The sequence below is a fragment of the Polymorphospora sp. A560 genome, from assembly GCF_045781765.1.
Lineage (GTDB): Bacteria > Actinomycetota > Actinomycetes > Mycobacteriales > Micromonosporaceae > Polymorphospora > Polymorphospora lycopeni.
Map to the genome: position 1 here is coordinate 2,867,259 of NZ_CP122282.1, position 57,671 is coordinate 2,924,929.

46 protein-coding genes (2 of these 46 cut by a window edge) are annotated in these 57,671 nt (G+C 72.9%); 32 read left to right on the forward strand and 14 right to left on the reverse strand.

The genetic code is table 11. The features are described 5' to 3' along the window. On the reverse strand, positions 1-4,910 hold the 5' portion of the coding sequence (locus tag QCD66_RS12950) for an amino acid adenylation domain-containing protein (RefSeq protein WP_375734893.1). 688 nt of this gene lie to the left of the window's left edge; only the first 4,910 of its 5,598 coding nucleotides appear in the window; the start codon lies at positions 4,908-4,910; its stop codon lies beyond the left edge, outside the window. Between the two features lie 360 nt (positions 4,911-5,270). Between QCD66_RS12950 and QCD66_RS12955 the strand changes: the two genes are divergently transcribed. After that, complete coding sequence (locus QCD66_RS12955; protein ID WP_375734892.1) at positions 5,271-6,671, forward strand: condensation domain-containing protein; 1,401 nt, start codon at positions 5,271-5,273, stop codon at positions 6,669-6,671. Between the two features lie 13 nt (positions 6,672-6,684). Here the strand turns inward: QCD66_RS12955 and QCD66_RS12960 are convergent, their stop codons facing one another. The 6 genes from QCD66_RS12960 to QCD66_RS12985 all read right to left on the reverse strand — a co-directional run bounded on the left by QCD66_RS12960 (position 6,685) and on the right by QCD66_RS12985 (position 12,630). Continuing rightward, on the reverse strand, positions 6,685-7,137 hold the full coding sequence (locus QCD66_RS12960; protein WP_364217651.1) for a DUF4279 domain-containing protein: 453 nt from the start codon (positions 7,135-7,137) through the stop codon (positions 6,685-6,687). Between the two features lie 14 nt (positions 7,138-7,151). Further along, positions 7,152-7,574: a DUF4279 domain-containing protein gene (locus tag QCD66_RS12965; RefSeq protein WP_375734891.1), complete on the reverse strand. Its 423-nt coding sequence runs from the start codon at positions 7,572-7,574 to the stop codon at positions 7,152-7,154. Positions 7,575-7,617: 43 nt separating this feature from the next. Further along, positions 7,618-8,265 carry a putative adhesin gene (locus QCD66_RS12970; RefSeq protein WP_375734890.1) on the reverse strand — a complete coding sequence of 216 codons (648 nt, stop codon included), beginning with the start codon at positions 8,263-8,265 and terminating at the stop codon, positions 7,618-7,620. A gap of 273 nt (positions 8,266-8,538) precedes the next feature. Beyond that, positions 8,539-8,961: a VOC family protein gene (locus QCD66_RS12975; RefSeq protein ID WP_364217657.1), complete on the reverse strand. Its 423-nt coding sequence runs from the start codon at positions 8,959-8,961 to the stop codon at positions 8,539-8,541. Positions 8,962-8,966: 5 nt separating this feature from the next. After that, positions 8,967-9,395, reverse strand: a complete 429-nt coding sequence (locus tag QCD66_RS12980) for a helix-turn-helix domain-containing protein (protein ID WP_407567140.1) — start codon at positions 9,393-9,395, stop codon at positions 8,967-8,969. 55 nt (positions 9,396-9,450) lie between these two features. Further along, positions 9,451-12,630, reverse strand: a complete 3,180-nt coding sequence (locus QCD66_RS12985) for a PQQ-dependent sugar dehydrogenase (protein ID WP_375734888.1) — start codon at positions 12,628-12,630, stop codon at positions 9,451-9,453. 271 nt (positions 12,631-12,901) lie between these two features. Between QCD66_RS12985 and QCD66_RS12990 the strand changes: the two genes are divergently transcribed. Continuing rightward, positions 12,902-14,161, forward strand: a complete 1,260-nt coding sequence (locus tag QCD66_RS12990) for an ROK family protein (protein ID WP_364217663.1) — start codon at positions 12,902-12,904, stop codon at positions 14,159-14,161. Here QCD66_RS12990 and QCD66_RS12995 read toward each other — a convergent pair. Next, a complete protein-coding gene (locus QCD66_RS12995) occupies positions 14,158-15,024 on the reverse strand; it encodes an NAD-dependent protein deacetylase (RefSeq protein WP_375734887.1) in 867 nt (288 codons plus the stop codon). The two genes, QCD66_RS12990 and QCD66_RS12995, sit on opposite strands and share 4 nt — an antisense overlap. Beyond that, positions 15,021-15,527 carry an Lrp/AsnC family transcriptional regulator gene (locus QCD66_RS13000; RefSeq protein WP_375734886.1) on the reverse strand — a complete coding sequence of 169 codons (507 nt, stop codon included), beginning with the start codon at positions 15,525-15,527 and terminating at the stop codon, positions 15,021-15,023. The genes QCD66_RS12995 and QCD66_RS13000 overlap by 4 nt, the downstream gene beginning before the upstream one ends. A gap of 101 nt (positions 15,528-15,628) precedes the next feature. Here QCD66_RS13000 and pdhA point away from each other — a divergent pair, with 101 nt between their 5' ends. From pdhA to QCD66_RS13030, 6 genes are all read left to right on the forward strand, one after another. Next, positions 15,629-16,795, forward strand: a complete 1,167-nt coding sequence (pdhA, locus tag QCD66_RS13005) for a pyruvate dehydrogenase (acetyl-transferring) E1 component subunit alpha (protein WP_375734885.1) — start codon at positions 15,629-15,631, stop codon at positions 16,793-16,795. Continuing rightward, positions 16,795-17,808 carry an alpha-ketoacid dehydrogenase subunit beta gene (locus tag QCD66_RS13010; protein ID WP_364217670.1) on the forward strand — a complete coding sequence of 338 codons (1,014 nt, stop codon included), beginning with the start codon at positions 16,795-16,797 and terminating at the stop codon, positions 17,806-17,808. Before pdhA ends, QCD66_RS13010 begins: the two co-directional genes overlap by 1 nt. Then, complete coding sequence (locus QCD66_RS13015) at positions 17,805-19,379, forward strand: dihydrolipoamide acetyltransferase family protein (protein ID WP_375734884.1); 1,575 nt, start codon at positions 17,805-17,807, stop codon at positions 19,377-19,379. The genes QCD66_RS13010 and QCD66_RS13015 overlap by 4 nt, the downstream gene beginning before the upstream one ends. 193 nt (positions 19,380-19,572) lie before the next feature. Continuing rightward, positions 19,573-20,100, forward strand: coding sequence for a DUF6244 family protein (locus QCD66_RS13020; protein WP_364217674.1), 528 nt, complete (start codon positions 19,573-19,575; stop codon positions 20,098-20,100). A gap of 125 nt (positions 20,101-20,225) precedes the next feature. Continuing rightward, positions 20,226-20,648: a hypothetical protein gene (locus QCD66_RS13025; protein ID WP_375734898.1), complete on the forward strand. Its 423-nt coding sequence runs from the start codon at positions 20,226-20,228 to the stop codon at positions 20,646-20,648. A gap of 13 nt (positions 20,649-20,661) precedes the next feature. Next, complete coding sequence (locus QCD66_RS13030) at positions 20,662-21,111, forward strand: SitI3 family protein (protein ID WP_375734883.1); 450 nt, start codon at positions 20,662-20,664, stop codon at positions 21,109-21,111. Between the two features lie 163 nt (positions 21,112-21,274). On the opposite strand, the gene QCD66_RS13035 is transcribed toward QCD66_RS13030, so the two are convergent. After that, positions 21,275-22,375, reverse strand: coding sequence for a winged helix DNA-binding domain-containing protein (locus tag QCD66_RS13035; RefSeq protein ID WP_375734882.1), 1,101 nt, complete (start codon positions 22,373-22,375; stop codon positions 21,275-21,277). A 214-nt stretch (positions 22,376-22,589) separates the two neighbouring features. Between QCD66_RS13035 and QCD66_RS13040 the strand changes: the two genes are divergently transcribed. The 5 genes from QCD66_RS13040 to QCD66_RS13060 all read left to right on the forward strand — a co-directional run bounded on the left by QCD66_RS13040 (position 22,590) and on the right by QCD66_RS13060 (position 28,374). After that, positions 22,590-24,899, forward strand: a complete 2,310-nt coding sequence (locus tag QCD66_RS13040; protein WP_375734881.1) for an ATP-dependent RecD-like DNA helicase — start codon at positions 22,590-22,592, stop codon at positions 24,897-24,899. A 52-nt stretch (positions 24,900-24,951) separates the two neighbouring features. After that, positions 24,952-25,386: a cold shock domain-containing protein gene (locus QCD66_RS13045; protein ID WP_357534754.1), complete on the forward strand. Its 435-nt coding sequence runs from the start codon at positions 24,952-24,954 to the stop codon at positions 25,384-25,386. 35 nt (positions 25,387-25,421) lie between these two features. Beyond that, positions 25,422-26,246 (forward strand): metallophosphoesterase, encoded by an 825-nt coding sequence (locus QCD66_RS13050; protein WP_364217807.1) that lies wholly within the window; start codon positions 25,422-25,424, stop codon positions 26,244-26,246. Position 26,247: 1 nt separating this feature from the next. Further along, positions 26,248-26,901 (forward strand): 4'-phosphopantetheinyl transferase superfamily protein, encoded by a 654-nt coding sequence (locus tag QCD66_RS13055; protein WP_364217683.1) that lies wholly within the window; start codon positions 26,248-26,250, stop codon positions 26,899-26,901. Between the two features lie 180 nt (positions 26,902-27,081). Then, positions 27,082-28,374 carry a hypothetical protein gene (locus QCD66_RS13060; RefSeq protein ID WP_375734880.1) on the forward strand — a complete coding sequence of 431 codons (1,293 nt, stop codon included), beginning with the start codon at positions 27,082-27,084 and terminating at the stop codon, positions 28,372-28,374. A 700-nt stretch (positions 28,375-29,074) separates the two neighbouring features. Here the strand turns inward: QCD66_RS13060 and QCD66_RS13065 are convergent. The 3 genes from QCD66_RS13065 to QCD66_RS13075 form a co-directional block, all read right to left on the reverse strand. After that, a complete protein-coding gene (locus QCD66_RS13065; RefSeq protein WP_375734879.1) occupies positions 29,075-29,893 on the reverse strand; it encodes a spermidine synthase in 819 nt (272 codons plus the stop codon). Positions 29,894-29,919: 26 nt separating this feature from the next. Continuing rightward, positions 29,920-32,154 (reverse strand): APC family permease, encoded by a 2,235-nt coding sequence (locus QCD66_RS13070; protein ID WP_375734878.1) that lies wholly within the window; start codon positions 32,152-32,154, stop codon positions 29,920-29,922. 123 nt (positions 32,155-32,277) lie between these two features. Continuing rightward, the gene (locus QCD66_RS13075) at positions 32,278-33,531 is read right to left on the reverse strand and encodes a hypothetical protein (protein WP_364217691.1); all 1,254 of its coding nucleotides are present in this window, start codon (positions 33,529-33,531) and stop codon (positions 32,278-32,280) included. Between the two features lie 189 nt (positions 33,532-33,720). On the opposite strand from QCD66_RS13075, the gene QCD66_RS13080 reads away from it, so the two are divergent. From QCD66_RS13080 to QCD66_RS13140, 13 genes are all read left to right on the forward strand, one after another. Beyond that, positions 33,721-34,980 (forward strand): PQQ-binding-like beta-propeller repeat protein, encoded by a 1,260-nt coding sequence (locus QCD66_RS13080; RefSeq protein WP_375734877.1) that lies wholly within the window; start codon positions 33,721-33,723, stop codon positions 34,978-34,980. 41 nt (positions 34,981-35,021) lie between these two features. After that, the gene (locus QCD66_RS13085) at positions 35,022-36,344 is read left to right on the forward strand and encodes a PQQ-binding-like beta-propeller repeat protein (protein ID WP_375734876.1); all 1,323 of its coding nucleotides are present in this window, start codon (positions 35,022-35,024) and stop codon (positions 36,342-36,344) included. Between the two features lie 67 nt (positions 36,345-36,411). Next, on the forward strand, positions 36,412-37,701 hold the full coding sequence (locus QCD66_RS13090) for a PQQ-binding-like beta-propeller repeat protein (RefSeq protein ID WP_375734875.1): 1,290 nt from the start codon (positions 36,412-36,414) through the stop codon (positions 37,699-37,701). 108 nt (positions 37,702-37,809) lie between these two features. After that, positions 37,810-38,460 carry a DUF1345 domain-containing protein gene (locus tag QCD66_RS13095; protein ID WP_375734874.1) on the forward strand — a complete coding sequence of 217 codons (651 nt, stop codon included), beginning with the start codon at positions 37,810-37,812 and terminating at the stop codon, positions 38,458-38,460. Positions 38,461-39,014: 554 nt separating this feature from the next. Next, entirely contained in the window at positions 39,015-40,136 is a 1,122-nt protein-coding gene (locus QCD66_RS13100; RefSeq protein WP_407567141.1) for a YibE/F family protein, read from the forward strand. 441 nt (positions 40,137-40,577) lie between these two features. After that, positions 40,578-41,699, forward strand: a complete 1,122-nt coding sequence (locus QCD66_RS13105; RefSeq protein WP_357534773.1) for an ROK family protein — start codon at positions 40,578-40,580, stop codon at positions 41,697-41,699. 37 nt (positions 41,700-41,736) lie between these two features. Continuing rightward, positions 41,737-42,786, forward strand: coding sequence for an extracellular solute-binding protein (locus QCD66_RS13110; protein ID WP_364217703.1), 1,050 nt, complete (start codon positions 41,737-41,739; stop codon positions 42,784-42,786). A 121-nt stretch (positions 42,787-42,907) separates the two neighbouring features. Further along, entirely contained in the window at positions 42,908-43,957 is a 1,050-nt protein-coding gene (locus QCD66_RS13115; RefSeq protein ID WP_364217705.1) for an ABC transporter ATP-binding protein, read from the forward strand. Then, positions 43,954-45,699: an ABC transporter permease gene (locus QCD66_RS13120; RefSeq protein WP_375736218.1), complete on the forward strand. Its 1,746-nt coding sequence runs from the start codon at positions 43,954-43,956 to the stop codon at positions 45,697-45,699. The genes QCD66_RS13115 and QCD66_RS13120 overlap by 4 nt, the downstream gene beginning before the upstream one ends. Further along, entirely contained in the window at positions 45,687-46,481 is a 795-nt protein-coding gene (locus QCD66_RS13125; protein ID WP_364217709.1) for a creatininase family protein, read from the forward strand. Before QCD66_RS13120 ends, QCD66_RS13125 begins: the two co-directional genes overlap by 13 nt. Further along, positions 46,478-47,440, forward strand: a complete 963-nt coding sequence (locus QCD66_RS13130) for an amidohydrolase family protein (RefSeq protein WP_375736217.1) — start codon at positions 46,478-46,480, stop codon at positions 47,438-47,440. Before QCD66_RS13125 ends, QCD66_RS13130 begins: the two co-directional genes overlap by 4 nt. 45 nt (positions 47,441-47,485) lie before the next feature. Next, a complete protein-coding gene (locus QCD66_RS13135) occupies positions 47,486-48,940 on the forward strand; it encodes a lyase family protein (RefSeq protein WP_364217713.1) in 1,455 nt (484 codons plus the stop codon). Beyond that, positions 48,937-49,881, forward strand: coding sequence for an ROK family protein (locus QCD66_RS13140; protein ID WP_375736216.1), 945 nt, complete (start codon positions 48,937-48,939; stop codon positions 49,879-49,881). Before QCD66_RS13135 ends, QCD66_RS13140 begins: the two co-directional genes overlap by 4 nt. Before the next feature lie 87 nt (positions 49,882-49,968). Here QCD66_RS13140 and QCD66_RS13145 read toward each other — a convergent pair whose 3' ends face one another. Next, complete coding sequence (locus tag QCD66_RS13145; RefSeq protein WP_357534786.1) at positions 49,969-50,328, reverse strand: hypothetical protein; 360 nt, start codon at positions 50,326-50,328, stop codon at positions 49,969-49,971. A gap of 222 nt (positions 50,329-50,550) precedes the next feature. Between QCD66_RS13145 and QCD66_RS13150 the strand changes: the two genes are divergently transcribed. The 6 genes from QCD66_RS13150 to QCD66_RS13175 all read left to right on the forward strand — a co-directional run. Continuing rightward, positions 50,551-50,967, forward strand: coding sequence for a sporulation protein (locus tag QCD66_RS13150; protein WP_357534788.1), 417 nt, complete (start codon positions 50,551-50,553; stop codon positions 50,965-50,967). Between the two features lie 174 nt (positions 50,968-51,141). After that, entirely contained in the window at positions 51,142-53,301 is a 2,160-nt protein-coding gene (locus QCD66_RS13155) for an MMPL family transporter (protein ID WP_407567142.1), read from the forward strand. Positions 53,302-53,376: 75 nt separating this feature from the next. Continuing rightward, on the forward strand, positions 53,377-54,258 hold the full coding sequence (locus tag QCD66_RS13160; protein WP_364217719.1) for a hypothetical protein: 882 nt from the start codon (positions 53,377-53,379) through the stop codon (positions 54,256-54,258). A 177-nt stretch (positions 54,259-54,435) separates the two neighbouring features. Continuing rightward, entirely contained in the window at positions 54,436-56,169 is a 1,734-nt protein-coding gene (locus QCD66_RS13165; protein ID WP_375736214.1) for a VanW family protein, read from the forward strand. Between the two features lie 376 nt (positions 56,170-56,545). Further along, positions 56,546-57,529, forward strand: coding sequence for a methionine ABC transporter ATP-binding protein (locus QCD66_RS13170; RefSeq protein ID WP_375736213.1), 984 nt, complete (start codon positions 56,546-56,548; stop codon positions 57,527-57,529). Further along, on the forward strand, positions 57,526-57,671 hold the 5' end (the start) of the coding sequence (locus QCD66_RS13175) for a methionine ABC transporter permease (protein WP_364217725.1). Its footprint extends 511 nt past the window's final position; 146 of the gene's 657 nt are visible here — the first part of the coding sequence; the start codon lies at positions 57,526-57,528; the stop codon falls past the right edge of the window. The genes QCD66_RS13170 and QCD66_RS13175 overlap by 4 nt, the downstream gene beginning before the upstream one ends.

A 57,671-nucleotide genomic window follows, 5' to 3' on the forward strand; every position in this document is an offset into this window, starting at 1 on the left:
TCGGCGAAACCGAGCACCAGCGGGGAGAGCAGGAACAGCACCGGGAACAGGAAGAAGTTGAGCGTGGCGAAGAACGCCAGCATGGCGCGGAACTCGCGGCGGCGCAGCGAGTAACGCACCCCGCCGGCGATCTCGGCGGTGAGGGTCTCCCGTCGGCGCAGGGCCATGGTGCGCGGGAAGCGGATGGCGAGCAGGATCACGATCGCGAGAGCGTACGTCACCACGTCGACCACGAGGATGCCCTTGAGGCCGATCGCCTCCAGCAGGGCGACCGCCACCAGCGGCACCATGAACTGGGTCAGCCCGGTGGCCATCTGCGCGATGCCGTTGGCGTGCCCGAGGAAGCGCTTGGGCACCAGTTGCGGCACGGCCGACACGAACGCCAGCCGCTGGAACGCCAGCGTCACCGACAGCCAGCCGACCAGGACGTAGAAGTGCCAGGTCTGGGCCCGGTCGGTCAGCAGCAGCACGGCGACGGCGAGCTTGGCGACGCCGGCCGCGCAGCAGGCGAGCAGGATGACCCGGCGCCGGCTGGTCCGGTCGATCAGGGCGCCGGCGAACGGGGCGACGACCATGCCGGGCACCAGCCCGAGTACGGAGAACAGCGCGAACCGGGCCAGCGAGCCGGTCTCGATGAAGATCCACAGTGGTACGGCGAAGCTGGTCAGCGCGGTGCCGGCCATCGTGACGATCTGGCCGGCCGCGACCAGCCCGAACCGCTTCATGCTCGGCGTCGGCTCCCGGCGCTCCTTGCGGCCGGCGGCCTTTCCGGCCGGCGTGGACTTCGCCGGGGCCGGGCTGCCGTCGCGGCGGGACACCTCCACCAGCCGCCACGCCGGTTCGGGACCGTCGTCGTCCGCGATCGTGGCGCTGCCCGGGGCGGCGTCGTCCGGGGCCGTCGCGGCCGCGGCCGGCCCACCGTCCGGCGCCGGCCCGTCGAGCCGCCCGTCGACCGTGGTGACGATCTCGGCCAGCTCCTCGGCCCGGTACTTCAGGAAGTAGTGCCCGCCCTCGTCGATCGACACCAGCGCGGTCCGGTCGCTGAGGAAGTGCCACTCCCGGTAGCGTTCCTCGGCCCACTCGGTGCCCCGGTCGCGGTCGCCGACGACCGACACGATCGGCGCCCGCAGCGGCGTGACCCCGCGGTGCATCAGCGCGCTGAAGTAGTCCTCGGACACCTCGGCGTCGTGCCGCATCGCCCGGATCAGGAACGCGGCCTGGTCGGCGTCGAGCGCCCCGATGTCGGCGCCCTGCGCCTGCAACCAGGTGCGGTAGATCCGGTCGCTGCGGATCCGCTCGGCGATCCGCAGCCGCATCAGCGGCCCGAGCACCCCGCCGACCGGCCGGCCGAAGGGGAAGACCCCGCCCAGGTAGATCGCGTCCAGGTCGCGACCGGCGGCCTCGAGCAGCCGGGCCACCTCGACGGCGAGGGCGCCGCCCGGGCCGCAGTGGCCGTACAGGACCAGCGGCCCGTCGACGGTGGCCAGCACCTCGTCGGCGACCGCCCGGGCCACCTCCTCGATCGGGGCCGGCTCGTCGTCCAGCCCGATGTCGTGCCCGGGCACCGCCACCGAGTAGAGCCGGTGGCCGGCCGGCAGCGCGTCGGCGAGCGGCTGGTAGACCACCGCGCTGCCGCCGCCGTACGGCACGCAGACCAGCGACCGGACCACCTGCCCGGCCGGTATGGCGGGGGTCAGCTCGTGCAGCAGCCCGCCGGCCCGGCCGGCGTCGCCGAGGACCAGGGCGGCCAGTTCACGTACGGTGCGGTGCTTGAACAGGTCCATGACGCTCAACGGCCGCAGTTCGGCGCCGGTGGCCGCCGGCAGTTCCCGGCGCAGCCGCGCGACGACCTGGGTGGCCAGCAGCGAGTGCCCGCCGAGTTCGAAGAAGTCGTCGGTGACGCCGACCTCGGGCAGCTTCAGGATCTCCGCCCAGGCCAGCGCGATCGTGGTCTCCACCGGCCCCTGCGGCGGCACCCGCTCGCCGGCCGGCCGGTCGTCGACCGGCTCGGGAAGCGCCCTGCGGTCGACCTTGCCGTGGTCCTGCAACGGCAACCGGTCCAGCCACACGTACCGGGCCGGGATCATGTATTCCGGCAGCCGGTCGGCGAGCCGGCGGCGCAACTCGGCCGGCTCGACGTCGGTGCCGTCGCCGGCCCGTTCCAGGTAGCCGACCAGCCGGTCGTCGCGCAGCACCACGACCGCCTGCCCGACCCCGGCCGTGTCCCGCAGCGCCGCCTCGACCTCGCCGAGCTCGACCCGGTAGCCGCGCAGTTTGACCTGGTGGTCGCCGCGGCCGAGGAACGCCAGCCGGCCGTCCGGCAGCCAGCGGCCGAGGTCGCCGGTGCGGTACATCCGGGACCCGGGCGGGCCGTACGGGTCGGCGACGAACCGCTGGGCGGTCAGGTCGGGCCGGCCCAGGTAGCCGCGGGCCAGCCGGTCGCCGCCAAGGTAGATCTCCCCGGGGACGCCGATCGGGGCGGGCCGGCCGGTGCTGTCCAGCACGTACACCCGGGCGTGCGGCAGTGGCCGGCCGATCGGCACCATGCCGGGGCCGGCGTCGTCGGCGCGTACCCGGTCGGTGGTGATCCCGACGGTGGCCTCGGTCGGTCCGTAGTGGTTGAGGACGGCCGTGGGGCCGGCGGCGAGCCCGGCTGCCCACGACAGGTCGGACGCCTCGCCGCCGAGGATCAGCGCGCGGCGCGGCAGCAGCGGGCCGGGGCCGGTGTCGGCGGCCAGCGCGGCCAGGTGCGACGGCGTCATCTTGATGTAGTCGATCGCGTTGCGGGCCAGCTCGTCGGCGAGTTCGGCGCCGGTGCACCGGCGCGGCACCAGGTGTACGACCCCACCGGTCGACAGCGCCAGGTAGAACACCGTGACGCTGAAGTCGAACGACATCGACTGCAGCAGCGCGTAGCGGGCGGCCGGCGCGATGTCGAAGCGGTGGCGTACGTCGGCGAGGTAGTTGACCACCTGCCGGTGGGCGACCGCGACGCCCTTCGGCGTGCCGGTCGAGCCGGAGGTGTAGATGACGTACGCGAGGTTGTCCGGGGCCGGACCACCGTCGGGCGGCCCGTCCGGGCCGGCGTCGACCTCGGCGCCGATCCGGTCGAGGCAGACCGGTTCGGGGATCGCGCCGGCGGGCCGGTCGGCCCGGGCCGCGGCGAGCGGCTCGAGCAGGTCGCTGCCGGTCAGCAGCAGGGACAGCCCGGCGTCGGCGAGCATGGTGGCCAGCCGGGCCGGCGGCTGCTCGGGGTCCAGCGGCACGTACGCGCCACCGGCCCGCAGCACGGCGAGCAGCGCCACCGCGAGGTCGACCGACTGTTCCAGGCAGACGCCGACCAGGGTGTCCGGGCCGACGCCGCGCCCGCGCAGGTGATGGGCGAGCTTGTCGGCGCGCCGGTCCAGTTCGCGGTAGGTGATCGAGTCCGCGCCGCAGACCACCGCCGGGGCGTCCGGGGTGGCGGCCGCGTGCGTGCGTACCAGGTCGGCGAGGGTGGCGCCGGCCGGGACGGCGGCGGGCGCCGGCAGCGGGTCGGGTGCGGTGGCGAAGCCGAGCAGCCGTTCGTGCTCGGCCGGGCCGAGCAGGTCCAGGTCGACCAGCGGCCGGTCGGGCGCGGCGACCGCGGCGCGCAGCAGGTTGACGTAGTGGTCGGCGAGCCGGCCGGCGGTGTCGGCGTCGAAGAGGTTGGTGTTGTAGAGGAACTCGCCGCGGATCCCGTCCGGGGTCTCGGTCAGGTAGCAGGAGACGTCGAAGCGGGCGCTGCGTACCCGGGTGTTGAACGGTTCGGCGGTCAGCCCGGCCGGCCACCGCTTGCTGCCGCGCTGGTAGTTCTGCAGGGCGAAGAGGACCTGGAAGACCGGGGTACGGCTGACGTCGCGGGTGACGTTCAGTTCCTGGACCAGCCGCTCGAACGGCACCTGCTGGCGGGTCAGCGCCTTGATCGCCGTACCGCGCGTGCGGGTGAGCAGGGTGGCGAAGCTGGGCTCGGCACCGTCGTCGGTGGACACGTCGGCGCGCAGCGCCAGCGTGTTGACGAACAGGCCGATCATGTTCTCCAGTTCGGGGACGACCCGGCCGGCGACCGGGGAGCCGATCGCGAAGTCGCGCTGTCCGGTGTAGCGGAAGAGCAGTGCCTGGAGTCCGGCCAGCAGGGTCATGTAGAGCGTCGCCCGCCGGCCGCGGGCCAGCCGCTTGAGTCCGTCGGTGAGTTCGGCGTCGAGTTGGAAGTGCTGCGACCTGCCGTCGTAGCGCTGCTCGGCCGGGCGCGGCCGGTCGGTCGGCAGGTCCAGCGGCGGTACGCCGGTGAGCGCCTCGCGCCAGTGGTCGAGTTCGCCGGTGGCGGCCGGCCCGTCGGCCCGGTCGCGCTGCCAGGCGGCGTAGTCGGTGTACCGGGTCACCGGTGCGGGCGGCACCGGCTCGCCGCCGAGGCTCGCGGCGTAGTGCGCGGCGACCTCGGCGAACAGCAGGTCCTGTGACCAGCCGTCGCTGACGATGTGGTGGGTGGCGACGTGCAGGAGGTGGTCGTCGGGGCCGAGCCGGACCAGCAGGGCGCGCACCAGCGGGGCGTGCGTCAGGTCGAACGGCTGCCGGGCGGCGTCGGCCACCAGTGCGCGGCCGTGCTCCTCGTCGTCGGCGGTGACGACCGGCAGGGGGACGCGTACCACGTCGGCGACCTCCACCCGGGGCCGCCCGTCGGCGGTCTGGGTGAACCGCATCCGCAGGCTGTCGTGCCGGGTGGCGACCGCGTCGAACGCCTGCCGCAGCAGGTCGGGGTCGAGCGGCCCGCGCAGCCGGATCGTCGAGGGGATCACGTACGCCGGGGTGCCGGGCGCGAACTGCTCCATGAACCACAGTCGTTCCTGGCCGAACGACGGTGGCGCGGCCTCCGGTGCCACTTCGGGGATCACCCGTTCAGGTGCGGCCTCGGGACGGGTTGGTAGGTCGACACCTGTCATGCCGTTTGCCCTCATTTCGCCGGACACACCGGTGGTGTGCCGCGTGCCGGCGGCGTAGTTGATCATCATGGACGGGTCTTCCCGGTGACCCGCTTCGCAGTGTGCCTGTACTGGCACCCTGGGTGGGATCGGCCGAACGGCGCACCACATTGAACCCGAACCATCGATTCCATCCATATAGGACCGAAATTAAGGCGTCCGTCTCCCGGGCGTTACCGGAACCGGTGTTGTCGGCCCCGACCCGGCTGTGTTTCGATGTGTGGCCCGGCGATGCGACGATGCCGACGGGACAGGCGACATGAGCAGGTGAAGGTGCCGACAGACCTGGTGACGGGCGAGATCGTCCACGCGCCGTTTCGGGGGACGAGATCGGCGACCGCGCCGCTCACCTGGGGCCAACGGTCGATGTGGCGCTCCCCGGCCGATCTCGCCGGTCAGGGCATCTTCCTCCACCTGCGGCGCACCGTCAGCGTCTCGCCCCGCGCCCGCGCCGACCTCTCGGCCGTCACCGCCGCCCTCGGCACGCTGGTCGGCCGGCACGAGTCGCTGCGCACCCGGATCCGGCCCGTCGACGGCGAACCCGCCCAGGTCGCCGCCGAACACGGCCGGCTCCCGCTGCTCGTCGCCGACGGCCGCGACGACCCCGACGGCGGCGCCGGCACCGCCCGCGCCCTGATGGACCGGCTCGGGGCGACCCCGTTCGACCTCGCCGAGGAATGGCCGCTGCGGGTCGCCCTGGTCGTCGTCGACGACCGGGTACGCCACGTCGTGATCGTCTTCAGCCACGGGACCGTCGACTTCCACGGCGCCGAGATCGTCCTGCGCGACCTGCGCCAACTCCTGCTGCGCGGCACGGTGTCCACCCCCGCCGGCCTCCAGTCGATCGACATCGCCCGCCGCGAGGCCGGCCGCGAACGGCACCGCTCCGACCGGTCCGTCGCCCACTGGAGCGGCGGCTTCCGGCGGCTGCCGGCCAGCATGTTCGACCCGGTCGGTCCGGCCCTCGAACCGCCGTACCGGCAGGCGCTGCTGACCTCCGAGGCGCTCGACCTGACCACCCGGATCATCGCCGCCCGGCACCGGGTCAGCACCTCGACCGTCCTGCTCGCCGCCACCGCCGCGGTCGTCGCCGCCCGGCAGGACGCCACCACCTGCGGCGTGCTCACCATGGCCGGCAACCGGTTCCAGCCCGGCTACGGCGAGGCCGTCGCCAAGCTCAATCAGATCGGCCTGTGCGTCGTCGACCTCGCCGGCCGCCCCGACTTCACGACCCTGCTCCACCACACCGCCGCGGCGGCGCTCGACGCCTACCGGTACGCCTACTACGACCCGCTGGCGCTCGACCGCGCCATGGCCGACCTCGGGCACGACCCCCGCACCGTGCTGGAGCCCTACTGCTACCTCAACGACATCCGGCTGCCCCGGCACCCCGGATTCGTCGGCCCGCCCCCCGACGAGGCGACCGTGCGTACGGCGACCGCCCGCACCACGATCACCTGGCTGGAGCCGCCGCCGGTGTTCCTGTGGCGGTGCCGGATGCAGGTGATCGACGTGCCCGGCGCGCTCGGGGTGGTGCTCACCGTCAACACCCGCTACCTGCCGCCGGGGCCGGCCGAGGGGTTCCTGCTCGACGTGGAGCGCCTCCTGGTCGAGGCGGCCTTCCGCGACGTCCCCTGGCCCTGGTCCGCCGGGTCACGTCCGGCCGCCGCCTGAACCCGACGACGGCTCATGTCCGCTTCAGATGCGGGAAGAGTTCGTCGAGGACCGCCTCGGAGTTGGGTACGGCCGAACGGAACGTGAACGACAGTGGCAGTCCCAGGCCGGCGATCGTGGCGAGTTCCGCCGGGGCCAACGTGAACTCGGCCCTGTTCGCCACGTCGGCGGCGATGTCGATCTGCACGGTGCAGCCTTCGGCACGCAGTTCGGCCAGGACCGTCGCCCGCCGGGACAGCCTGGCGAGCAACGCGTCGAGCTGACGGTGAGGATCGGTCGAGAACGAGTCGTCGTAACCACCGACCCAGCAGCCCACGCCCGGTCTGAAGGCGGACGGCGACCCCGGCGTACGTGCCACCGCGGGCTCCCAGTCGAGCCGGCTGGTGATCTCGTCAGGCACCAGATCGGCACGGGTGACGATCAGGGCGACGCTCACGTTCTCCCACCGCAATGGCCCACCGGTCATCGGTTCACCATCCCTCAGCGCTCGTTGGTGCTGGGTACGACGACGAGCGGGAGCCCGAGATCTGCGATCCGCCGCAACACCTCGGGTGCGACGAGGGCGGTGGACCGCGGTCCGGAGTAGCCCCGGACTATCAACTGCACCGAGTAGCCTTCGTCGACAAGATCACGGATGGCGGCCGATGCGGCGGTCAACCGGACCAGCAGGTCGCCCGCCGCCGTCGTGAATTGGGAGGCGCGGCCGCTCGTGTCCGAGTCGAAGAACCATCGCCCGTCGCTGCCCGACAGGGGAGCGTACGGGTCGAATCCCGGACCGGCGCTCGCCGTGGGCGTCAGGCGGAGCCTACGGGTCACGGCCTCGGGGTCGAGGTCGCTCTTGGTGATCTTCAGGGTGAGGGTCGGACCTCCCCAGAGAGCTTCGGCCTCCTCATAGGTTTCCATCAGACACCTCCGTTTGGATCGTGGCCGGTCTGGTCGCGGTCATCTACTGCACCTCTCGGCAAGCGGCCCAGTGGGTATGCCCCATTCCTTCGACGAGCAGATCGCTCAGCCTGGCCTGGGCGCGGACGGTCGTCGAGTTCTCGAACACGCTGAACCCTCCCGGGGGAGTCGCTTCGGGCTTGGTCAGGTAGTAGTCGGGGACTTGATCACCCTCCCGGAAGGTCTCGACCGGCAGGCCGGGATGCACTCCGGCCTCGATCGCAAGACCGCTGAGTCCGGGAAGTGCTTCCCTGTGTGCGCAGTAGAACGAGATGGACGTGCCGGTCGGTACGGTGAGGTGGCCGCTCCCCTCCCGGTAGAAGCCGTGGCCGACAAAGACCGGTTGACCGTCCTCGCGTCCGCCCTTGAAGACCCGGGTGGCGTAGAAATGTCCGTCCGACTCGGAGTATTCGCGGCCGCTGAGTTGGAGGTCGGTGGCGAGCAGGATGTCTCGGATGCCCGTCGCGTCAGGTGTGGACGAACCTCGATCATGTTCGGCGGCCAGGGCTGCAACCTCAGCCCGGGCTTCTCGTCGTGACGGTAGGGAGACATCGAAGGGGTCGACCGGTCTGGCCTCGGCATCCGATTTCTCCGGTACGGGCGTGGCGGCATCTTCAGGCGTTCGTCCGGCCGCATCGCGCTCGGCCCTCATCGGCGGATTCCGGACCGCGGGTGTCCGACCTTCTCCCTCGGTCGCATGATCGATCTCCCCATGATCGAATGCGCGAGTTGATATCGGGAAGCGTCATTATATTGATCCTCCTGTGCCACGGGCCGGATACGCCCGGACATGCTTGGGCGGCACAGAGGTCATTAGGCCGTGTTCGGGGAGGAATGTGCCCGGGTTCCGATCCGGCGGCATCAGGTGACGGCGTACGGCACCGGACGCCGGCGGCGGCTCGCCGCGGGCGCCCGGTCCCCGGCGTCAGGCCGCGGGCGCCGACGGCGGCTGGAGGATGCGGATCGCGTTGCCGAACGGGTCCCGCACCCCGAAGTCGGTCCCGTACGGCCGCCGCATCGGCTCGTCGGTGATCTCCACACCCCGGTCCCGCAGGGTCTCGAACGTCTTCTGGGCGTCGTCGGTGGTGAAGCCGAGCGTTCCGCCGGTCGCACCCTTCGTCACCAGTTCGCGGACCTGGTCGGCGGTCGCCGGGTCGAGGCCGGGCGGGCCGGGCCGCTCCAGCAGGATCTGCCGGTCGGGTTCGCCGGGTACGCAGACGGTGAGCCAGCGCATGAAGCCGAGGTCCTCGTCGGTGTGCACCGTCAGGCCGAGCTTGCCGACGTAGAAGTCGAGCGCCTCGTCCTGGTCGAGTACGTAGATCTGGGAGAGTCGGATGCTGTTCAACATGCTGTTCACGCTATTGGCCTGCTGCCGGCCGGTGCTTCTCCGAAACTGCTCGGTCGCATCCACCGCCGGGTGAAGCAGGTCGGCGCGGCGGTCACGGCGGCCCGCTCCCGGTAGGCGCTCGGCGACTCGCCGACGATCTCGCGGAAGGTCCGGCTGAACGTGCCGAGGCTGCTGAAGCCGACCGCCATGCAGATGTCGGTGACGCTGCGGTCGGTTTCCCGCAGCAGCGACATCGACCGCTCGACCCGGCGGCGCTGGAGGTAGCGGTGCGGGGTCTCGCCGAACGTGGCGCGGAAGGAGCGGATGAAGTGCGCCTCGGAGACCAGGGCGATACGGGCCAGCGCCGGGATGTCCAATGGTTCGGCGTACGACCGGTCCATCGCGTCGCGGGCGCGCAGCAACCGGCGGTTGGTCTCCTCGACGGCCCGGCTCATGCCCCGATCAGACCACAGGCGCGGGCCGGCCCGCCCGGGCCGGCCCGCGCCTCGCTCAGCGGATCTCGACGATCAGCACCTGGGCGTCGCGGACGAGTTGCGCCCGTGGCCCGGGGGCGTTGAGGGTGTTGGCCTGGTTGAGGAAGGTGTCCAGGGCGGCGACCGCCCCGGCCCGGTCACCGGCGGCCAGCGCGGTCGCCACCCGGTCGAGGCTGCCGGTGAGCTGTCCCGCCCTGGTGGCGGAGATGGTGCCGGCGGCCGCGTAGCCGTCGACCAGCGCCCGCAGGTCTTCGACGGACGTGGTGGTGGTGAACCGGACCGTCCTCGTGGTGGTGTTGCCGGCCCGGTCGGTGGCGGTGACGACCAGGGTGTGGTCGCCCGGCGCGAGGTCGGCCAGCCGGATCGCGCGGCCCCGCCGGACCTCGCGGTCGTCGAGGCGGGCCAGGTTGGTGTTGCCGGCGACGCCGGAGGTGACGTCGGTGACCGTCCAGTCCGGGGTCAGGGTGCCGGAGTTGCCGTACGACGCACCGTCGGTGATCCCGGTGACGTCGACCGTCGGGCCGGTCCTGTCGACCCGCAGCCACAGCGAACGCTGCCTGCTGGTGTTGCCGGCCCGGTCGACGGCCCGGTAGAGCACCTGGCCCTTGACGTCGCCGATGGTGGCGGTGCCGTCGGCGGCCGCGTCGACCCAGGTGGTACCGCCGTCGACGGAGTGCTGCCCGGTCCACAGTCCGGTGGTCAGTCCGGCGTACGTCAGCGTGACGTCGCCGGTGTACCAGCCGGCGGTCGGCTCCTGTGGGGACACCGTCGCGGTCACCGCCGGCGTGGTCTGGAACTGGATGCCCCGGACGAACAGTTCCGGCTGGGTCTGGCCGGTCCAGTCGGCGACGAAGTACAGGTCGTGCACGCCGCCGGGGTTGCGCACCGGGGTGCCGGACCACTTGTAGACCCGGCTGGACAGCGAGGTGGATCCGGTGCCGGGCACGTTGGAGAAGGTGGCCACCACCGGCCCGGTCGGCGAGCCGGCCCGGACGGTCAGGTTGACCCCGGGCAGGCGGGTGGCGAACTCGACGTTGAGGTGGGTGATCCCCGCGACGTTGATCCGGGGGAACATGAACCAGTTGCCGGTGCCGGGGACGAAGAGCTGCCCGGTGTAGAGGCCGACGCCCTCGCCCTTCTGGTACGTCGAGGCGGCGTACTGGCGCGGGTGCAGGACGATGTCGCCGGAGCCGGTCAGCGCGGGGGCGCCGGCCACCCCGCCGCCGTCGGTGTAGCTGGCCTCCAGCACGTGGAAGACGTACGCGCCGGGACCGTGCGAGGCGTCCCGGCCGGGCACCAGCACGCCGGTGCAGTCGGCGTTCGGGGTGGCCTCGGCCATCGGGTGCCCGTGGCTGTTGTGGCCGAGCTGGTACGCCACCTTGATCTTCGTGCAGTCGACGGCGCCCTCCTCGGCGTCGGTGGCCCTGACCCTGAACGGCAGGTTCTCGCCGAACTCGGCCCAGCCGCCGTCGGCGGGCGTCTCGATGGTGACGACCGGCCGGGTGTTGCCGGCGACCACGGACAGGTTGGCGATCGACTCCGCGCCGCCCGCGTCGCGTACGGTCACCCGGGGCTGGAACTCGCCGGCGGTGGTGTAGGTGTGCGTCGCCACCGGGCCGGCGGCGTCGGCGGTGCCGTCGCCGTCGAAGTCCCAGGCGTAGGTCAGCGCGTCGCCGTCGGGGTCCGTGGAGGCGGACGCGTCGAAGCGTACGGTCAGCGGCAGCGCGCCCGAGTCGGCGCTCAGCGACGTGTTCACCAGCGGCGCCCGGTTGCCCTCGACGTGGTCGATCCGGTAGATGCCGGCGTCGTCGTTGCTGGCGCCCCACCCGTTGCCGTACTCCAGCAGGTAGAGACTGCCGTCCGGGCCGAACTCCATGTCCATCGGCTTGCGGAAGTCGAGGTCGGGCAGCAGCTCGTGCATCTGGTACGGCGCACCCTGCGCGTCGAGGCCGGTCGTCTGGATCCAGTCGGTGGTCCAGTCGTAGAGGAACCGGCGGCCGTCGAACCACTCCGGGAACTTGGTGGTCGACGGGTTGTCGGCGTCGTAGTGGTACATCGGGCCGGCCATCGCGCCGCCGCCGAACAGTTCGGGGAAGTACTCCTGCTTGTCGTACGTGTAGTAGATCGTCGATCCCTTGATCGGCGGCAGGTTCACCAGGCCGGTGTTGTTCGGCGAGTCGTTGACCGGGGCGTCGCAGTCGAACCACGGGCCGGGCTCGTCCTCGACGTAGTTCCAGTCGTTGTACGGGACCTTGTTCATCGTGCAGTACGGCCAGCCGTAGTTGCCGGGGCCGTCCATCAGGAAGACCTGCACGTGTCCGGCGGGGCCGCGCTCGGGGTCGGGCAGCACGGCGTCGGGGCCGTAGTCGGCCATCCAGAGCCGGCCGGTCGCCGGGTCCCAGTCGCCGATGGTGAACGGGTTGCGGAAGCCCATCGCGTAGATCTCGGGGCGGGTCTTCTCGGTGCCGACCGGGAAGAGGTTGCCCTCCGGGATGTCGTAGCCGCCGTCGGCCTTCGGGACGATGCGCAGGATCTTGCCGTTGAGGTCGTTGGTGTTCGCGGACGTACGCTGGGCGTCGCCGTTCGCCTGGCCGGGCCGCTCGTCGGTGCCGGGGAAGCCGCGCGAGGCGCAGCAACTCGTGTTGTCGCCGGTGGCGATGAAGAGGTAGCCGTCCTCGGTGGCGAGCAGGTCACCGGCGCTGTGCCCGCCGCCCACCCCGCGTGGGTGCGGGATGTCGATGACCAGCTTCTCGGAGGCCGGATCGATCGTGTTGTCTGCGCCGAGGGTGAACCGCGACACCCGGGAGATCCAGGTGGTGTCCCACTCCGGGGGAGAGAAGTGCAGGAAGAGGTGGCCGGTCTGCGCGAAGTCGCGGGCCAGGGCGAGGCCGACCATGCCGAGTTCGCCGGTGACCCGGACCGGTACGGAACCCGCGACCACCGAGTTGCGGGTCCGCGGATCCCAGACCTTCACCCGGCCGTCGCGCTCGATGTAGACGACGCGGCCGTCGGGGGCGACGGAGAGCCGCATCGGCTGGGTCAGTCCGGTGTTCTCCAGCAGCACCTTCTGGAAGCGCTCGTCGGGTGGCGGCGGGTCGTCGTGCGGGCCGGGGTGGGCGGTCGCGGCGGCCGGCAGCAGGGCCGCGAGCAGGAATGACGTGGTCAGGGCCGCCAGTAGGCGGCGTCGTCCGGGCATGGCTCTCCGATCGAGGGGAAGGGGGCGATCCCGGGTGCCACGCCGGGATCCGGACTCCTCGCAGGGACGCCGATGCGAAAAGTAAGGTTCCTTTCGAACTGACTTTGGTTCGTGAAGAACCAAAGTGATGATCAATGTAGGAGAAGTTCTCGGTCGTGTAAACAGGCAGCGGCCCGGCATCTCGCGACGCCGTACCCTCGTCAGGACGGAGCCGACGGAGCCGACGACCCTCCGGTCGTCGTCCGGCGTCACACTCGGGGGCAACAGAGCGATGGCACCACCGTCGGAGCAACTGGACACGCTCGTGGCAGTGCTCGACCTCGTACGGCGGGGCGCGCGCACCCGACCGGAACTTGTGCAGCGCACCGGACTCGGCCGCAAGGTCGTCACCCAGCGGGTGGTCCAACTGGCCGACTCCGGGCTCGTCGCCGAGGGCGACTACGGGCCGTCCACCGGCGGCCGGGCACCGCGCGAACTGCGGTTCCACGCCGACGCCGGGCACCTGCTGGTGGCCCAGTTGGGGGCGACCAGCATCAGCGTCGGCACGACCGACCTCGCCGGCCACCTCCTGGACGAGCGGCACGAACCGGCCCGCATGTCCGACGGACCCGATGCCGTGCTCGGCCGGGTCGAGGAACTCCTCGACGAACTGCTCGCCCGGCGCCCGGCCGGCGCGCCACGGGTGTGGGCCGCCGGGATCGGGGTGCTCGGGCCGGTCGACGCGGCGACCGGCGCACCCGCCCGGCTGCCGGTCCTGGTCGACTGGGGCGGCTACCCGGTCCGTGACCGGCTCGCCCGCCGGTACGGCGTACCGGTCTGGGCCGACAACGAGTGCAACCTGATGGCCCTGGGCGAACTGCGGGCCGGTCTCGGCCGGGGCTGCCGCGACCTGATCCTGGTCAAGGTCGGCACCGGCATCGGCGCCGGCCTGATCTGCGACGGCCGGCTGCACCGCGGCGCGCGGGGCGCGGCGGGCGAGGTCGGGCACATCCGGGTCGACCCCACGTCCGCGACGCGCTGCTGGTGCGGCAACACCGGCTGCCTCTCCGCCCTGGCCAGTGGCCGGGCGCTGGCCAGGGACGGCGCGCAGGCGGCGGCGGACGGCCGCAGCCCGCGGCTGGCGGCCGCGCACACGGCCGCCGGCGAGATCCGGGCCACCGACGTCATCGCCGCCGCCGCTGCCGGTGACCCGGCCAGCGCCGACCTGATCGGCCGCGCGGGCGGGTGGGTCGGGGTGATGGTGGCCGGCCTGGTCAACTCCCACAACCCCGACCTGGTGCTGATCGGCGGCGGCCTGGCCACCGCCGGGGATCCGCTGCTGGCCGCCGTCCGGCAGGCCGTCTACCAGTACGCGCTACCGCTGGCCACCCGCGGCCTGCGGATCGAACTGTCCCTGCTCGGCGACCGCGCCGGCCTGGCCGGTGCCGCCTTCATGGCTGCCGACAAGCTCTTCTCCCGGCGCCGGCTGGGACTCTGGATCGACGCCGCCACCCCGCTGGAGCACGCCGACAAGATCCACGCCGTGGTCTAGCGTCCGGGCAGGCAGGCGGTCGCGGCCACCCGGCGGACCAGTTCCGGCAGTACGGCACCGAGGGGCGCGTCGACCGCCAGCCTGGCGCACCCGTCGCTCCGGGTCGGTCCCTGGTTGACGATCGCCACCGGGATGCCGAGCTTGTCGGCCCGGATCACGAACCGGCGGCCGGACATCACCGTCAACGACGAACCCAGCACCAGCAGCAACCGGGCCTTCTCCACCAGCTCGAAGCAGTCCCGGACCCGGCCCGGCGGCACCGTCTCACCGAAGAACACCACGTCGGGTTTGAGCATCCCGCCGGCGCAGCCGGCACAGTCGACGGTGCGGAACCGGGCCACGTCGTCGTCGCCCAACTCGACGTCACCGTCCGGGTTGACGGCCAGCGCCTGCCCGGCGAACCCGGGGTTGGCCGCCCGCAGCCGCCGGTCGAGTTCCTCGCGCGGGCCGGCCGCGCCGCAGCCGAGGCAGACCACCCGGTCCAGGTTGCCGTGCAGTTCGACCACCGACCGGGCACCGCCGGCCTGGTGCAGCCCGTCGACGTTCTGGGTCACGATCCCGGTGAGCAGGCCGGCACGCTCCAGGTCGGCGACCGCCCGGTGCCCGGCGTTCGGGGCGGCACGGGCGATCGTCCGCCAGCCGAGGTGGCTACGCGCCCAGTAGCGCCGCCGGGCGTCCGGGTCGCCGGTGAAGGTCTGGTAGGTCATCGGGGTGTGCCGGCGGGCCACCCCGCTCGGCCCCCGGTAGTCCGGGATGCCGGACTCGGTGGACAGGCCCGCCCCGCTGAGGACGACGACGTCGCCGGTCCCCACCAGCTTCGCCAGGGCGTCGATCGGTTCGCTCACGCTTCCATGCTGCCTCACGTCCACGGGGTGTCGACGCCGTCGAACTCGTCGAAGACCAGCCAGGTCGTCGTCGACAGCACACCCGGGATGCCCTGCACCCGGCCCAGGACCAGGTCGCGCAGCGCGGCGTTGTCCGGCGCCCGGACCAGCACCAGCACGTCGTGGTCGCCGCCGAGCAGCGCGGCGTGCTCGACGTAACGCACCCGGGCCAGCGCCGCCGACACCTCCCGCCAGGTGTTCTGCTCGATCCGCAGCGCGATGTACGCCGACGTGCCCAGCCCGGCCGGCTCCGGCGCCACCCGGGCGTGGAAGCCGGTGATCACTCCGTCGCGGACCAGCCGCTCGACCCGGGCGTACGCGTTGGTCCGGGAGATGTGCAGCCGCTCGGCGAGGGTACGGATCGACGCCCGGCCGTCGCGGACCAGCGCGTCCAGCAGCCGCCGGTCGACGTCGTCCGGCGGACGTGCCGTTCGTCCCGGTGCCGCGGTGACCTGGCTCTCATCTGCGGACATCTGGCTCATCGAGGGGGCTCCCGTCGGTCATCCGTCCCGCGTTTTCCGGCGAGGTTGAGGCAATCATCCGACAGCGTGAGCATAGGCCCACGCCGACCCAGGAGGTCCCTGTGACGACGACACGACAGGCGGTCCGCGGGACAACCCCGCGCAGCCGCCGTACGGTCAAGCGGCCCGACCCCGCCGCCGCCCTGCTGCCCAGCCCCGAGCCCGTACGCCTGCTCGACGAGACCGGCGCCCTCGTCGGCCCCACCGGCGACCAGCCGGACGTCGCGAAGCTCGTCGAACTACACCGCCGGATGGTGGTCGGCCGCCGCTTCGACGTCCAGTGCACCGCGCTGACCAAGCAGGGCCGGCTCGCCGTCTACCCGTCGTCACGCGGCCAGGAGGCCTGCCAGGTCGGCGCGGTCCTGGCGCTGCGCCCCACCGACTGGATGTTCCCCACCTACCGCGAGTCGATGGCGCTGGTGTCCCGCGACATCGACCCGGTCGAGGTGCTGACCCTGCTGCGCGGCGACTGGCACTGCGGCTACGACCCGGCCGCGCACCGCACCGCGCCGCAGTGCACCCCGCTCGCCACCCAGACCGTGCACGCCGCCGGCCTGGCGTACGGCGAGGCCCGGCAGGGCCGCGACACCGTCGCGCTGGTCTTCATCGGCGACGGCGCCACCAGCGAGGGCGACTTCCACGAGGCGGTCAACTTCGCCGCCGTCTTCAAGGCACCCGTCGTCTTCTTCGTGCAGAACAACAAGTACGCGATCAGCGTCCCGCTGTCGAAGCAGACCGCCGCCCCGTCGCTGGCCCACAAGGGCGTCGGGTACGGCGTACCCGCCGAGCAGGTCGACGGCAACGACCCGCTCGCCGTCCTGTCGGTCGTGAACGCCGCCGTCGCGCACGCCCGCGCCGGCCGCGGCCCCTACCTCGTCGAGGCGCACACCTACCGGATCGAGCCGCACACCAACGCCGACGACGCCGCCCGCTACCGCACCGGCGACGAGGTCGAGACCTGGCTCGGGCGCGACCCGATCGCCCGGCTGGAGACGTACCTGCGGGGCGTCGGCGCCCTCGACGACGCCGCGGTGGCGGCCGTGCACGACCGGGCCGAGGCGTACGCCGCCGACCTGCGTACCCGGATGGCCGAGGAACCGGCCGTCGACCCGCTCAGCCTCTTCGACCACGTCTACGCCGAACCGACGCCGCAGTTGCGCGAGCAGCGCGAGCAGGTCCGCGCGGAACTCGCGGCCGAGGCCGAACTCGCCGGTGAGGGGGAGCGCTGATGGCGAAGCTCACCATGGCCAAGGCGCTCAACGCCGCGCTGCGCGACGCGATGGCCGACGACGAACGCGTTGTCGTCTTCGGCGAGGACGTCGGCCAGCTCGGCGGCGTCTTCCGGATCACCGACGGGCTCCTCGCCGACTTCGGCGAGGAGCGGTGCTTCGACACCCCGCTCGCCGAGGCCGGCATTGTCGGCTTCGCCGTCGGCATGGCCATGTCCGGCCTGCGGCCGGTCGTCGAGATGCAGTTCGACGCGTTCGCCTACCCGGCGTTCGAGCAGATCGCCTCGCACGTCGCCAAGATCCGTAACCGGACCCGTGGCGCGCTGAGCGTCCCGATCGTCATCCGGGTCCCGTACGCCGGCGGCATCGGCGGCGTCGAACACCACTGCGACTCCAGCGAGGCGTACTACGCCCACACGCCGGGGCTGAAGGTCGTCACCCCGGCCACCGTCGCCGACGCGTACTCGCTGCTGCGCGAGGCGATCGCCGACCCGGACCCGGTGGTGTTCCTCGAACCGAAGAAGCTCTACTTCGCCAGCGCCGACGCCGACCTGCCGGTCCGGGCCGAGCCGTTCGGGACCGCCGTCGTCCGCCGGCCCGGCCGCGACGCCACCCTGATCGCGTACGGCCCGTCGCTGCCGGTCGCGCTCGAGGCCGCGGAGGCGGCGGTCGCCGAGGGCTGGGACCTCGAGGTCGTCGACTGCCGCACCCTGGTGCCGTTCGACGACGAGACGGTGACCGCCTCGGTACGCCGCACCGGCCGCTGCGTCGTCATCCAGGAGGCGCAGGGCTTCGCCGGCGTCGGCGCCGAGATCGCGGCCAGGGTCCAGGAACGCTGCTTCCACTCGCTGCACGCCCCGGTGCTGCGGGTCAGCGGACTCGACATCCCGTACCCGGCGCCGAAGCTGGAGCACGTCCACCTGCCCGGCGTCGACCGGGTGCTCGACGCGGTGGCCCGCCTGCAGTGGGACGACCGCCCCGACACCCGCTGGCTGCCGGCGGTGGCGGCATGAGCCGCGTCTTCAACCTGCCGGACCTGGGGGAGGGGCTGACCGAGGCGGAGATCGTCTCGTGGCGGGTCGCGGTCGGCGACACCGTCACCGTGGACCAGATCGTCGTCGAGGTCGAGACGGCCAAGGCGGTCGTCGACGTGCCGTGCCCGTACGCCGGCCGGGTCGTCGCCCTGCACGGGACGGCGGGGGAGAGCCGGCCGGTCGGCCAGCCGCTGGTCACCATCGCCCCGCTCGACGTGGCCGGCGGATCACCGGACGCCGGACTGCCGGGCGACGGGCGGCCCGAGCCGCCCGGCCACGCGGCGTACCGGGAACAGGAACGGGCCGGGTCCGGCAACGTCCTGATCGGCTACGGCACCGGCCACGCCCCGAACACCCGCCGCCGTCGCCGCGTCGGCACGCCCCCCGTCGGGGCGGGCGCCGGGGCGGGCGTGGGGTCGAGCGCCGGGTTTCGCGCGGGGGCGAGCGCTGGGCCGAGCACCGCGCCGCGCATGGGGTCGAGCGCCGGGCCGCGCGTTGATCAAGGGGAAATCGTGGGGGATTCGTCCGCTCCCGGCCACAACTTCTCCTCGATCGACGCGGCGGGGGCTGGGGCGGTGAGGGTCGGCGCGGCTTCGGTCGGGGCGGGGGCTGGTGCGGCGGGGGGCGGTGCGGCGTTGGTGATTTCGCCGCTGGTGCGGCGGCTGGCGCGGGAACACGGCATCGACCTGACCACGGTGCGCGGCACGGGGCCGGGTGGCATCGTCCGCCGGGCCGACGTCGAGGAGGCGTCGACCGCGGCGTCGTCTTCGACCGTGTTGGCGGCAGCCCCCTCGGCCCCGGCCCCGGCGCCCGCAGCCGCGCCCGCCGTCGCGGCCGTTTCCGGGGCGGCGGAGGACGACGACGTGGTCGTTCCGCTGCGTGGGGTACGCAAGGCGGTCGCCGACAAGCTGTCCCGCAGCCGGCGGGAGATCCCCGACGTCACCATCTGGGTCGACGTCGACGCGACCGGCCTGCTCGACACCCGGGCGGCGATCAACGCGGCGAACCCGGAGCAGCCGGTGAGCGTACTCGCGCTGCTGGCCCGGGTCTGCCTGGCCGGGCTGCGGCGCTACCCGGACCTGAACTCGCGCGTCGACACCGGGCGTGGCGAGATCGTCCGCTCCGGCCGGGTGCACCTCGGCATCGCCGCGCAGACCGACCGTGGGCTGGTCGTGCCGGTGATCGCCGACGCCCACCGGATGACCACGACGGAACTCGCGGCCGAACTGGCGCGTACGACGGCCGACGCGCGGGCCGGCACGCTGCCGCCGGCGCGGCTGACCGGCGGCACGTTCACGCTGAACAACTACGGGGTGTTCGGTGTGGACGGTTCGACGCCGATCATCAACCACCCGGAGGCGGCGCTGCTCGGCGTCGGCCGCATCGTCGACAAGCCGTGGGTGGTCGACGGGCAGTTGGCCGTACGCAAGGTCGGCCAGCTCAGCCTCACGTTCGACCACCGGGTCTGCGACGGTGGTGTGGCCGGCGGCTTCCTGCGTTTCGTCGCCGACTGCGTCGAACAACCGGCGGTCCTGATCGCCAACGTCTGACCCGGACGGGGCCGGCCCGCCCGGCCCCTGAAGATCGTCTGCTGTTCCGCCGTTCGGCACGCCGTGCCCGAGGCTGCGGAACAGCAGACGATCACCGCGGCCGCGCCCCGCGAGACGGGGCGCGGCGCGAGACGGGGCGGGTGTCGCCGGATACGTTGTAGCCCGGAGGCTGGAACCGTCGGGGGTGGATCGCGTGTCGCAGGTCGAGAAGATCACTGATGAGCTGCGGGCTCTGGCAGCGGGGGTCGAGGCGGCGCACAACCTGGCCGCGACGGCCGACAACCGGGCGCAGGAGGCGGCCGTACGGGCCACCGCCGCCGGGTTCATCGCGGTCGCGGCCGGCATGGCGCAGGTACGGTCCACGATCGGCAGTATCCAGAGTGGCTTGTCCGGCATCGGGAAAACGTTCGGCCAGGCGGCGACGGCCTGCGCGGCCGTACCACGGCAGGCCTCCTCCGAGGAGACGATCTCGGTACTGGGGTCGGTGCAGGGGGAACTGGCCACCGCCCGCGACGCGGTGACCGCCACCGCCGGCCAGGTCGGCGAGGCGCAGCGACTGGTCGCGATGGTCCTGCGTGGCGGCGACCCCGGTCCGCTGCTGTCGGCGCTGGGCGGCATCCGGGAGGTGCTGGGCCAGCTCGGCCAGCGTGTCGCCACCGCCGGCGAGCAGGTGGCGGCGGCGATCGCGGAGGCCCGGCGGCTGGGCGCGGCGGGAAACTGACCGGGGCTGGCGGACCCACACCGGCCAGCCCTGCCGGCTCGACTCCACACCCGGCCGCCGGGGTGCCGTGGTCCCGGCCGGCAACCGGCGTTCCCGGCGGCAAACCGACCGGTCCCCGTACCAGCATCTCTCCGAAGGAGAAACCGCGGGAACGGCGTTCGTACGAACTGGAAAACGAGTGCGCCGATGTCTTGGCCGATCGGGGCTACCTGGTCCACCAGAACCCGACGCGGGTGGCGGTCGCGGAGGCCCGACGAAGTACCGGGGACACCGGTAATCCGGAGAAGGCACCCGACTACCTGGTCGAAGGGCATGTCTTCGACTGTTATGCCCCGGAGGCCGAAACCTCCGTTCGGGGTGTCTGGACTGCAGTGGTCAGGAAGGTCAGGGAGGAACAGACCCAGCGTGTGGCAGTCCATCTCGCGGACTGGCGCGGTCGTCTGGTCGACCTGCAAAGACAGTTCGATGACTGGCCTGTGGTCGATCTCAAGGAAGTGGTCGCAGTGAAACGGGATGGTTCGATCGTGCAGATCCTGCGGACGGACTGAGGAGAGATTGGTTGTGTCGATCGATTATCTGTTGGCCCTGGCGACGGACATGCCGTTGGAACGGGTCGGTGAACTGGCCGCCGTGACGGTCGCGGAGCGGCCGGCCCGGACCGGGTACGGGCGCCTTCTGGCCGGTGGGCAGCCCGAACGGGACGGGTATTCGGTGACCATCTACGGCGGGCGGCAGGGCTATTACGAGGCTCGGGCCGACCGCGGTACCCGGTGGCTGTGGGAGCCGGAAGAATATGTCGAACTCGCCTTCCACATGCGCAAGGACACCCTGAGCGACCTGGGTAGGCCCAACATGCTGGGGACGGTGGCCAAGGTGCTCGGTGGCACGGCGGAGGATGCGGCACTTCTGGTGAACAACGACGTTCTCCTGCTGACCCGGGTCGGGGGCGTGCTCCACAAACACAACCAGGAGGAGTGGGAGGAAACGGACTTCCGTAATTTCCGCTACTGATGAGCGTCCGAGGCTGAACCTGTCCGACTGGGCCGGCGACCTGGAGGCGCTGCGGCGACAATTCGACGAGTGGCCACTTCCCGACGTCAAGGAAGTGGTTGCGGGTGACACGTGGCGGTGCGGTCGCACAGTTGCCGCGACGGGAAGCCGAGCGGGGTGCCGCTCACGCGGGAGAGGCGGCGACCCGTACCCGGTGGCTCTCGTCGTCGGACAGGAACGCCGCCACCTCCCGCCCCTGCTCGCCGACGGCGGTGCGGTCGGCCCGCGAGAAGCGGCGTAGCGGGGTGACGACCACGGTGCCCGCCTCGACGGTCCAGGTGGCGGCGACCCGGCCGTCGACCAGAACGACGCGCTCGCCGGCCACCGACAGCCCCCGGTGGACGTCGTCGATGATCCGGCTGCGGTCCTGGTAGCCGAGGATCGCGTTGTCGAACGCGGGCAGGAACCGCACCGGGGCCGGCGTGTCGGGGTCGGGGCGCGGTGCGTCGGGCAGGTCGAGCAGTTTGCGTCCGCGCTCGTCGCGGAAGGTCACCAGCTCCTCGCGGATCGCGGCCACCGCGGCCGGCAGCCCGGCCAGGCCGCACCAGGCGCGCAGGTCGCCGGCGGTCGCCGGGCCGTACGCGGCGAGGTAGCGCCGTACCAGCGCCTCGCCGACCGGATCGGTGCCGTCCTGCGCCAGTGGATCGATCTCGCGCCCGAGCCACGAGGAGAGCAGTACGTTGCGTACTCCCGCCTTCGTACGCCACAGCCCGCGCGGCGGCATCTGCGCCACCGGTACGAGGGCGGCGACGACCATCTCACCCAGGGCCCGGTGGCCCGGTGTCGGCCAGCGCCCGGCGAGCACCCGTACGACCTCGGCCATCGAGCGGGGCTCGCCGTCGGCCAGCACCGCCCGGCCCGCCGCGGCGAGTTCGTCGAGATCGATCCCGTCGAGTTCGCGGCGGTAGACGCCGAGCACCTGCTGGCGCAGCATGGCGGCGTGCCGGGCCCGCCAGGCCAGGGCGTCCTGCGCGGTGACGAGGTGGACGGTGCGGCGCATGAGGTGGACCCGCACCACGCGCCGTCCGGTCAGCAGTTCCGAGAGGTCCGCCGGGTCGAACGCGCGCAGCCGTGACCAGAGCCCGACGAACGGTTCCTGCGGTTCCTGTGCCTGGAGGCCGCAGAGGTGCGCGACGGCGTCGTGTACGGGCAGGTCGGCGCGGTCGAGCAGCACCTGCCGGGCGAGTGTCGCGCGGTTGAGCGCCCTGGTGTCCAGTACGGTCATCGCGCGTCCTCGTGGTCGTTCTCGTCGGCTGGCACGAGGACAAGCCTCGCAGCGGAAGCGGACAGGATCTGACCGCTTTTCCGGGTGACCCCGGAATCATGCCCGAAGATCCCGGCACGGCCCCGGCCGGGAACGAGGCCGGCACCCCGTGGCCCGTGCGCCGGTGGGCGGCATCGGCTTGGCGGATGTCAGGGGTAGCCGGCAGCATGTCGCCGTGACCACGTCGCCGCCCCGTACGTCCGGATCCTCCGCCCCGCCGGCCGGCCCGCCGCGCGGGGCCGTGCTGGAGGCGGTGCTGGAGCGGTTCACATACGTCAACGAGGAGACCGGTTACACCGTCGCCCGGGTCGCCACCGGCCGCGGCGCCGACCTGCTGACCGTGGTCGGGGCGCTGCTCGGCGCGCAGCCGGGGGAGAGCCTGCGGCTGGTCGGCCGCTGGTCGAGCCACCCGAAGTACGGCCGCCAGTTCGAGATCGAGTCGTACACGACGGTGCTGCCGGCCACGGTGCAGGGGCTGCGTCGCTACCTCGGATCGGGCCTGATCAAGGGGATCGGTCCGGTCTTCGCCGAGCGGATCGTCGACCACTTCGGACTCGACACCCTCGACGTGATCGAGCAGGCCCCGGCCCGGCTGGTCGAGGTGCCGGGACTCGGCCCGAAACGCACCGCGAAGATCATCGCCGCGTGGGAGGAACAGAAGGCGATCAAGGAGGTGATGATCTTCCTTCAGGGGGTCGGCGTCTCCACCTCGCTGGCCGTACGCATCTACAAGAAGTACGCCGACGAGTCGATCGCGGTCGTCCGCGACGACCCGTACCGGCTGGCGGCCGAGGTGTGGGGGATCGGCTTCAAGACCGCCGACACCATCGCCCGGGCGGTCGGCATCCCGCACGACAGCCCGCAGCGGGTCAAGGCCGGCCTGCAGTACACGCTGTCCGAGGCGACCGACGACGGGCACTGCTACCTGCCCGCGCCCGACCTGGTCACCGACGCCGCGAAGATCCTCGACGTACCCGCCGACCTCGTCACCGGCTGCCTCGACGACCTGGTCGCCGAGGAGGGCGTGGTCCGCGAGCCGGTCCCCGGACCCGACGGCGGGCCGGTCGACGCCGTCTACCTGGTGCCGTTCCACCGGGCCGAGACGTCACTGGCCGGCACCCTGACCCGGCTGCTGCGTGACCGCGCCGACCGGATGCCCGCCTTCGCCGACGTCGACTGGGACCGGGCGCTGGCCTGGCTGCGTACCCGGACCGGCAACGACCTGGCACCCGAGCAGGAACAGGCGGTGCGGCTGGCGCTGACGTCGAAGGTCGCGGTCCTGACCGGCGGTCCCGGCTGCGGCAAGAGCTTCACCGTACGCTCCATCGTCACCCTCGCCGTGGCCAAGAAGGCCAAGGTGACCCTGGTCGCGCCGACCGGCCGGGCGGCGAAACGGCTCGCCGACCTGACCGGGCACCCGGCCGCCACCGTCCACCGGCTGCTCCAGCTCCGGCCCGGTGGCGACCCCAGCTTCGACCGCGACAACCCGCTCGACGTCGACCTGCTGGTCGTCGACGAGGCGTCGATGCTCGACCTGATCCTGGCCAACAAGCTGGTCAGGGCCGTACCGCCCGGGGCGCACCTGCTGCTGGTCGGCGACGTCGACCAGTTGCCGTCGGTCGGCGCCGGCGAGGTGCTGCGCGACCTGCTCGCCGCCGCGCCCGTCCCCCGGGTACGGCTGACCCAGATCTTCCGCCAGGCGCAGCAGTCCGGCGTGGTCACCAACGCCCACCGGATCAACGCCGGCCGGCCGCCGGTCACCCAGGGGCTGACCGACTTCTTCCTCTTCCCGTGCGACGACACCGAGGCGACCGCGACCCTGGCCGTCGACGTCGCCTGCGAGCGGATGCCGAAGAAGTTCGGCCTCGACCCGCGCCGCGACATCCAGGTCCTCACCCCGATGCACCGTGGCCCGGCCGGCGCCGGCGCCCTCAACGGACTGCTCCAGCAGAAGCTGACCCCGGGCCGTGAGGGACTGCCCGAACGCCGCTCCGGCGGCCGGATCTTCCGGATCGGCGACAAGGTCACCCAGATCAGAAACAACTACGACAAGGGCGTGGCCGGGGTCTTCAACGGCACCCTCGGCGTCATCACCGCCCTGTCGACCGAGGACCAGACCCTCCAGGTACGCACCGACGAGGACGAACTCGTCGACTACGACTTCGACGAACTCGACGAACTGTCGCACGCGTACGCGATGACGATCCACCGCTCGCAGGGCTCGGAATACCCGGCGGTCGTCGTACCGCTGACCACCAGCGCGTGGATGATGCTGCAACGCAACCTGCTCTACACCGCCATCACCCGGGCCCGGAAGATCGTCGTACTGGTCGGGTCGCGGCGGGCGCTCGCCGCCGCCGTGCGTACCGTCGGCGCCGGACGCCGGCACACCGCCCTCGACCACCGGCTCGGCCGTGTCCCGGGCGGTGCCGGCCACCCGGCGGTCGCCGCGACCCGGGACGCGGTACGGGCCCTGACCCCCTAAGCTGTATCGCACCGATGCGGATGTTCGGGTGTAGAGGGTGGGTGGCAAAGCGGTGGCTGTCGGCAAGGTTCTGCGATTCGACGAGACGCGTGGATACGGGTTCATCGCGCCGGATTCCGGCGGGGAAGACGTCTTTCTGCACGCCAACGACCTGCGGGACGAGAAATACCTGATCCGCCCCGGGGTCGCGGTCGAGTTCGACCTCGAGGAGGGCGAGCGGGGGCTCAAGGCGTCGTCGGTCCGGGTGCTGGACCGCACCCCCCGGCGGCCGGCGGTGGCGAAGACCGTCGAGGCCCGCTTCGCCGGAAAGACGGCGAACGGCGAAGACGACGATGGGCTGTGCGACGTCCTCTCCGCCGACGAGTTCCGCAACGAGCTGACCGAGTTGCTGATCGACGAGGTGCCGTCGCTGACCGGCAGCCAGATCGCGCTGATCCGGCAGCGGGTCACCGGGCTGGCCCAGACGCACGGGTGGGTCGAGTCCTGACCTCGCCGACCACCCCGCCCCCGGCGGGCAAGCTGATGGCCATCAGCGACCTGCACATCGGTTACCAGGAAAACCGGGACCACGTCGCCGGGCTGCGGCCGGAGTCGCCCGCCGACTGGCTGCTCATCGCCGGTGACATCGCCGAGCAGGTCGCCGACGTCGAATGGACGCTGACCGTGCTGGCCCGGCGCTACGCCAAGGTCGTCTGGGTCCCCGGCAACCACGAGCTGTGGACGCCCCGCGAGGACCCGGTGCAGGCCCGGGGTGTGCAGCGCTACGAGCACCTGGTCGAGCTGTGCCGCCGGCTCGGCGTCGTCACGCCCGAAGACCCGTACCCGATCTGGAACGGCCCCGGCGGGCCGGTGCTGATCGTGCCGATGTTCCTGCTCTACGACTACACGTGGCGCCCCGAGCACACCCGCGACAAGCGGGAGTCGCTGGCGTACGCGTACGAGACCGGGATCGTGTGCACCGACGAGGTCATGCTGCACCCGGACCCGTACCCGACCCGGGACGACTGGTGCCGGGCGCGGGTCGACGAGACGCTGCGCCGGCTCGACGAACGCGAGCACCCCGACCTGCCGATCGTGTTCGTCAACCACTACCCGCTGGTCCGCGAGCCGACCCGGATCCTGCGCTACCCGGAGTTCGCCCAGTGGTGCGGCACCGACCTGACCGCCGACTGGCACACCCGATACCGCACCGCCGCGATGGTCTACGGGCACCTGCACATCCCGCGCACCACCTGGCACGACGGGGTGCGCTTCCAGGAGGTGTCGGTCGGCTACCCGCGGGAGTGGAAGCACCGCGGGCCGACCCCGCCGGCACCGCGCCAGATCCTGCCGTACGAAGGACAGTGACGTGATCGAGCGGATCCTGCCGTCGACCGTGGTGGCCGTCGAGGCGTTCGACGATCCGCCGGGCGTCGTCCTCTTCCCCGAGGAGGAGGCGGCGGTCGCCCGCGCCGTCGACAAGCGGCGGCGGGAGTTCACCACGGTCCGGCACTGCGCCCGCGGCGCGCTCGCCACCCTCGGGTTGCCGGCGGCGCCGATCGTACCCGGCGAGCGGGGCGCGCCCGGCTGGCCGGCCGGGGTGCTCGGCAGCATGACGCACTGCGCCGGCTACCGGGCCGCGGCCCTCGCCCGCACCGGTGACATCGCCTCGGTCGGCATCGACGCCGAACCGCACGAGGCCCTGCCGTCCGGGGTGCTCGACGCGGTCTCGCTCGAGGAGGAGCGCAAGCGCCTCGCCGAACTCGGCGCGGGCCGCCCAGAGGTCTGGTGGGACCGGCTGCTGTTCAGCGCCAAGGAGTCGGTCTACAAGACCTGGTTCCCGCTGACCGGCAGGTGGCTCGGGTTCGAGGAGGCGGAGATCGTGTTCGACGCCGACGCCGAGACGTTCACCGCCCGGCTGCTGGTCCCGGGCCCGGTGGTTGCCGGCGCCCCGGTCAGCACCTTCACCGGCCGCTACCTGATCTCCGACGGCCTCCTGATCACCGCGATCGTCCTCCCGTAACCCCCGCGTCGGCGCCCCGCCCCGCGTCGGCGCGACTCGCGGCGCGATCAAGGGGATGCTTCGGGCATTCCGCCCCGATCCGGGGACGACAACTCCTGATCAGCGGGGCGGTCGGGGCGGGGGGAGTAGCCCGCCCCGCATTAAGATGCGTGGATGTGTTTTCGACCTGTAGCGGCCGCCGTGACGGTTTTGGCGGTCACCGGTGCCGCACTCGCGGTGCCCACCCCCGCCCTGGCCGCCCCGGCGACGCTGAATCCGGCCAGGTTCACCCTCGACCAGGATTTCACCGCCTTCACACCGGCGCTGGCCGCGCTGGACACCGCGCTGGCCGGGCGGCGGCGCAGCGTCCCGCAGGTGATGGACGCGGCCAACCGGGACCGCACCGCGCTGTGCAACCAGTCGACGTGGCAGGCGCTGCGGGACCGCTCCGGCGCCGACACGATCGGTTTCTGCTGGAACGACGGTGACGACGCCACCGCCCAGTGGTACCCGCAGGGGCTGACCACCACCCGGGAGGCCGTCGACGGCGGCCACTACGCCGGACGCCAACTGGTCGCCTCGGCCGCGTACCACAAGGGGACCGGGGTGACCCTCGACGGGCGCTGCCCGCGCGACCCCGAGGTGCCGCAGTCCGCCCGCCTGCCGATCAAGGGCGTACGACTGTCGCTGGTCGACTGGGACGCCGACTTCGCCAACACCTACCGCCACCTGCTGCTGGTCGAGCCCACCGTGGACAGTGCCGGGCGGGGGACGTACAAGCCGCTGCTGAGCAGCAACGGCGAGTCGCTGCACGCCGGCGGCATCGGCTGGTATGGCCAGCACCTCTACGTCGCCGACACCCGGGGCGGCTTCCGGGTCTTCGACTTCGAACGCATCTACGAGGTCTCGACCGGGCTCGCCAATGCCGTCGGGCGGCAGTCGGACGGCAGCTACCACGCCTTCGACTACCGCTACGTCATGCCGCAGGTGGGTCGGGTCCGGCCGACCGGCACCAACGACCTGCGGTTCTCGTTCCTGACCGTGGACCGCGGCCCGGCCGCCGCCAACCGGGCCCTGGTCGTCGGCGAGTACGCCGAGGACGCCGCCACCGCCGCGACCGCCTCCCGGCTGGTCCGCTTCCCGCTCGGCGCCGACTCGAAGCTGACGACCGGCGCCGACGGGCGTACGGTCACCGCGACCGCCGCCTGGAACACCGGCTACCGGCAGATGCAGGGCGTCGCGGCGTACAACGGAAAATACTGGTTCGGCAGCAGCAACGGCTGCCGGGGCGGCACCGTGGCGTCGCACTTCGGCACGCTGCGGCACTGGAACAGCGGCACCGGCCGGACCGCGTCGTACACCTGGGCGTTCGGGCCGGAGGACCTGTCGTACTGGTACGACCCCACCGAGGGCGTCGCCGACTACCTGTGGACCCAGACCGAGTACGCCAACCACCGCGTCGTCGTCGCCGTGCCGCAGGCCGACTGGGACTGATCCCTCCGGCTCCGTGCCTGCCTCGGGCGGGCACCTTGGCCGAGGCAGGCGCGTCGATCAAGGACAAAGCGTTTCGGGACGGGCCTCTGGTTGCCGCGTGGTGCGTCTCTTCGGCCGGCGGCGGGATCGTTGGCGTGATCGTCTGCGGCTCAGGCGTTGCGGTCCCGGCGTGTCGAGTGCCGGAACCGCAGACGATCACAGCGGGCCGATGATGCGGCGCCGACGTAGACGACCGGGCGGGCCGGTCGCCGCCTGCCGCTTCGGCGGAGACCGCCGGGTCGAGGTGACCCGGCAGGAAGCCGGTTGCCGGGCGTCGAACGTCGGGGCGGGGGTGTCACTGTCGGGCACCACAGCGAATTCGGCGTATCCACAGCGAAAACGCTGTGGACCTAGACAGCGACCCCATCCCGCCGCCGCCGGACGCTCACCACCAGCCCATGCCCCTGCCGTGCGGCGCCCCGTTCCCGTCCGGGCCGGGTGAACCGTGCCACCCCCTCCCAGTCCGTCGATCGAGGGGATCTGGCGGACATTCCGCCCCGCCGCGACCACGTTTGCTCCTTGATCGACGGGCCAGGCCCATCGCGGCCCCGCCACGCGGGCGCGGGAAGCCAGCCGTACCCCGTTCTCGCGGTGGTGCGTGGGCCGGGGCGTGGGCAGTGGTGTGCGTGGGCAGGGGGGCGCGGGGGCAGGGCGCATGGGGTCAGTCGGGGGACGGGTGGGTGTGTGCGGTGAAGTCGTCGAGCGACGGGCCGTGCAGCACGATGCCGGGTACCGGGTCGCGTAGCGCCGCCCGGACGAGCCGGTCGACCGGCAGCCGCCCCGCGGCGGCGGCCGCGGCCAGCACCACGTTGCCGTACCGCCGCCCGCGCAGCATCGTGCGGGCGGCGACCACGCACACGTCGCCGTAGGCGGCGCGCAGGGTGGCCGCCTGCACCCGGGAGAGGACCAGTGGAGGCAGGTCGGTGACGTTGAGGGTGTAGACGCCGTCGGGCGCCAGTATCCGGCGCAGCCCGGTGGCGAACGAGGCGGTCCCGACCCCGCCGGCCAGCCGGGCACCCCGGTAGACGTCGCCGACGACCAGGTCGAACGGCCCGTCGGCCGACCAGTCGACCACGTCGCGGGCGTGCCCGACGCGTATCCGGACGTCGTGGCCGGCGGGCAGCGGCAGGGTGCGGCCGACCAGTTCGACCAGGGCGGCGTCGCGCTCGACCACGAGTTGCGCCGAGCCGGGGCGGGTGGCGGCGACGTAACGGGGCAGGGTCAGCGCGCCGCCGCCGAGGTGCAGCACCCGCAGCGGCGCGCCGGCCGGGGCGACGGCGTCGACGACCGAGGCGATCCGGCGTACGTAGTCGAAGTGCAGGTAGGTCGGGTCGGTGCGGTCGACGTACGACTGGGGTACGCCGTCGACGAGCAGCGTGACCCCGGTCGGGCGCTGCGGGTCCGGCCGAAGTTCGGCCATCCCGAGGTCGACGACCTGCTCGACGCCGTCCTGCCGGGTCCGGCCCGTCCGTCTTCCCACGACGATGTACGGTAGCCGCCGGCCGGTCAGCGGGTGACGTGGATCGGCACGCTGGTGATCACCAGCCCGGGCCGGCCGCGCAGGGCCCGGCGCAGCCGGCGCGGGGTACCGCCGTGCAGCAGCCGGTGCCACCGCCGGCGTACCACGATCTCCGGCACCACGACCGTCAACGCGACGTCGGGGCGCAGTGCGCGCAGCGCCTCCAGATAGCCGACGAGGGTGGCGATGACCGCCCGGTACGGCGACACGACGACCTCGAGCCGCAGGTGGTCGCCCCACGCCTGCCATTCGGCGCGGAACCGGTCGGCTTCGCCGTCGTCGGGACTGATGTGTACGGCGAGGCACGGCTGTCCGAGCGAGGCGGCGTACGCCAGTGCCCGCAGGGCGGCCAGATCCAGCCGCAGCACCGGTACGACGACAAGGTGTCGCACCTGCCGCGGAACCTCCTCGGCCTCCGGCCCGGCCGCCCGGTCCGTGGCCGCCGCCCGGTCCGTGGATTCCGTCCGGTCCGCGGCCGTGTCCCCGTCGGGGGAGGAGCCCGGCCCGGGCGGTCGCGGCGTCAGCGCGGCCCGTACCGCGTCGTAGTGTGCCCGGATCCGCAGCGCCCCGAGGACCAGCAGCGGGATGGCGACCACCACCACCCAGGCGCCCTCGGTGAACTTGGTGACCGCCGCGGTGACCAGCACCAGCGCGCAGGCCACCGCACCGGCGGCGTTGAGGGCCAGTTTGCGGGTCCAGTGCCGCCCCCGGTGCCGCCGCCAGTGCACGACCATGCCGACCTGCGACAGCGTGAAGGCCAGGAACACCCCGACGGCGTACAGCGGGATCAGCGATTCGGTGTGTCCCCGGAAGGCGACGAAGATGAGCGCCGACGTGCCGGCGAGCAGCAGGATGCCGTTGCCGAACGCCAGCCGGTCGTCCATGTGCAGGAAGCGGCGGGGGGCGTAGCCGTCGCGGGCCACGAAGAACAGCAGCCGGGGCAGGTCGTTGAACGCGGTGTTCGCGGCGAACATCAGGATCAGCGCGGTGGCCGCCTGGACGAGCAGGTACCAGGGGCCGGTGGGGAACGTGGTGCGGGCGAGTTGGGACAGCAGCGTCTCGTCGGCGCGGGGCACCAGCCCGTTGAGGTGGAACAGCACGATCAACCCGGCGAACAGCCCGACCAGCATGAAGATCATCCAGGTCAGCGTGGTGCGGGCGTTGCGCCACTCGACCGGGCGGAAGATCGGCACCGCGTTCGAGATCGCCTCGATCCCGGTCATCGACGTGGCGCCGGACGAGAACGCCCGCAGGACCAGCAGCAGGCCGAGCCCTTCGGCGGCGGCGACCGGTGGCGGCGGCACCGGTGTGAAGCCGCGCCCGGCGGCGTCGGCCAGCCCGAACGCGACGAGCGCGCCGATCGCGAGGACGAAGATGTAGGTGGGTGCGGCGAACAGGTTGCCGGCGGCCCGGATCCCGCGCAGGTTGCCGGCGACCAGTACGCCGATGAACAGCAGCCCGAGCGGCACGGTGAACGGGGCGAGGGCGGGGACCGCCGAGGTGACCGTGTGCACGCCGGCCGCGACCGACACGGACACGGTCAGGATGTAGTCCGTCATCAGCCCGACGCCGGCGGTGAGGCCGGCCCGGTGGCCGAGGTTGTCGCTGGCGACGAGGTAGGAGCCGGCGCCGTGGGCGTAGGCCGGGATCGTCTGCCGGTAGGAGACCCCGACCACGATCATGAGGCCGATCAGCGCGGCGGCCAGCGGCAGCGACAGGCCGAGGGCGGCGGTGCCGGCGAGCGCCAGCACGGTGAGCATGGCCTCGGGGCCGTACGCGACCGAGGACAGCAGGTCGGAGGAGAGCACCGGCAGCGCCACCAGCTTGCGCATGCGCTCGCGGACGAGGGCGGTGCTGGCCAGCGGCGGGCCGAGGACGAGCCGGCGGAGGCGGACCAGCGCCCGGCCGGCCGCCGAGTCGGGCGCGGGGGCCGGCGTGGTGGTCACCAGCTCGTCACGTCCGGGGTGGTCCGGCGCGGCCCGGAAGAGCCGGATCGGCGCCAGCCGGGCGAGCCGGCTGGGTCGGGTGTCGGGGGCGAGGCCGAGCGCCGGGTCGACCGGCATGGGGGCGTCGCGGCCGGCGCGGCCGGGGACGGTGGCCGTCCACTGTTCGCCGATGCGGTGCAGGGCGGCCCGTTCGTTGTCGGTCAGGGCGGGAAACTCGGCGTCCGGGTTGAGCGGGCTGGCGGCCGGGGCGTTCCCGTCCCGCCCGTCGCTGCCCATCCGACCGCCCCGCGTCCGTGTCCGCCCGCCGGCGGCTCGCGTACCCACGGGCGCGCGGAACACACCGCCGGAACGCGACGGGCCCGCGCCGGGGATCGGCGCGGGCCCGTCGTCGTCCGGCGGTCAGCTCACGGTGATCGTTCCGTTGCCGGAGCGGACGCAGGCGACCGTACGGTTGGCGGTCGCCGCCGCGCCGGAGAGGCACTGCCCGAGTACGGCGTGTCCGGCGGCGTTCGGGTGCCACGACTCCTGGCAGGTCTGGAAGTACGTGACGCAGGCGTTGGCGATCCGCTGGATCGCGATCTTGTCCTTGCCGGAGAGGCTGGTGACGAAGGACCCGGTCGGCCCGTCCATCAGCCGGATCGGCGTGGCCAGGGTGCCGGTCGGGCTGCCCGTGTTCTCGCACAGCCGGGCGCCGTCGAAGGCCCGCTGCACGTTGAGGTAGACCAGGTCGGCGCCGGGGAACTCGGCCGACAGCGTGGTGTGCGCCGAGCGGACCAGGTTGCCGAGGTTGCCGGAGAAGATGTGGCCGGCGGACAGGCTGGCCCGGTGGATCGGGCAGCCGGCGGCGTACCGTACGGCGCCGAGGTCGCGGAACTTGTCCCGGCTGTCGTCGCGGCCGTCGGCCTTGTGGTAGGCGGAGTTCAGGTCGAACGGCAGCGGGTTGGTGTAGTCCTGGAAGACCACCCGGTGCTGCCCGTCGGCGTCGATCTCGGCGAGCGTGGTGAGCAGGGCCCGGATCGCGGTGGTCGTCTCGGCCGCGGCCGCGGCCATCTGGGCGTCGGTGGCCAGGTCGCCGGAGGCGCAGGGGGCCTGCTCGACCGGGCCGCCGAGGTAGGCCCAGAACTCCCACCAGCCGGTCCAGGCGTCGGCGATGAACCGGTTGGCGCACTTGGTCGCCACGTCGCCGAAGGTGAACGAGCTGTTGTTGGAGCCGAGCCCGATCAGGACCAGGTCGATGTCGTGGGTCTGCCCGACGGCCCGCAGCTGGTCGAGCTGTGACTTGACCGTACGGCCCTTGTCGCGGGTGTTGGACGCGCTGGTGATGTCGTACGGGCGGCCGCCGGAACAGGCGAGGTTGAACCTGGCCTGGATGCCCGGCAGGTTCGCCTGGTGCAGGGAGGCGTTTGCCGAGCGGTGGCAGAAGTAGGCGTTGCTGTTCGGCGCGGACCAGCCGGGGAAGTTCTGTGCGACGCCGTTGACGTCGGCGACCGGGGCGTAGGCGCCGGCGCCCTCGCCGCTGACGAAGCTGTCGCCGAGCGCGACCGCCGCGGTGGGCAGGCTGGCGACCTGGGCGGGTGCGGCGGACGCGGGTGGACCGCCGACCAGGGCCACCGTGATGAGTATGGCGGCGGCGATCGCTGTGCGACGAAACATCGAGGGATCTCCAATCCAGGCATCGAAACGTGAAAGATTCTCCGCAATTGCGATCAGATCATGCGTGGCGAACATCGTCAATGGCTTGCCGTCGCTGGTAAAGGCGGGTGTCGATGCGGGTCGGTACGGTGCCGGCCAGCCGGGACCGGGGGCTAGGCTGTCCGCCTTCGAATGTGGATGGAGGCCGTGGTGTTCGAGTTCCGGTCCGGTGCCGCCCGCGACAGGTCCCGCTCCGCACCACCGTGGGATCGCCGCCTGCGCACGGCCGCCGCGGTGCTGGCCGTACCGCTGGTGTTGACGGCCTGCGGCACGGCGGAGGCCGAGCCGCCGGAACCGGCGGAACTGGTGGAGGAGGCCGTCGTGAAGTCCTCCGAATACCACCAGCACCTGCTCGCCGGCGACGTCGTCTACAGCCTGCGGACCACCGGCGACCTCGCCGCGCACGACCTGCCCGGCGGCGCGCAGCGGTGGACCGCGTCGGTCCGCGACCTCACCGGACCGAGCGGCTCCTCCAGCGAACTGGCGATGACGGCCCGCGCCGGGCTGCTCGTGGTGACCGGGCCGGAGGGCACGACCGTCCACGACGCCGCCACGGGCCGTACCCTGTGGACCGGCCCGGACCGGTTCGAGCGGTTCACCGCGACGACGGGCCTGGTGTCCGCCCCGATTCCGGCCGACGTCGAACTCGACAACGACGGGCGCGGGATGCACGCCGTACGGGCGGTCGACCTGGCCACCGGCGCCGAACTCTGGACCTCGCCACCGGTGTACCACTGGGCCCCGCCCCCCGCAGCCGACGTCGTCGCAGTGTGGACGGAGGACCGGTCGGTCGAGACCCGCGACGCCCGCACCGGCGCGGTCCGGGGCCGCCACGACGCCACCCCGGGCGGGCCGACCCCGATGCCCGTCGTCGGCGCCGGCCTCGTCGCCGTGCAGGAGGACACCGCGGTGACCGGGTACGACCCCGACACCCTCACCCCGCGCTGGCGGGCCGCCGTGCCGGCGGGCGTACGGGTCGTCGGCAACTGCGGCACCTACCTGTGCCTGCTCAGCGGCGGCACCGAGACCGGATTCCTCGACGCCGGGACCGGCGGGCCCGTCGGTGGCACACTCCGGTTCGGTCTGCCGCTCGACTGGTCCGGGCACGTGGTCACCGACCCGGCGGCGACCGGCCAGCGGGCGATCGTCGACCCGCGCACCGGCGACGCCGCCGTCGACCTGACCGACTGGCCGGTGGTGAGCGCGCCGACCCGGACCGTCGCCCCGCTGGTCGCCGCCCGCGACGCCGACCCGGACGGCGGCATGGTCATCGCCGTCGTCCAGCCCGGCGAGACCTCCGCGCGGGAGTTCAAGTCGGTACCGTACAAGCTGGTCGACTGCTATCCCTCGGAGACGCACGTCGCCTGCCGGACCGATGCCGACGAGCTGCGGGTCTGGCGCTACCGCTGATCACTGCCGGTGCCGGCACCGAGATCGACGGAGGTGCGGCGATGACCGTGATCGAACTTGGGCTGCGGGAACACGAGCCGGAGGCCGAGCCGTCCCGGCCCTCGCGTGCGCGGCAGTTCCGCACCGCCCTCGCCGTGGTGGCCGTGCTCCTGGTCGGGCTCGCCGCCGGATCGGCACCCCCGGTGCGGCCGCGGCTGACCGAGATCGCCGTCGTACCGACCGCCCCGGCCTACCGGCACGTGCTGGCCGACGGCGTGCTGTACAGCCTCGGTGCCCAGTACGGCGAGACGTCACGCACCCTGAGCGCGCACGACCTGCGCGACGGATCCGTACGGTGGCAGGTGCCGGCCGGCGACAACATCCTCGGGCGGGCCGGACTGTGGGTCAACCTGTTCCTCCAGGTCGACGGTGACTGGGTCCTGCTGAACAACGCCGACTCGACGATCGGCGTCGACACCGCCACCGGCCGGACACTGTGGACGGCCCGGCACCGGATCATGCCGACCGGCACCGACGGCATCGGCTACAGCAGCCGGCCGGTGCTGGCGGGCGGGGACGGCGCGCCGGTGGTCGCCCCGGTCGGCGACTATCCGGAGGAGGACCTGCGGGTCCTGCTGCGCGGCTTCGACCTGAGTACCGGAACCGAGCTGTGGGTCTCGCCACCGGTCCGGTTCGGGGAGGCACTGCCCGGCGTGGACGGGGCGCTGCTGGTCGTCACCGCCGAGAACCGGGCGGAGGTGTGGGACGCGCGCACCGGGGCGGTCCGGCAGCGGATCACCGGCCCGGGCGTCCGGACCCGTGCCGTCACCACCGGCGGCGGGCAGATCTACGTCACCGACGAGACGTCGACCCTGACCGCGTACGCCGCCGACACGCTGGAGCGGCGGTGGCGGGTACCGGTGCCGCACGGCAACGGCGAGGGCATACCCTGCGGCCGTTACGTCTGCTACTGGCAGTCCCCCACCGAAGGACCGGGGCGGGGCAACACGATCCTCCTCGACGCCGCCGACGGCCGGCCGGTGGGCGCCATGGTGGACGGCTGGCTCGCCGAGGAGAGCGGCGGCCACCTGATCAAGCGCGACGAGAACGGCGTCCCGGTGCACACCGTCGACCCGGCCACCGGCCGTACCCTGATCGACCTGACCGGCTGGCCGGACCCGGTCTGGTCGGACGAGCGGTCACCGCTGCTGCTGAGGCGGAGCGGCGACGGGCCGCGGCAGTGGTTCGGGGTGCTCGAGCCCGGCGACACCCGGGTCAGCCTCCTCGGGTCGGTGCCGCACCAGTCCTACCGCTGCCAGTCGTCGGCCACCCACGTCGCCTGCCAGACCGCGCCGGAGGAACTACGCGTCTGGCGCTACCGCTGAGTCCGGCGCCGACGCGCCACGGCCCGCTACGCTACGCGCCGGCGTCCGTCACGGTCGGGGAGGTTCGGTGTCCACGGTGATCGACCTCGGGGTGCCCGCCCTCGACGGGGAGCGGCCCGCGCCGGCCCGCCGGCCGGCCGCCCACCACCGGCGTACGGTGCTGGCGGGGCTGACCGCGCTGCTGCTCCTGGTGACCGGTGGCGCCGAGCCGCCGGCGGAGCCGGCGCTGGTCGAGGTGGCGGTGGTGCCGACCTCGCCGATGCACAACCACACCCTGGCCGGCGACCGTCTCTACAGCGCCGAACTCGACCCGCGCCGCGGCGGGCGCGTCGTCACCGCCTACGAGCTGGGCGACGGCGCGGCGCGCTGGACCAATGTGGTCGAACCGCCGGCCGGCGCCGACAGCCTCGGCCTGGACATCGAACTCGCGGTCTGGCCGACGGGTGAGCAGCTCCTGGTCAGCAGCCACGACGGCACCTCCGGGCTCGACCCGGCGACCGGCGAGGTCCGGTGGTCGACCCGGCCGGGCATCCTGGACCACGGCGGTCACGGGGTGGGGCTCAGCCTGGCACCGCCCACCGACCCGGCGGTCGCCCCGGGCGACGGCCGGGGGCAGGTGCTGCGCGGTGTCGACCTGGTGACCGGGGCGGAACTGTGGACGTCGGGACCGATCGGGTCCGGCCGGTTCCTCACCGGCGCGACCGGGGCGCTTCTTGTCGTCGAGACCGTCGACCAGGGCGTCGAGGTCCGCGATCCACGCACCGGAACGGTCCGGGCCGCGCTGGGTGCCGAGCCGGGACGATGGCGAAGCGTCGCCGGCAACGTCGACGACCTGCTCATCGTCGTCTTCCTCGGCGAGGTCACCGGGCACGCGGTCGACACCCTCGACACCCGCTGGAGCTTCACGTCGCCGTCCGGGCGCGGTGTGACGACGGCCTGCGGCCCCCACGTCTGCGTCCGCGGCGACGGGCGGCTGACGCTGCTCGACGCCGCCGACGGCACGGTCCTCGGCGGCATCCCGCGGACCGGTAGCCCCCATTACCGGGCCGGCCACCTGCTGATCCGCGACGGGGCGGGAGACGGCGGGACCATGCGTTCCCTCGCCCCGGACGGCCGTACGCTGATCGAGATGCCCGGCTGGGTGGAACTGGCCGAGTCACCGGCGACGGCTCCGGCGGTCCTGATCCGCCGGGACGGCGACGGGCATCGGTCGTCGTTCGCGCTGCTCGAACCCGGCGCGACCGCCCTGCGCTTCCTCGGCACGGTCCCGTACCCGGTGCACGACTGCCGGTCGACCCCGACCCACATCGTCTGCCAGGTCGGTCCCGACCGGCTGCGCGTCTGGCGCTACCGCTGAACCCGCCGCCGGACGGATCCGCGCGGAACGGCGCGATCATGCCGACGGGTCGGGCAGGGTGGCAGGCGGGGGAGGGGCGACGCCCGGCTCGGCAGACCGGACGACGCGATGACGGAAGCAGGCGACGACCGGCCGAGGGCGTCGGTGACCCACCTCGCGGTCATCGCCTCCTTCGGCCTGGTGGCCGGGGTGGTGGCGGCGGTGTTCCACTCGCCGCTGCCCGCCCCGCTCGTCGGCTGGGACGTGACCGCCGCCGTCTACCTGATCTGGGTCTGGTCCGCGATCTGGCGGATGGACGCGGCGAAGACCGCCCGGTTGGCGTTGCGTGAGGACCCCAGCCGGGGCGTCACCGACGTGCTGCTGCTCGCCGCCTGTGTCGCCAGCCTGGTCGCGGTCGGGTTCGTGCTGGTCGACGCGAGTGCCCGCGACGGCCGGCTCACCAACCCGTACGTCGCGGCCGGGGTCGGCAGCGTCGTGCTGTCCTGGGCCGTGGTGCACACCGTCTTCACCGCCCGCTACGCCCGTCTCTACTACACGGGGCCGGACGGCGGCATCGACTTCCATCAGCGGGAGGCGCCCCGCTACGCCGACTTCGCCTACGTCGCGTTCACCATCGGCGTGACCTTCCAGGTGTCCGACACCAACATCACCGACAGCGAGATACGTGCCACGGCGCTGCGGCACGCGCTGCTGTCGTACCTGTTCGGGGCGGTGATCATCGCGGCGGCGATCAATCTGATCGCCGGTCTGGCCCGGTGAGGCCGCCGACCGCGCGGTACCCGGCGGGCCCGCCGCGATCGGCTAGGCTCGGCGCTGCCCCGACGCGGACGCCCAGGTCATCGGCACAGGTGACGGTGCGGGCCGGCGCGGCGGGGTGGCCGGCGCCGGTCGGAGCCGCCGGCCGGCGGGACGACCGGAGAGGGCTACGTGACCGACGACCGATGGGCCACGCGGGACGATCCATGGGCGGATCGGGGGCCGCAGACCTGGGACCCGGGCACCGACGACCGTACGCCACGCCAGCGTCGCGCCGAGCCGCCGCCGGCCGCCGCGCTGGCCGGTGAGCCGGCCGGACCGGGCTGGCCGCAGCCCGCGGCGCCCCCGCCGACGGCGGGCATCCACATCCGCCGGCCGGCCACCCCGCCCCGTCGGACCGGTCCGGGCCGCCGGTTGCCGAGGACCGGCAGCCGGTTCCGGCCGGTGGTGGTCAGCCCGACGCGCCGGCGCCGGTCGGTCACCACCACCACGGGCCGGCCGGGCCGGCGTCGGCACACACCCGCCGGGCGGTCTTCGCCATCCTGATCCCGGCGGCCGTGGCGACCCTGGTCGGGCTGCTCGTGCTCTGGCCGGGCGACCGGGCCACGCCGGCCGCCGCCGACCCGACCGAACGGGCGTACGGCGAGGTCGTGCGGGTGGTCGAGGAGCCGTGTCCGGAGGGCGACCCGTCGGTCGGGGAGTCGACCGAGGACCCCGGCGGGCTCGCCGGCTGGCCCTGCGGCACCGCCGACGTACGGGTCACCGAGGGCGCCGGCACCGGCCAGACCGCCACCGTCGAGTTGCCCCGTGGACCGGGTGCGCCCGGCGTGGCCGTTGGTGACGACGTCGTGCTGCTGGTGCTGGAGGGGATGGTGCCGGGCAGCGTCGCCTACACCATCACCGACCACCAGCGGGGCCAGCCGATGATCTGGCTGGTCGCCCTGACCGCCGCCGTGATCATCGGATTCGGGCGCTGGCGGGGGGTCAGCGCCATCGCCGGGCTCGTGGTCAGTTTCGCCGTCCTGCTGCTGTTCGTCATCCCGGCGATCCTGGCCGGCTCGTCGCCACTGCTGGTCGCGGTCGTCGGCGCCGCGACGATCATGTTCGCGGTGCTCTACCTGACCCACGGCACCAGCGTGCACACCTCGGTGGCGATCCTCGGCACGCTCGCCGCCCTCGTGCTGACCGGACTGCTCGGCGCCGGCTTCACCGCGCTGACCCAGCTGACCGGGATCGGCAGCGAGGAGAGCGCCTACCTCGCGGTGATGCAGGGCAACGTCGACATGCGCGGTCTGCTGCTGGCCGGCATCATCATCGGCGCGCTGGGCGCCCTGGACGACGTGACCGTCACCCAGGCGATGACGGTCGCCGAGCTGTCCCGGCACCCGATGTCCCGGCGGGACCTGTACCGGGCGGCGGCCCGGGTCGGGCGGTCGCACGTCGGGTCCGCGGTCAACACGCTGGTGCTCGCGTACGCCGGCGCGTCCCTGCCGCTGATGCTGCTGATCGCCGCCGGCGGCCAGGACCTGGGCAACCTGCTCACCAGCGAGTTCATCGCCGAGGAGATCGTCCGCAGCGCGGTCGGCACGATCGGCCTGGTGGCCGCGGTGCCGATCACGACCGTGCTGGCGGTGCTGGTGGCCGAGTCCCGCCGTACGAAGGCCGTCGCCGGCACCTGAGGCACCGCCATCTGAGCGCCAGCGGGGCCGTCCGGACGTGACGGCCCCGCTGGCACTCGGTCGCCCTGCGGGGCGCCGGGCGGTGCCCCGTGTCTGTCGACAGTGGTCGGTCGGCGTGTCGATGGCGGCCGATCAGGGGTGGCAGCGCGCGGAGGGTCCGGGCACACTGCCGAGTGCTTTCGTCCGGTGCTGGCAAAGATCGTTTACGGGCGTACGTCAATCCTCCGGACACCTTTTGTTTCTTTCCAGAAGGAAGCAATCGGAGTCCGGGCGGGGCGGTCATCAACGCCGTCTGCCGCCCGGCATCCCCCGGAGTGCGACGTTCGTCCTGTTCAGTAGCGTGGCACCGGCCGTTCGAGATCAACCCGTGACTTGACGTCCATAGTTCGTTCGCCGTAGGAAGAAAGTGTGACCGACGTGGTGACTCCACCAAGCAGCCCCGTGAGCCGGGAACGGGCGCGTGAGATCAAGCGGATTTCCGTGATCTCCACCGCCCGGCAGGTGCGCGTGCTCTCCCGTGCGGAACTGACCGAGCTGACCGGGCTCAGCCCGGCCACGCTGACCCCGCTCGTCCGCGAGCTGATCGCCGAGGGCTACCTCGTCGAACGGGGCACCGCCGCGTCGCGGTCGGGCCGGCCCCGGACCATGCTCGAATTCAACCCGCGCGCCGAACTCGTCGCCGCCGTGTCACTGGAGTCCTCCCGGATAAGTTGCGAGATCGCCGACAGCGACGGCGCGGTCATCGCCCACCGCACCGCCCGGCTCGGCGCCGACGTCGTCGAGACCGTCTGCGCGTTCGTACCCGAACTGGTCGGCGCCGCCCTGCCGTCGCTGCGGGGCGTCGCCATCGCCGCGCCCGGCGTCTCCTCCGACGGCGGGGTCCGGCTCGCCCCGTCGGTCGGCCTGGTCGAGGACCGGCCGATAGGAGAATCGGTACGGCAGCGGCTCGGCGTGCCGGTCGTCGTCGACAACGACGTCAACCTGATGGCCGCCGGCGAACACGCCGCCGGCGCCGGGGCCGACGTCGACGACCTGCTGCTGCTGCACGTCGCCGACGGGGTCGGCGCCGGCCTCATCCTCGACGGGCGGGTCCGCCGGGGCGCCGCCGGTGCCGCCGGCGAGGTCGGGTTCCTGCCGCTGGACGGCGAGGAGCGCGGCTTCGACGGCGTCGGCCCGTTCGAGGCCCGCTGGTCGGAGAACGCCATCGCCGAGCGGGTCGTGGCGTTGCGTCCCGGTCGCCGTCCGGCCGAGGCCGTGCGTACCCTCGTCGAACTGGCCGGCAGCGAGCCGGCCGCGGCCGACTACCTGGCCGAGGTCCTCGAGGCCTGGGCCCGCCTGATCGTCTCCTGCGTCTGCGTGGTCGACCCCGGCCGGGTGCTGCTCAGCGGCGCCGCGGCACAGCTCGACGACGCCGCGCTCGACCGCCTGCAGGACCTTGTCGCCACCCGTGCCCCCGCGGCGACCGACGTACGCCGGGCCGTGCTCGGCGACCGGGCGGTCCTGCACGGCGCGGTCAGCTACGCGCTGTCCGCCGCCGCCACCCACCAGTCCTCCCCGTCGTAGTTCCCATCCCCGCTAGTTCCCTTCACCGGAGGTTCCCATGAGACGTCGCCTAGCTCTGGCCGGCGCGCTCGCCGCGCTCATGACCGTCACCACGGCATGTGGTGGCGGCGGGGGCGACGACGACACGTCGTCCGGCTCGGTCGAGAACATCGTCATCTACACCGCCCGTGACAAGAAGGTCACCGACTTCGTCATCGAGAAGTTCACCCAGGCCAACCCCGAATACCAGGGCAAGGTCGAGGTCCTGAACATGGGCGCCCAGGAGATCCTGGAGCGGGTCCGCGCCGAGAAGGCCAACCCGCAGGCGGACGTCTGGTGGGGCGGCACCCAGCAGGGCCTGTCGGCCGGCGCGGGCGAGGACCTGCTCGCCCCCTGGCAGCCCACCTTCGCGCAGGGCATGGACGCCAACTACAAGGACGCCGAGAACCGCTGGTTCGGCGAGATCCTGCTGCCGCAGGTCATCGTCTACAACAACAAGGCGGTCACCCCGGAGCAGGCGCCGAAGGACTGGGACGACCTGATCACCCCGGCCTGGAAAGACAAGATCATCATCCGGGACGTGCCGGCCTCGGGCGGCATGCGCTCCATCTACTCGTCGATGATCCAGCGGTTCTCGCCGGACGGCTCCAACCCGCAGCCCGGCTTCGACTGGCTGCTCAAGCTCGACGCCAACACCGCCGACTACGCCGCCAACCCGGCCGACCTCTACCTGAAGCTCTCCCGCGAGCAGGGCGTGGTCAGCGCCTGGAACCTCCAGGACGTGCTGCTCCAGGCCAACCAGTCGAACATGCCGTTCGGCTACGTGATGCCGGCCTCGGGCGCGCCGATCCTCGTCGACGGCGTCGCCGCGGTCAAGGGCGGCAACAGCACCGGGGCCCAGAAGTTCCTCGAGTTCATCTACGAGGACGGCCTGCGCGCCGACCTGGCCCGTGACTACTTCCAGATCCCGGCCGTCGAGATCGCCGAGCAGCCGCAGTGGCTGACCGAACTCGACCTCAAGCCGATGAACGTGGACTGGTCCGTGGTCGCCGCGAAGGAAACCGAGTGGATCAACCACTGGAACGCGGAGATCAAGAACAAGGGCTGACGACCGGTACGCGGCCGGGCCCGGCACCGGCCCGGCCGCGCACCACCCGCGCCCGCTCCCATCGCGGGGCCCCCACGCACATCCCGAAAGGCACATCATGATCGATGTCACGCTCGAGTCGGTGAGCAAGCGCTTCGCGCGCGGCGGCGACGTGGCGGCGGTCGACGACGTCGACCTGACCATCGCGGCCGGCGAGTTCTTCACCCTGCTCGGACCCAGTGGCTGCGGCAAGACCACCACGCTGCGGATGGTCGCCGGCTTCTACTTCCCGACCTCGGGACACATCCGCTTCGGCGGCGAGGACGTCACCCGCCGGCCGCCGAACAAGCGTGACACCGGCATGGTCTTCCAGAACTACGCGCTCTTCCCGCACATGTCCGTCGCGCAGAACGTCTCGTACGGGCTCAAGATCCGCAAGGTGGGCCGGGCCGAGTCCGCCCGCCGCGTCGAGGAGGCACTGGCCCAGGTGCACCTGGGCGGCTACGGCACCCGCCGCATCGACGAGCTCTCCGGCGGCCAGCAGCAGCGGGTCGCGCTGGCCCGCGCCCTGGTCATCCGTCCGCGTACCCTGCTGCTCGACGAGCCGCTGTCCAACCTGGACGCGAAGCTGCGCGAGGAGACCCGCGCCGAGATCCGCCGCATCCAGCGCGACGCCGGCCTCACCTCCATCTACGTCACCCACGACCAGGCCGAGGCGATGGCCATGTCGGACCGGATCGCGGTGATGGAGTCCGGCAAGGTCCGCCAGGTCGGCAGCCCGCAGGAGATCTACCACCGCCCGGCGACCACCTTCGTGGCGCGCTTCATCGGCCGCAGCAACGTGCTGTCCCTGCCGGTCCTCGGCGCCACCGACACCACCGTCGACGTCGGCCTGCCCGGCGGCGGGCGGGCCACCGCCAAGGCACCCGAGGGCCACGGGCTCACCGAGAACGACACCGCCCTGGTCTCCATCCGGCCCGAACACGTCGCGCTCGCCCGCCCCGGCGACAAGGACACCCTGCCCGGCCAGGTCACCGACGTCGAGTTCACCGGCATGTCGACGAACCTCACCCTCGACGTCGCCGGCACCACGGTCAACGTGTCGGCCATCGACGTACCCGCCACCGTCGCGGTCGGCGACCGGCTCGAGGTACGGCTGCCCGCCGACCGCATGTGGGTGGTTCGGCCGTGACCTCGACCACCCTCGGCGCCCGTGCCGCCGTCCTCACCGGGCGGCTGCGCGGCGGATCCAGCGCCGGCTGGTTCCCGTACCTGCTGGTCCTGCCGCTGGCCCTGGTCCTGTGGGGCTACGTCGTGCAGCCGATGCTCGCCACCTTCGGGGAGAGCGTCGCCGAGGACGGCGCCGGCAACTACCTCAGCTTCCTGGGCAGCGCGGGCGTCGCGCGCGCCTCGCTGTTCACCTCGCTCGCCATCTCCGCCGCCAGCGTCCTGCTCTGCGGCATCGTCGGCGTCGGCATGGCGTTCCTGCTCAAGCGGTTCACCTTCCCCGGCCGGCGGCTCATCGAGGCGATCATCCTGGTGCCGGCCGCGCTGCCGCCGCTGATCGGCGCGATCTCGTTCCAGCTCCTCTACAGCGAGACCGGCATCCTGCCCCGCGGCCTGCAACAGCTCTTCGGCACCGCGAGCCCGCTGCTGGCCTTCGACGGCATCGCCGGCGTGCTCGTGGTGCACACCTTCACCATGTACCCGTTCTTCTACCTCGCCGCGTCCGCCGCGCTCGCCGGCATGGACCCGTCGGTCGAGGAGGCCGCGTACAACCTCGGTGCCAGCCGGGTCCGGGTGTGGCGCACCATCCTGCTGCCGATGCTGACCCCGGCCCTGGTCAGCGGCTCGCTGCTGGTCTTCATGACGTCGCTGGCGTCGTACACCGCGCCGCTGCTGTTCGGCGTCGACCAGACGATGACCATGCAGATCTACATCAACCGCACCAACGGCGACCTGCCGATGGCGTCCACGTACGCCTCGGTGCTCGGCATCGTCTCGATCGTCTTCCTGCTCGGCATGCGCTGGTACGAGGGGCGGCGCAGCTACCGCTCGATGTCCAAGGGCATCGCCGCCCACCGCCGCGAGATCACCAACCCGTTCGGCCGCTGGCTGGCGCTGCTCGGCTCGCTGCTGGCCACCGTCGTCCTGCTCGCCCCGGTCGCCACGATCGCGCTGGTCGCCTTCTCCCAGGACGGCTCGTGGACCACCGAGGTGATCCCGAGCGTCTACACCACCGAGAACTTCGTCGCGATCTTCACCGAGCCGCGGTCGTTCCAGCCGATCCTCAACTCGCTGCAGATGAGCGCGCTGGCCACGGTCGGCTGCATCGTCATCGGCGTGCTCACCGCGTACGCCGTACGGCGGCTGAAGTTCTTCGGCCGTGGCCTGCTCGACGTCGCCGTCATGATCGCCTGGGCGCTGCCCGGCACCGTCGTGGCGATCAACCTGATCTCGGCGTTCAGCACCGGCAACGCGTTCAGCCTCGGCCAGGTCCTCGTCGGCACCTTCTGGATCGTGCCGCTGGCCTACTTCGTCCGGTTCCTGCCGCTGGTGTTCCGGTCCAGTTCGGCCGCGCTGGCCCAGCTCGACCCGAGCATGGAGGAGGCCGCCCGCAACCTCGGCGCCACCTGGTGGCGGGCGTTCCGCACGGTCACCCTGCGGCTGATGCTGCCCGGCGTGTTCGCCGGTGCCCTGCTGGCCTTCGTGCACGGCGTCGGCGAGTTCGTCGCCTCGGTGCTGATCTACACCTCAAGCACCACGCCGATCTCGGTGGCGATCAACAACCGGATGTACTCGTTCGAGATGGGCACCGCCGCCGCGTACGGCATGCTCCAGGTCGCCCTGATCTTCGTGGTGATGCTGGTGTCCGGCCGGCTGGAGAACGGCGGCCGGCGCACCTCCCGGGAGGCGACGCAATGGGTGAACTGATCCACGTCAGCCGGGTCCCCGGCGGCGAACTCGCCGACGTGGCCGCCACCGCCGACTTCGCCGTGCTGCCGGTCGGCGCGGTCGAGTGGCACGGGCCGCACCTGCCGCTCGGCACCGACCTGATCCTCGCCGAGGGCTTCGCGAGGAGCACCGGCGGCGACGGCCGGCGCGGGGTGCTGTTCCCGGCGGTGCCGTACACCGCCTGCCCCGGCCAGACCCGGCCCTGGCCGGGAACGATCGCGATCCGGCCCGAGATCGCGGTGGCGTACCTGTGCGACGTGCTGGAGGGCATCGTCGCCGCCGGGTTCCCCCGGGTCCTGGTCGTCAACGGGCACGACGCCAACATGTCGACGGTGCGGGCGGCGATGGAATGGGTGTCCGGCCGGCGCCGGGCCAGCCTGCTGCTGGCCAACTGGTTCCAGCTGGTCACCCCGGCGGAGACCACGCAGATCTACGGCGAGCTGCCGGCCCGCGGGCACGGCGGCGCGTACGAGACGTCGGCGGTGCTCGGCTTCGACCCCGACGCGGTACGCCCCGACTCCGTCACCGACCTGCCGCCCCGGCCGAAACTGGCCACCGCCCACCCGTACGTGCTGATCGAGTCCCGCCCCAATCCCTGGGAGGGCTGGTCCGGCCACATCTCGCTGGCCACGCGGGACACCGGCGACCGGGTCCGGGAACTCGCCGCCACCCGGCTGACCGAGCTGATCGACGCCTGGCTCGCCGCCCCGCTGCCGGCCGAACCCGACGCCACCCCGCTGGCGGAATCCGGACCACGATGAGTTCCGTCCGAAGCAGGGAACGAGCGATCGACGTAGTCGATTTCCATCTCCACCTCGGCATCCAGGACGACCCGGTCATCCGCTCCTGCGAGGACGCCGCCGGCATGCACCCCGGCGGCGAGCACGAGCGGTCGGTCCGCGCCGCCGCCAACGCCCCGTACGCGGCGGCGTGGCGGCGGGCGTGGGCGTTCCCGGACCCGGAACCGCCCGCCGACCGGCTGGCGGAGGCCGACCGGTGGGCGGACGAGCTGCGCGCCCAGGGCGTACGCCGGGCGGTGTTCGTCACCGGCGGCGGCAACGACGCGCTCGCCGACGCCGTCGACCGGCATCCGGACCTGTTCCTCGGCTTCGCCCACCACGACCCGTTCGCGCCCGACGCGGCCGCCGAGCTGGAGCGGGCGGTGACCGTACGCGGGCTGCGCGGCCTGAAGCTGTTCGCGCCGCTGCTGCGCGGCCCGCTGGACCACCCCGACCTGGATCCGGTGTGGCGTACGGCGGACCGGCTGCGGGTGCCGGTCCTGGTGCACGTCGGCCACTACGGCAGCGCGGGCGGGTTGTCGTCGAGTCCGCACGACAGCCCGAACCACCTGGCCCGGGTCGCCCGGCGGTTCCCGGAGCTGCCGTTCGTGGTGCCGCACTTCGGGGTGCAGCACGTGCAGGAACTGCTCTTCGCCTGCTGGAGCTGCCCGAACATCCACGTCGACACGTCGGGTTCCAACCAGTGGGTGCGCTGGATGCCGTACCGGCTCACGCTCGACGACCTGTTCCGCCGCTGCTACGAGACGATCGGCCCGGGGCGGATCGTGTTCGGCAGCGACTCGTCGTGGTTCCCGCGCGGCTACGTCGGCCGCTACCTCGACGACCAGTTACGCATCTGCCGGGAGATGGGGATGCCCGAGTCCGACCTGCAAACGATCTTCGCCGGAAACGCCGTACGGCTGCTGGGTCTGCCGACCTAGCCAGCGACCGCCGGGTCCGCCCGGCGCGACGAACGAGGGATTGTCATGAGCCTCAACACCTACCAGCAGCACCATCTGCGTGTCGCGTTCGAGCACCACGCGAGTCACCTCTTCGGTCCGATGGTGCGGGCCAGCCAGGCGCACGTGGTCATGCTCGCCGAGCGGGAGCTGATCCCGGCGGACCGGGCGGCCCTGCTGTTGCGCGGCCTCGGGGAGCTGCGCGGCGACGGCGGGGAGCCGCTGGTGTTCGACGGCAGTGTCGAGGACGTCTACTTCACCGTGGAGAAGCGGCTGGCCGCCGCCTGCGGTATCCCGACGTCACAGCTCGACGTGCAGATGGCCCGCAGCCGCAACGACCTGGACGCCGGGGTGTTCCGGATGGTGCTGCGGGAGCAGTTGCTGCGGGTCGTCGACCGGCTGCTGGCCACCGGGGTGACGGCGCTGGAGCGCGCCGACCGCTACGCCGACGTGGTGATCACCGGCTACACGCACCGCCGGCCGGCGCAGCCGACCACGATCGGGCACGCGCTGGCCGGGTACGCCGAGGCGCTGGCCGGCCAGGCGGTCGCCTACGCCGACCTGCTCGACCAGATGAACCGCTCGCCGCTGGGCTCGTGCGCGTTCGCCGGCACCGACCTGCCGATCGACCCGCCCCGGCTCGCCGAGCTGCTCGGTTTCGACGGGCTGGTGACCAACTCGTACGAGGCGGTGGCCGGCGCCGACCACCTGGTGCGGGTCGCCACCCTCAACGCGCAGGCGCTGGCGACCGGGGCCCGGCTGGCCCGTACGTTGATGGACTGGCTGAGCTGGCGCTGGGTGAACACCCCGGAGGGCTTCACCCAGGGCAGCAGCATCATGCCGCAGAAGCGCAACCCGGTGGTGCTGGAACACCTGGTGTCGATGGCCGGTGCCGCGGCGGGCGACGCCGCGTCGGTGCTCAACAACGTCGGCGCCGCCTGGTGGGAGGACTCCAACAACGCGACCACCGACGTGCAGACCCGGCTGTGGGACAGCGACGACCGCACCGAGCGGTTCTTCGCCCTGCTCGGCGGCTTCCTGGCCGAGCTGACCCCGCTGGAGCCGCCGGCACCGGCGGAGATCGTCGCCTCGGGCGCGACGACCACGGCAGCCGCGGACGCGCTCACCCGGCACGGGGTGCCGTTCCGGGCCGCGCACTCGGTGGTGGGCCGGCTGATCCGCGGCGGTGGCCCGGACACCTGGACCCCGGAGCAGGTGCGGGCGGCGGCGGCCGACGTCGGGGTGCCGGAACCGCTGGATGACGGCGCGGTCGCCGACCTGATCGCCGCCGCCGTACGCCCCGAACTGGTCCTCGACCGGGCCCAGGCCGACGGTCCCGGTGTCGCCGCCGTACGTGCCCAGGTGGCCGTGGTCCGTACGACGCTCGACGGCGTGTCGGCGCGGGTGGCCGGGCTGCGGGAGCGGCTGGCCCGGGCCGACGAGGCGCTGGACGCGGCCGTGGCCGGACGGGTGGGCCGGTGACCGTCCACAGTGGCCCGGTCGTCGACAGCCGGCCGGAGCCGGTGCGCCCCGACGCGCGGCGGCTGCTCGGCATCGACTTCGGCGGCACCAAGATGGCGGTCGCGGTCGCCGACGCCCAGGGCCGGATCCTGCGCTCCCAGCGGGTGCCGACGCATGCCGGGCGGGGCGCCGCGCAGGCGCTGGACCGGGCGCTGGAGCTGGCCGGCCGGCTCGTCTCGGACGTCGGCGGCTCGCTGGCCGCGGCCGGGATCGCGTCGCCCGGCGTGGTCCGTGACGACGGCATCGACCTGGCCCCGAACGTGCCGGGCTGGGAGCGGCTGCGGCTGGCCGACGCGGTCCGCGCCGCGCTGCCGGTATCCCTGGTCGAGGTCGGCAACGACCTCAACGCCGCCGCCCTGGCCGAGTTGCGCCTCGGCGCGCTGCGCGACGCCGACCCCGGGCTCGTGGTCGGCCTGGGCACCGGCGTCGCGACGGCGCTGACCGTCGCCGGGACCGTGGTCGCCGGGCACCGGGGCGCGGCGGGCGAGATCGCGTACGCCGTCACCGGCGCCGACTGGCCCGCCGACCCGCACGACGTGATGCTGGAGGCGGTCTTCTCCGGCCGGGCCCTCGATCTGTTCGCCGCCGATCTCGGGCTGACCGGCGGGGCCGAGGAGTTGTGCCGGCACGCCGAGCGGCCGGGGCCGGCCCGGGTCGCGCTGCTCGCCCGGGTCGACGAGCTGGCCCGCCACCTGGCCACCTGCTGCCTGCTGGTCGACCCGCGGCGGGTCGTGCTGGTCGGGGGAGTGGCCCGCAACGACCTGGTCCGTGAACTGCTCGCCGAACGGCTGACCGCGGTGCTGCCGCACCGGCCGGACGTGGTCCTGTCGACGTTCGCCGACGACGCGGCGCTGCTGGGCGCGGTGACGATGGCCGGCGAGGCGCTGGCCGCGCACCGCTGACGCCGGAAACCGGCGGGGCACCGACCCCCGCACAGCGCACGGGCGCGGCACCGAACCGGTGCCGCGCCCGTGGCGGTATGGGGTGGATCAGATGTTGTTGATGATCGACATCGAGGCCTCGTGCTGGGTGGCCAGCATGTCCGAGACCGCGGCGGCGTCGTAGTACCCGCCGGACTCCACCGGCGCGCTGTCCGACGAGTAGTCCGCCGTGTAGTCCGGGGCGGCCTCGGTGGTCGGCTCGGTCGGCGCGACGTCGTAGGTGCCGACGCCCTCCTCCCAGACCTGCTCGGCGACGCCGTCGCCGTCCTGGTCGTAGGTCATGACGTCGATCAGGCCGTCACCGTCGGTGTCGGCACCGGCGATGATCCCGCCGTCCGGCAACTGCTCGTACGCGACGATGTCCTCGACGCCGTCACCGTTGACGTCCTCCATGAAGACCTCGGACATTTCACTTTCTCCTTTTTCGGTTCCCGCTCTGTGTTGACGGCAACGCTAGGTCATGATCCGTCGGTTGGACTCCCACTTTGATGCCAACCCGACAGCGGCGGTTCCAGCCCCGTACCAGCGATTCGCGGGTCGGGCGGACGTCCCGGCCCGGCGCGGCGATGCCGCCGGTTCGGCCGCCTGATCTTCGCCGGCTGGGCCACGATGGCCGCAGGGGGTGGTGAGATGACGAACGCGATGGGCGTGGCCGTCCTGGACCTGGTCAAGCGGGCGGTCGGCGAGACGACGGCGGGCACGGTGTTCGGTGAGCCGGTCACCCGCGGTGACGTCACCGTGATCCCGGTGGCCCGGGTCAAGGGGCACGGGGGTGGTGGCGGTGGCGGCGGCAACGCCGATCCCGCGGCCGCCGGTCAGGCCAAGCAGGGCAACGGGTCGGGGGGCGGACCGGCGGCGCACGCGGGCGGTGGCTCGGGCGCCGGGATGCGGTTGTCGGCGCGCCCGATCGGGGTGTTCGTGCTGCGGGACGGCCGGGTCCGCTGGCATCCGGCGCTCGACCTGAACAAGGTGATCCTCGGCGGCCAGATCGTCATGGTGGTGGCGTTGCTGACCGTACGGGCGGTCGTGCGGGCCCGGCACTCCTAGCACATCGAGGGGGCGTGGCGGCGCCCTGCCGACCGCCGGTGTGCTGTGACGTTGGTTATCAACCGGGGATCCGGGTAGCCGACGGCGGCGGCCGCGACCTAGCGTTCGCGGTGAACGGCATTCACTTTAGGCAGTCCGTGCCATCGCACTCTCATCGCGACCGGGGGACGGGGCGTGTTCGCTTCCTGGGGATCATTCACCTACCGCCTGCGCTGGACCGTCCTCGCGGTCGTCGCCGTGGTGGTCGTCGGGTCCGGCATCTGGGGGCTCGGGGTCTTCAACCAGCTCACCGAGGGCGGCTACATCGACCCGGGCAGCGAGTCGGCCAAGGCCGCCGCCGCGGTCGAGTCGGCGCTCGGCCCGCAGGGCGGCGACGTCGTGGCCATCCTCACCCCGGAGTCCGGCACCGTCGACGACCCCGGCCTGGCCCAGCGGGTGACCGCCCGGCTCGACGCGCTGCCCGACTCGGCGGTGCTCGACGTCAGCAGCTACTGGCAGACCGGCGCTCCGCAGCTGGCCACCCCCGACAAGACCAGCGCACTGGCCGTCATCACGCTCGCCGGCGACGACGAGAACGCCAAGCTCGAGTCCTACCGGGCCATCAAGGACGAACTGGCCGTCGACGGGGCCAGGACGCAGATCGCCGGCAGCGGGCCGTTGCAGGACTCGACCTCCAACCGGTCCAAGACCGACCTCACCCGCGCCGAACTCGTCTCGCTGCCGATCGTGCTGATCCTGCTCGTCCTGATCTTCGGCTCGCTGGTCGCCGCCTCGCTGCCGGTGCTGGTCGGCGGCCTGGCCGTGCTCGGCTCGCTCGGCATCCTGCACGTCGTGGCCCTGGCCACCGAGGTCAACTCGTTCGCGGTCAACGTCGCCAGCCTGCTCGGCCTCGGCATGGCGATCGACTACGGCCTGTTCATGGTCGGGCGGTTCCGCGAGGAGATGGCCGCCGGCCGCTCGCCCGAGGTCGCCGTACGGCACACCGTGGCCACCGCCGGCCGTACCGTGATGTTCTCCGCGACCCTGCTGATCATCGCGCTCGCCGGCCTGCTGCTCTTCCCGCAGGGCTTCCTCAAGTCGCTGTCGTACGGCGGCATGGCGGCCGTCGCGCTCGCCGCGGTCGTCTCGCTGACCCTGCTGCCCGCCCTGCTGGGCATCCTCGGACCGCGCGTCGACAAGCTCGCCGTACGGCTGCCCCGGCGCCGGGCGGCGGCCGGCGGAGGCGGCTGGGCCCGGCTGGCCGCCGTCGTCATGCGCCGCCCGATCCTGGTCGCCGCCCCGATCCTCGCCGTCCTGGTGCTGCTCGCGCTGCCGATCGGCCAGGTCCGGTTCGGCGAGGTCGACGAGCGGGTGCTGCCGGCCAGCGACCCGGCCCGGCAGGCGATCGAGACGCTGAAGACCGAATTCCCGGCGATGAGCGGCAACGGCGTACAGGTGGTGCTGCGCGGCACCGGCGGCACCGCCCCCGACCAGGCCGCGACGCAGGCGTTCGCCGGCCGGGTCGGCGCCGTCCCGGGCGTCGAGGCGGTCAACCCCGGTGGCGCCGGCGGCGGCCTCGTGGTGCTGACGGCGACGCTGGCCGACCGCGACCCGCTCAGCGACACCGCCCGGGACACCGTCGCCGACATCCGCGCGCTGACCCCGCCCGCCGGCACCGACCTGCTGGTCGGCGGCACCACCGCCCGCAACGTCGACAGCCTCGACGCCACCATCGCCAAGCTGCCGCTGATGGCGGGCCTGCTCGCCGGTGCCACCTTCGTGCTGATGTTCCTCGCCTTCGGCTCGATCCTGCTGCCGATCAAGGCCATCCTGATGAGCGTGCTCAGCCTGTCGGCGACGTTCGGCATCCTGGTCTGGCTCTTCCAGGAGGGGCACGGCGAGAGCTGGCTGCGGGTGACCCCGGCACCGCTGGAGGTCGGCATCGTGGTCCTCATGGCGGCGGTGGTGTTCGGCCTGTCCACCGACTACGAGGTGTTCCTGCTGTCGCGGATGGTCGAGGCCCGCGCCAAGGGGGTCAGCACCGTCGAGGCGGTCACCACCGGCCTGGTCCGCACCGGACGGGTGATCAGCGCCGCCGCGCTGCTGCTGGTGGTGGTGACCGGGGCGTTCGCGTTCGCCACCGTCGCCATGATGCGGTTCATCGGCGTCGGAATGATCATCGCGCTCGTGCTCGACGCGACCGTGGTCCGGATGCTGCTCGTACCGGCGGTCATGCGCCTGCTCGGCGACGCCGTCTGGTGGGCGCCCGGACCGTTGCGCAGGCTCCAGCAGGCCGCCGGTCTGCAGGAGTCCGACGAGATCGGGACGGCCGACAAGGAGTACGCCCTGCGCTGACCTGCGCCGGTTCACCCGTCCGGTTGCCGCCCATGACGGCGGGAACCGGACGGGGACCGGCACCGTCACAGTGGGGTGACTATCTTTCGCCGCATTCGTGCCACCGCAACCCTGTCCGTACTTTTGCTGACCGCCGCCGCCTGCGCCCAAGGTGGCAACGACGCCGGCGGTCCCGACCCCGGCCCGGTGTCCCTGGAGTCCGACGTGGCCGCCATCCGGGTCGACTACACCGGGGGCTTCAGCACCCCGGGCATGATCGCCGCCCGGCTACCGCTGATCGCCGTCTACGGCGACGGCCGGGTCATCACCCAGGGCCCGCAGGTCATGGTCTATCCCGGCCCCGCACTGCCCAATCTCCAGGTGCAGACGATCAACGCCAACGACGTCGACGCCCTGATCGAGCGGGCCCTGGCCGCCGGGGTGGGCCAGGCCACCGACTTCGGCCAGCCGCCGGTCGCCGACGCCGCCTCGACCCGGATCACCGTCACGACCAGTGACGGCGAGAAGGTGCTCGAGGTCTACGCGCTCGAGGAGACGCCCGAGGACGGCGCCGGGCTGAACGCCACGCAGGTCGACGCCCGCGCCAAGGTCAAGGAGTTCGTGGCGTCGCTGAACGACCTGTCGGGCACGCTCGGTGCCGGCGCGGTCGGCGCGCCCCAGCCGTACGTGCCGACCGCTGTCGCCGCGATCGCCGAGCCGTGGGTGGCCGGCGACCCGGCCCTGCCCGCCCCGCCGGAGGTCGCCTGGCCCGGCCCGGCGCTGCCCGGCAAGCCGGTCGGCCCCGGCCTGGAGGTCGGTTGCGTGAGCGCCGACGGCGAGGCCGCCACGAAGGTCCTGTCGGCGGCCGGTACGGCGACCTCGGCCACCCCGTGGACCTCGGAGGGCAAGAGCTTCACGGTCCACCTGCGCCCGTTGCTGCCCGACGAGACCGACTGCGCCGACCTGCTGGCCGGCTGATCCGGCCGGCCCGCCGACCTGACCGGCCCGGCCGACCGGCCCACCCGGCTGATCCGGCCGATCCGACCGCCGGGACCGTCACCCGTACGTGGTGGCGGTCCCGGCGTGTCCGGGCGCCCAATATGATCCTCACTCGGCGTTCCGACATTTCAGACCACCGCCTGCGAGGTTTTCCACGTGCAGCCCGACGACGTGCGGCGTACCGACGTATCCACCAGCCCGCCGGACGTGAAGCGGCCGACACGCCGCCGGGCGCTGGTCGCGGCGGCCGTCGCCGCGGCGGTGCTGCTGCCGGCCGGGGCCGCCGTCGGCTACGCCTACACCGGTGAGGTGCCGCGCGGGGTGACCGTCCTCGGTGTCGACCTGGGCGGGCTCGACCGGGCGGCGGCCGGCGAGGCGCTGCGCGCCGAACTCGCCCGGCGGTCCGCCGACCTGGCGGCGCCGGTCACCGTACGCGTCGAGGACCGGACGGCGCGGGTGGACCCGTCGGCCGTCGGGCTGGCCGTCGACGTGGACGCCACCGTCGCCGCCGCCGCCGACGCCCGGCCCGGGGTGTTCGCGCGCCTGTTCGGCTCGCCCACCGTCGACCCGGTCGTGGCCGTCGACCAGGGCCGGCTCGACGCGGCGTTGCGGGCGGCGGTCGGCGACGTCGGGCAGCCGGTGGTGGCGCCCGCCATCACGTACGACGGCACCACGCCCCGCCCGGTCTACCCGGAGTCCGGCCGGGTCCTCGACCCGGCGACGGCCGCCGGGGCGCTGCGCGCCGGCTGGCCGGACGCCCGCGAGGTGACCGTGCCGCTGCTCGACGTGCACCCGGCCACCACCACCGCCGACGTCGACCGGCTGCTCGCCGAACTGGCCAGGCCCGCGGTGAGCGGACCGGTCACGGTCACCACGGACCGTGGCGACCTGCCGGTGCCGCCGGCCGCGATCGCCAAGAGTCTCGTGTTCGCCGCCGACGACAGCGGCCGCATCGAGCCGCGCGTCGACGAGAAGGCGTTGCGGTCGGCGCTCGGCACCGGGCTGCGCGAGGTGGAGGTGGCGCCGAAGGACGCGACGGTCGTCCTCGACGGCGGGAAGCCGAAGGTGGTGCCCGGCACCGACGGGCAGCGCCTCGACACCGCCGCCCTGGGCCGCGACCTGCTCGCCGTGCTGCCCCGTACGGCCGACCGGCGGGTGGCCGGGACGCTGACGGCGGCGCGGCCGGCGATGACCGACGAGCAGGCGGCGGCGCTGGGGATCAGGGAGCGGGTCTCCACGTTCACCACCAACTTCACCGGCGGGCTGTCGGCACCGCGCAGCAACAACATCGTGACGATCGCCAGGGACGTCGACGGGACGATCGTGCAGCCGGGGGAGACCTTCTCGCTCAACGGGCACACCGGGGAGCGCAGCTACGCGCAGGGCTACAAGGACGCGCCGGTGATCATGGACGGCAAGCTGGTGCCGGGGGTCGGCGGCGGTACGTCGCAGTTCACGACCACCCTGTTCAACGCGACCTACTACGCCGGGCTGGAAGACGTCGAGCACAAGCCGCACTCGTACTGGTTCAGCCGTTACCCGCCGGTGATCGAGTCGACGATCTTCTACCCGAACCTGGACTTCAAGTTCCGCAACGACACCCCGTACGGGGTGTTGATCGACACGTCGTGGACGAGCGACTCGATCACGGTGTCGATCTGGAGCACGAAGATCTACGACAGCGTGAAGACCGAGTGGGGGCCCCGGCGCAACATCACCAAGCCGCGGGTGGTCCACCTGGAACCCGGACCGTCGTGCATCGCCACCAACGGCATCGACGGTTTCACCCAGGACGCCTGGCGGATCTTCCGCAAGGACGGCAAGGAACTCAAGCGGGAGAAGTTCAGTTGGCGTTACGACGCCGAGCCCCGCTTCGTCTGTGGCGGCTGAGCTGCGCTGTCCCATTCTCTGGGACCGGATTTTCCTTTGGGTATTCCTACCTGAATAGTGGGGCGCATGAAGGGTGCGGCTGACCTGACCAGGCGCCGGGTGGTCGACTACGGGTTGGTCTCCACGGCGCGCTGTTGCCAGTGACACCGCCGGCGTGCCCGCCGGCCGGACCGGCGTGCCCGCCGCCTGACCCGGTCCCCGCACGGAGCCGCCTGACGGCCGGACCCCGTCCCGGGTCCGCCGCCCGCTGACAGCGGTCCGGTCGACACCACCATCCGCACAAACCCATCGCGCACCGCCGGCCGGCGGGCGTCCCGTCCGGGCGCCCGCTTCGTCTGCGGTGCCGAGCCATGCCCCGCGACAGGAAACCCCCTCCGTGATCCAGATAACCGGTCTGCGCAAGGTCTACCGGACCCGCCGCACCGAGGTAGCCGCGGTCGACGGCGTCGACCTGACCGTCGCCAAGGGCGAGGTGTACGGCGTCCTCGGCCGCAGCGGTGCCGGCAAGAGCACCCTGCTGCGCTGCGTCAACATGCTCGAGCGCCCCGACGCCGGGCGGGTCGTCGTGGACGGCGTCGACCTCGGCGGCCTGCGCGAGGACGGGCTGCGCCGGGCCCGGCAGCGGATCGGCATGATCCACCAGCACTTCGCGCTGCTCGGGTCGCGCACCGCCGCCGGCAACGTCGCGTTCCCGCTGGAGATCATGGGGGTGTCCCGGGCCGAACGGGCCGAACGCGTCCGCGAACTGCTCGACCTCGTCGGCCTCGCCAACCGGGCCGGCGCCTACCCGGCCCAGCTCTCCGGCGGCCAGAAGCAGCGGGTCGGCATCGCCCGGGCGCTCGCCGGCCGGCCCACCGTGCTGCTCTCCGACGAGGCCACCTCCGCGCTCGACCCGGAGACCACCGGCTCGATCCTCGACCTGCTGCGCGACCTCAGCCAGCGGCTCGGGCTGACCGTCCTGCTGATCACCCACGAGATGGAGGTGGTCAAGCGGATCTGCGACTCCGCCGCGGTCATGCACGACGGCCGGATCACCGAGAGCGGCCGGGTCGCCGACCTGCTGCTGCGCCCCGGCGCCGAACTCACCCGGGGGATCTTCCCGCTCGGCCCGCCCCCACCGCTGAAGGGCGCGACCCTGCTCGACGTCACCGTGGTCGGCGCCGCCGCCGACGGCACCTTCGTCTCCGACCTCGCCCGCCGCTTCGACCTCGACGTACGCATCGTCGCAGGGGGAGTGGAGACCCTCGCCGGCACCCGCGCCGGCCGGCTGCGGCTGGCGCTGTCCGGAGCGGCGGCGGCCACCGACGGGCCCCGCGAATACCTGGGCAGCGCCGGCATTCTCGTGGAGGACCCCCGATGACCTGGGAAGACATGCTGCCCCTGCTGTGGGAGGGCAGCAAGGAGACCGCCTACATGGTCGGCGTGTCGACCGCCGTCACCGCGGTCGGCGGGCTGCTGATCGGCGTGCTGCTGGTGCTGACCGACCGGGGCGGGCTGCTCGC

Excerpts from the sequence above, each read along its gene's own strand:
- QCD66_RS12960 (WP_364217651.1), bottom strand. The coding sequence starts at position 7,137 with ATGACCGGTGGGCCATTGCGGTGGGAGAACGTGAGCGTCGCCCTGATC.
- QCD66_RS12965 (WP_375734891.1), bottom strand. The coding sequence starts at position 7,574 with ATGGAAACCTATGAGGAGGCCGAAGCTCTCTGGGGAGGTCCGACCCTC.
- QCD66_RS12970 (WP_375734890.1), bottom strand. The coding sequence starts at position 8,265 with ATGAGGGCCGAGCGCGATGCGGCCGGACGAACGCCTGAAGATGCCGCC.
- QCD66_RS12975 (WP_364217657.1), bottom strand. The coding sequence starts at position 8,961 with ATGTTGAACAGCATCCGACTCTCCCAGATCTACGTACTCGACCAGGAC.
- QCD66_RS12980 (WP_407567140.1), bottom strand. The coding sequence starts at position 9,395 with ATGAGCCGGGCCGTCGAGGAGACCAACCGCCGGTTGCTGCGCGCCCGC.
- QCD66_RS12985 (WP_375734888.1), bottom strand. The coding sequence starts at position 12,630 with ATGCCCGGACGACGCCGCCTACTGGCGGCCCTGACCACGTCATTCCTG.
- QCD66_RS12990 (WP_364217663.1), top strand. The coding sequence starts at position 12,902 with ATGGCACCACCGTCGGAGCAACTGGACACGCTCGTGGCAGTGCTCGAC.
- QCD66_RS13000 (WP_375734886.1), bottom strand. The coding sequence starts at position 15,527 with ATGAGCCAGATGTCCGCAGATGAGAGCCAGGTCACCGCGGCACCGGGA.
- QCD66_RS13010 (WP_364217670.1), top strand. The coding sequence starts at position 16,795 with ATGGCGAAGCTCACCATGGCCAAGGCGCTCAACGCCGCGCTGCGCGAC.
- QCD66_RS13015 (WP_375734884.1), top strand. The coding sequence starts at position 17,805 with ATGAGCCGCGTCTTCAACCTGCCGGACCTGGGGGAGGGGCTGACCGAG.
- QCD66_RS13035 (WP_375734882.1), bottom strand. The coding sequence starts at position 22,375 with ATGACCGTACTGGACACCAGGGCGCTCAACCGCGCGACACTCGCCCGG.
- QCD66_RS13050 (WP_364217807.1), top strand. The coding sequence starts at position 25,422 with ATGGCCATCAGCGACCTGCACATCGGTTACCAGGAAAACCGGGACCAC.
- QCD66_RS13070 (WP_375734878.1), bottom strand. The coding sequence starts at position 32,154 with ATGGGCAGCGACGGGCGGGACGGGAACGCCCCGGCCGCCAGCCCGCTC.
- QCD66_RS13075 (WP_364217691.1), bottom strand. The coding sequence starts at position 33,531 with ATGTTTCGTCGCACAGCGATCGCCGCCGCCATACTCATCACGGTGGCC.
- QCD66_RS13085 (WP_375734876.1), top strand. The coding sequence starts at position 35,022 with ATGACCGTGATCGAACTTGGGCTGCGGGAACACGAGCCGGAGGCCGAG.
- QCD66_RS13095 (WP_375734874.1), top strand. The coding sequence starts at position 37,810 with ATGACGGAAGCAGGCGACGACCGGCCGAGGGCGTCGGTGACCCACCTC.
- QCD66_RS13110 (WP_364217703.1), top strand. The coding sequence starts at position 41,737 with ATGAGACGTCGCCTAGCTCTGGCCGGCGCGCTCGCCGCGCTCATGACC.
- QCD66_RS13125 (WP_364217709.1), top strand. The coding sequence starts at position 45,687 with ATGGGTGAACTGATCCACGTCAGCCGGGTCCCCGGCGGCGAACTCGCC.
- QCD66_RS13130 (WP_375736217.1), top strand. The coding sequence starts at position 46,478 with ATGAGTTCCGTCCGAAGCAGGGAACGAGCGATCGACGTAGTCGATTTC.
- QCD66_RS13135 (WP_364217713.1), top strand. The coding sequence starts at position 47,486 with ATGAGCCTCAACACCTACCAGCAGCACCATCTGCGTGTCGCGTTCGAG.
- QCD66_RS13145 (WP_357534786.1), bottom strand. The coding sequence starts at position 50,328 with ATGTCCGAGGTCTTCATGGAGGACGTCAACGGTGACGGCGTCGAGGAC.
- QCD66_RS13150 (WP_357534788.1), top strand. The coding sequence starts at position 50,551 with ATGACGAACGCGATGGGCGTGGCCGTCCTGGACCTGGTCAAGCGGGCG.